The sequence below is a fragment of the Streptomyces sp. NPDC058872 genome (assembly GCF_042743065.1).
GTDB lineage: Bacteria > Actinomycetota > Actinomycetes > Streptomycetales > Streptomycetaceae > Streptomyces.
In genome coordinates this window covers 28240-84721 of the sequence record NZ_JBHYMK010000027.1, presented here as the reverse complement: position 1 = coordinate 84721, position 56482 = coordinate 28240, and the positions used below count along the sequence as shown (strand labels likewise).

Annotated in this window: 57 protein-coding genes (1 of these 57 cut by a window edge); 18 read left to right on the top strand and 39 right to left on the bottom strand. The window is 70.2% G+C overall.

The window, feature by feature from the left end:
* The 3 genes from ACFW22_RS19150 to ACFW22_RS19140 all read left to right on the top strand — a co-directional run.
* Positions 1–21, top strand: the end of a protein-coding gene (locus ACFW22_RS19150; protein WP_386405727.1) for a pyridoxal phosphate-dependent decarboxylase family protein. 1365 nt of this gene lie to the left of the window's left edge; 21 of the gene's 1386 nt are visible here — the last part of the coding sequence; the start codon falls outside the window, past its left edge; its stop codon occupies positions 19–21.
* 169 nt (positions 22–190) lie between these two features.
* Complete coding sequence (locus ACFW22_RS19145; protein WP_386405724.1) at positions 191–787, top strand: GNAT family N-acetyltransferase; 597 nt, start codon at positions 191–193, stop codon at positions 785–787.
* Positions 784–1416, top strand: coding sequence for a DUF6875 domain-containing protein (locus tag ACFW22_RS19140; protein ID WP_386405721.1), 633 nt, complete (start codon positions 784–786; stop codon positions 1414–1416). Before ACFW22_RS19145 ends, ACFW22_RS19140 begins: the two co-directional genes overlap by 4 nt.
* Positions 1417–1964: 548 nt before the next feature.
* Here ACFW22_RS19140 and ACFW22_RS19135 read toward each other — a convergent pair.
* From ACFW22_RS19135 to ACFW22_RS19080, 12 genes are all read right to left on the bottom strand, one after another.
* Positions 1965–2864 carry an alpha/beta hydrolase gene (locus ACFW22_RS19135; protein WP_386405718.1) on the bottom strand — a complete coding sequence of 300 codons (900 nt, stop codon included), beginning with the start codon at positions 2862–2864 and terminating at the stop codon, positions 1965–1967.
* Entirely contained in the window at positions 2861–3616 is a 756-nt protein-coding gene (locus ACFW22_RS19130; protein ID WP_386405715.1) for an indole-3-glycerol-phosphate synthase, read from the bottom strand. Before ACFW22_RS19130 ends, ACFW22_RS19135 begins: the two co-directional genes overlap by 4 nt.
* Positions 3617–3656: 40 nt before the next feature.
* Positions 3657–4499 (bottom strand): N-(5'-phosphoribosyl)anthranilate isomerase, encoded by an 843-nt coding sequence (locus tag ACFW22_RS19125; protein ID WP_386405712.1) that lies wholly within the window; start codon positions 4497–4499, stop codon positions 3657–3659.
* Positions 4496–5641, bottom strand: a complete 1146-nt coding sequence (locus ACFW22_RS19120; RefSeq protein ID WP_386405709.1) for an acyl-CoA dehydrogenase family protein — start codon at positions 5639–5641, stop codon at positions 4496–4498. Before ACFW22_RS19120 ends, ACFW22_RS19125 begins: the two co-directional genes overlap by 4 nt.
* A gap of 90 nt (positions 5642–5731) precedes the next feature.
* Entirely contained in the window at positions 5732–6106 is a 375-nt protein-coding gene (locus tag ACFW22_RS19115; RefSeq protein WP_384876826.1) for an ectoine synthase, read from the bottom strand.
* Between the two features lie 61 nt (positions 6107–6167).
* Positions 6168–7049 carry a tryptophan synthase subunit alpha gene (gene trpA, locus ACFW22_RS19110; RefSeq protein ID WP_386405705.1) on the bottom strand — a complete coding sequence of 294 codons (882 nt, stop codon included), beginning with the start codon at positions 7047–7049 and terminating at the stop codon, positions 6168–6170.
* The gene (locus tag ACFW22_RS19105) at positions 7042–8115 is read right to left on the bottom strand and encodes a hypothetical protein (RefSeq protein ID WP_386405702.1); all 1074 of its coding nucleotides are present in this window, start codon (positions 8113–8115) and stop codon (positions 7042–7044) included. Before ACFW22_RS19105 ends, trpA begins: the two co-directional genes overlap by 8 nt.
* A gap of 152 nt (positions 8116–8267) precedes the next feature.
* Complete coding sequence (locus tag ACFW22_RS19100; protein WP_384876832.1) at positions 8268–8531, bottom strand: acyl carrier protein; 264 nt, start codon at positions 8529–8531, stop codon at positions 8268–8270.
* Positions 8528–10108, bottom strand: a complete 1581-nt coding sequence (locus tag ACFW22_RS19095; protein ID WP_386405699.1) for an AMP-binding protein — start codon at positions 10106–10108, stop codon at positions 8528–8530. The genes ACFW22_RS19100 and ACFW22_RS19095 overlap by 4 nt, the downstream gene beginning before the upstream one ends.
* On the bottom strand, positions 10105–10968 hold the full coding sequence (locus ACFW22_RS19090; protein ID WP_386405696.1) for a MaoC/PaaZ C-terminal domain-containing protein: 864 nt from the start codon (positions 10966–10968) through the stop codon (positions 10105–10107). Before ACFW22_RS19090 ends, ACFW22_RS19095 begins: the two co-directional genes overlap by 4 nt.
* On the bottom strand, positions 10965–12221 hold the full coding sequence (locus tag ACFW22_RS19085; protein WP_386405693.1) for a beta-ketoacyl-[acyl-carrier-protein] synthase family protein: 1257 nt from the start codon (positions 12219–12221) through the stop codon (positions 10965–10967). The genes ACFW22_RS19090 and ACFW22_RS19085 overlap by 4 nt, the downstream gene beginning before the upstream one ends.
* A 37-nt stretch (positions 12222–12258) precedes the next feature.
* Positions 12259–13470 (bottom strand): aminotransferase class I/II-fold pyridoxal phosphate-dependent enzyme, encoded by a 1212-nt coding sequence (locus ACFW22_RS19080; RefSeq protein ID WP_386405690.1) that lies wholly within the window; start codon positions 13468–13470, stop codon positions 12259–12261.
* A 281-nt stretch (positions 13471–13751) separates the two neighbouring features.
* Between ACFW22_RS19080 and ACFW22_RS19075 the strand changes: the two genes are divergently transcribed.
* Complete coding sequence (locus ACFW22_RS19075) at positions 13752–14645, top strand: BTAD domain-containing putative transcriptional regulator (protein ID WP_386405687.1); 894 nt, start codon at positions 13752–13754, stop codon at positions 14643–14645.
* Positions 14646–14799: 154 nt separating this feature from the next.
* On the opposite strand, the gene ACFW22_RS19070 is transcribed toward ACFW22_RS19075, so the two are convergent.
* The 3 genes from ACFW22_RS19070 to ACFW22_RS19060 are packed head-to-tail and all read right to left on the bottom strand — an operon-like array spanning position 14800 to position 16799.
* A complete protein-coding gene (locus tag ACFW22_RS19070) occupies positions 14800–15552 on the bottom strand; it encodes an SDR family NAD(P)-dependent oxidoreductase (protein WP_386405684.1) in 753 nt (250 codons plus the stop codon).
* A complete protein-coding gene (locus tag ACFW22_RS19065) occupies positions 15549–16535 on the bottom strand; it encodes a 3-oxoacyl-ACP synthase III family protein (RefSeq protein WP_386405681.1) in 987 nt (328 codons plus the stop codon). The genes ACFW22_RS19070 and ACFW22_RS19065 overlap by 4 nt, the downstream gene beginning before the upstream one ends.
* 9 nt (positions 16536–16544) lie before the next feature.
* Positions 16545–16799: a hypothetical protein gene (locus tag ACFW22_RS19060; protein WP_384876848.1), complete on the bottom strand. Its 255-nt coding sequence runs from the start codon at positions 16797–16799 to the stop codon at positions 16545–16547.
* A gap of 391 nt (positions 16800–17190) precedes the next feature.
* On the opposite strand from ACFW22_RS19060, the gene ACFW22_RS19055 reads away from it, so the two are divergent.
* The 6 genes from ACFW22_RS19055 (at position 17191) to ACFW22_RS19030 (ending at position 23425) form a co-directional block, all read left to right on the top strand.
* On the top strand, positions 17191–18090 hold the full coding sequence (locus tag ACFW22_RS19055; protein ID WP_386405677.1) for a class I SAM-dependent methyltransferase: 900 nt from the start codon (positions 17191–17193) through the stop codon (positions 18088–18090).
* 11 nt (positions 18091–18101) lie between these two features.
* Positions 18102–19667, top strand: coding sequence for a flavin-containing monooxygenase (locus ACFW22_RS19050; protein WP_386405674.1), 1566 nt, complete (start codon positions 18102–18104; stop codon positions 19665–19667).
* Positions 19668–19762: 95 nt separating this feature from the next.
* Positions 19763–21280, top strand: coding sequence for an FAD-binding protein (locus ACFW22_RS19045; RefSeq protein ID WP_386405671.1), 1518 nt, complete (start codon positions 19763–19765; stop codon positions 21278–21280).
* Between the two features lie 92 nt (positions 21281–21372).
* The gene (locus ACFW22_RS19040; protein ID WP_386405668.1) at positions 21373–21852 is read left to right on the top strand and encodes an SRPBCC family protein; all 480 of its coding nucleotides are present in this window, start codon (positions 21373–21375) and stop codon (positions 21850–21852) included.
* Positions 21849–22691: an alpha/beta fold hydrolase gene (locus tag ACFW22_RS19035; protein ID WP_386405665.1), complete on the top strand. Its 843-nt coding sequence runs from the start codon at positions 21849–21851 to the stop codon at positions 22689–22691. Before ACFW22_RS19040 ends, ACFW22_RS19035 begins: the two co-directional genes overlap by 4 nt.
* Positions 22688–23425, top strand: coding sequence for a 4'-phosphopantetheinyl transferase (locus tag ACFW22_RS19030; protein WP_386405662.1), 738 nt, complete (start codon positions 22688–22690; stop codon positions 23423–23425). Before ACFW22_RS19035 ends, ACFW22_RS19030 begins: the two co-directional genes overlap by 4 nt.
* A gap of 40 nt (positions 23426–23465) precedes the next feature.
* On the opposite strand, the gene ACFW22_RS19025 is transcribed toward ACFW22_RS19030, so the two are convergent.
* The 6 genes from ACFW22_RS19025 to ACFW22_RS19000 form a co-directional block, all read right to left on the bottom strand.
* On the bottom strand, positions 23466–24461 hold the full coding sequence (locus tag ACFW22_RS19025; protein ID WP_386405659.1) for an AraC family transcriptional regulator: 996 nt from the start codon (positions 24459–24461) through the stop codon (positions 23466–23468).
* A 100-nt stretch (positions 24462–24561) separates the two neighbouring features.
* Positions 24562–25068: a DUF1772 domain-containing protein gene (locus tag ACFW22_RS19020; RefSeq protein WP_386405656.1), complete on the bottom strand. Its 507-nt coding sequence runs from the start codon at positions 25066–25068 to the stop codon at positions 24562–24564.
* Entirely contained in the window at positions 25065–25703 is a 639-nt protein-coding gene (locus ACFW22_RS19015; protein WP_386405653.1) for a hemerythrin domain-containing protein, read from the bottom strand. Before ACFW22_RS19015 ends, ACFW22_RS19020 begins: the two co-directional genes overlap by 4 nt.
* Before the next feature lie 238 nt (positions 25704–25941).
* Positions 25942–26778, bottom strand: a complete 837-nt coding sequence (locus ACFW22_RS19010) for an NAD(P)H-binding protein (RefSeq protein WP_386405650.1) — start codon at positions 26776–26778, stop codon at positions 25942–25944.
* A gap of 231 nt (positions 26779–27009) precedes the next feature.
* Positions 27010–27828 (bottom strand): SDR family NAD(P)-dependent oxidoreductase, encoded by an 819-nt coding sequence (locus tag ACFW22_RS19005; protein WP_386405647.1) that lies wholly within the window; start codon positions 27826–27828, stop codon positions 27010–27012.
* 439 nt (positions 27829–28267) lie between these two features.
* The gene (locus ACFW22_RS19000) at positions 28268–29515 is read right to left on the bottom strand and encodes a cytochrome P450 (protein WP_386405644.1); all 1248 of its coding nucleotides are present in this window, start codon (positions 29513–29515) and stop codon (positions 28268–28270) included.
* A 753-nt stretch (positions 29516–30268) separates the two neighbouring features.
* On the opposite strand from ACFW22_RS19000, the gene ACFW22_RS18995 reads away from it, so the two are divergent.
* Positions 30269–31039 (top strand): glucose 1-dehydrogenase, encoded by a 771-nt coding sequence (locus ACFW22_RS18995; RefSeq protein ID WP_386405641.1) that lies wholly within the window; start codon positions 30269–30271, stop codon positions 31037–31039.
* Positions 31040–31194: 155 nt separating this feature from the next.
* Here the strand turns inward: ACFW22_RS18995 and ACFW22_RS18990 are convergent, their stop codons facing one another.
* The 3 genes from ACFW22_RS18990 to ACFW22_RS18980 all read right to left on the bottom strand — a co-directional run bounded on the left by ACFW22_RS18990 (position 31195) and on the right by ACFW22_RS18980 (position 34594).
* The gene (locus ACFW22_RS18990; RefSeq protein WP_386405638.1) at positions 31195–31986 is read right to left on the bottom strand and encodes a hypothetical protein; all 792 of its coding nucleotides are present in this window, start codon (positions 31984–31986) and stop codon (positions 31195–31197) included.
* A 504-nt stretch (positions 31987–32490) separates the two neighbouring features.
* Positions 32491–33465, bottom strand: a complete 975-nt coding sequence (locus ACFW22_RS18985; protein WP_386405635.1) for an aldo/keto reductase — start codon at positions 33463–33465, stop codon at positions 32491–32493.
* Positions 33466–33889: 424 nt separating this feature from the next.
* Complete coding sequence (locus ACFW22_RS18980; protein WP_386405632.1) at positions 33890–34594, bottom strand: nitroreductase family protein; 705 nt, start codon at positions 34592–34594, stop codon at positions 33890–33892.
* Between the two features lie 197 nt (positions 34595–34791).
* Between ACFW22_RS18980 and ACFW22_RS18975 the strand changes: the two genes are divergently transcribed.
* Positions 34792–36120: an endonuclease domain-containing protein gene (locus ACFW22_RS18975; protein ID WP_386405629.1), complete on the top strand. Its 1329-nt coding sequence runs from the start codon at positions 34792–34794 to the stop codon at positions 36118–36120.
* 87 nt (positions 36121–36207) lie between these two features.
* Here ACFW22_RS18975 and ACFW22_RS18970 read toward each other — a convergent pair whose 3' ends face one another.
* The 3 genes from ACFW22_RS18970 to ACFW22_RS18960 all read right to left on the bottom strand — a co-directional run bounded on the left by ACFW22_RS18970 (position 36208) and on the right by ACFW22_RS18960 (position 38802).
* A complete protein-coding gene (locus tag ACFW22_RS18970; RefSeq protein WP_386405626.1) occupies positions 36208–36399 on the bottom strand; it encodes a hypothetical protein in 192 nt (63 codons plus the stop codon).
* A gap of 258 nt (positions 36400–36657) precedes the next feature.
* Positions 36658–37635 (bottom strand): zinc-binding alcohol dehydrogenase family protein, encoded by a 978-nt coding sequence (locus ACFW22_RS18965; protein ID WP_386405623.1) that lies wholly within the window; start codon positions 37633–37635, stop codon positions 36658–36660.
* A 240-nt stretch (positions 37636–37875) separates the two neighbouring features.
* Positions 37876–38802 (bottom strand): ScbA/BarX family gamma-butyrolactone biosynthesis protein, encoded by a 927-nt coding sequence (locus ACFW22_RS18960; protein WP_386405620.1) that lies wholly within the window; start codon positions 38800–38802, stop codon positions 37876–37878.
* A gap of 137 nt (positions 38803–38939) precedes the next feature.
* On the opposite strand from ACFW22_RS18960, the gene ACFW22_RS18955 reads away from it, so the two are divergent.
* Together ACFW22_RS18955 and ACFW22_RS18950 are read left to right on the top strand one after the other, a co-directional pair.
* Entirely contained in the window at positions 38940–39599 is a 660-nt protein-coding gene (locus tag ACFW22_RS18955; protein WP_386405617.1) for a ScbR family autoregulator-binding transcription factor, read from the top strand.
* Positions 39600–39719: 120 nt separating this feature from the next.
* Complete coding sequence (locus ACFW22_RS18950) at positions 39720–40454, top strand: SDR family NAD(P)-dependent oxidoreductase (protein WP_386405614.1); 735 nt, start codon at positions 39720–39722, stop codon at positions 40452–40454.
* Here the strand turns inward: ACFW22_RS18950 and ACFW22_RS18945 are convergent.
* A complete protein-coding gene (locus ACFW22_RS18945; protein WP_386405611.1) occupies positions 40394–41035 on the bottom strand; it encodes a TetR family transcriptional regulator in 642 nt (213 codons plus the stop codon). The two genes, ACFW22_RS18950 and ACFW22_RS18945, sit on opposite strands and share 61 nt — an antisense overlap.
* 171 nt (positions 41036–41206) lie before the next feature.
* On the opposite strand from ACFW22_RS18945, the gene ACFW22_RS18940 reads away from it, so the two are divergent.
* Positions 41207–41881 carry a response regulator transcription factor gene (locus ACFW22_RS18940; protein ID WP_386405608.1) on the top strand — a complete coding sequence of 225 codons (675 nt, stop codon included), beginning with the start codon at positions 41207–41209 and terminating at the stop codon, positions 41879–41881.
* A 114-nt stretch (positions 41882–41995) separates the two neighbouring features.
* On the opposite strand, the gene ACFW22_RS18935 is transcribed toward ACFW22_RS18940, so the two are convergent.
* Entirely contained in the window at positions 41996–43207 is a 1212-nt protein-coding gene (locus ACFW22_RS18935; protein WP_386405605.1) for an MFS transporter, read from the bottom strand.
* Between the two features lie 64 nt (positions 43208–43271).
* Here ACFW22_RS18935 and ACFW22_RS18930 point away from each other — a divergent pair, with 64 nt between their 5' ends.
* Positions 43272–43685, top strand: a complete 414-nt coding sequence (locus ACFW22_RS18930) for a MerR family transcriptional regulator (RefSeq protein WP_386405602.1) — start codon at positions 43272–43274, stop codon at positions 43683–43685.
* On the opposite strand, the gene ACFW22_RS18925 is transcribed toward ACFW22_RS18930, so the two are convergent.
* From ACFW22_RS18925 to ACFW22_RS18880, 10 genes are all read right to left on the bottom strand, one after another.
* Positions 43628–44563 (bottom strand): fumarylacetoacetate (FAA) hydrolase, encoded by a 936-nt coding sequence (locus ACFW22_RS18925; RefSeq protein WP_386405748.1) that lies wholly within the window; start codon positions 44561–44563, stop codon positions 43628–43630. The genes ACFW22_RS18930 and ACFW22_RS18925 overlap by 58 nt on opposite strands.
* A gap of 82 nt (positions 44564–44645) precedes the next feature.
* On the bottom strand, positions 44646–45935 hold the full coding sequence (locus ACFW22_RS18920) for a pyridoxal phosphate-dependent aminotransferase (protein ID WP_386405599.1): 1290 nt from the start codon (positions 45933–45935) through the stop codon (positions 44646–44648).
* Between the two features lie 139 nt (positions 45936–46074).
* Positions 46075–47736 carry an AMP-binding protein gene (locus tag ACFW22_RS18915; protein ID WP_386405596.1) on the bottom strand — a complete coding sequence of 554 codons (1662 nt, stop codon included), beginning with the start codon at positions 47734–47736 and terminating at the stop codon, positions 46075–46077.
* On the bottom strand, positions 47733–48851 hold the full coding sequence (locus ACFW22_RS18910; protein ID WP_386405594.1) for a Glu/Leu/Phe/Val dehydrogenase dimerization domain-containing protein: 1119 nt from the start codon (positions 48849–48851) through the stop codon (positions 47733–47735). Before ACFW22_RS18910 ends, ACFW22_RS18915 begins: the two co-directional genes overlap by 4 nt.
* Before the next feature lie 48 nt (positions 48852–48899).
* Positions 48900–49463, bottom strand: coding sequence for a type 1 glutamine amidotransferase (locus ACFW22_RS18905; protein WP_386405591.1), 564 nt, complete (start codon positions 49461–49463; stop codon positions 48900–48902).
* A 12-nt stretch (positions 49464–49475) separates the two neighbouring features.
* Complete coding sequence (locus tag ACFW22_RS18900; protein ID WP_386405589.1) at positions 49476–50306, bottom strand: acetylglutamate kinase; 831 nt, start codon at positions 50304–50306, stop codon at positions 49476–49478.
* Positions 50303–51343 (bottom strand): N-acetyl-gamma-glutamyl-phosphate reductase, encoded by a 1041-nt coding sequence (gene argC / locus ACFW22_RS18895; RefSeq protein ID WP_386405586.1) that lies wholly within the window; start codon positions 51341–51343, stop codon positions 50303–50305. The genes ACFW22_RS18900 and argC overlap by 4 nt, the downstream gene beginning before the upstream one ends.
* A gap of 11 nt (positions 51344–51354) precedes the next feature.
* Entirely contained in the window at positions 51355–52206 is an 852-nt protein-coding gene (locus ACFW22_RS18890; RefSeq protein ID WP_386405583.1) for a RimK family alpha-L-glutamate ligase, read from the bottom strand.
* Position 52207: 1 nt separating this feature from the next.
* The gene (locus ACFW22_RS18885; protein WP_386405580.1) at positions 52208–52393 is read right to left on the bottom strand and encodes a lysine biosynthesis protein LysW; all 186 of its coding nucleotides are present in this window, start codon (positions 52391–52393) and stop codon (positions 52208–52210) included.
* 88 nt (positions 52394–52481) lie between these two features.
* A complete protein-coding gene (locus ACFW22_RS18880) occupies positions 52482–53636 on the bottom strand; it encodes an isopropylmalate synthase (RefSeq protein WP_386405577.1) in 1155 nt (384 codons plus the stop codon).
* Between the two features lie 320 nt (positions 53637–53956).
* Here ACFW22_RS18880 and ACFW22_RS18875 point away from each other — a divergent pair, with 320 nt between their 5' ends.
* Complete coding sequence (locus tag ACFW22_RS18875) at positions 53957–55144, top strand: acyl-CoA dehydrogenase family protein (RefSeq protein ID WP_386405574.1); 1188 nt, start codon at positions 53957–53959, stop codon at positions 55142–55144.
* 19 nt (positions 55145–55163) lie between these two features.
* Entirely contained in the window at positions 55164–56354 is a 1191-nt protein-coding gene (locus ACFW22_RS18870) for an acyl-CoA dehydrogenase family protein (protein WP_386405571.1), read from the top strand.
* The last annotated feature ends 128 nt before the right edge of the window (positions 56355–56482 follow it).

Here is a 56482-nt window from a genome sequence, read left to right as displayed (position 1 = left end):
CTCGCCGCCACCCACCACTGACCGACCCACCCCACCCGCCCCTCCCTCTTTTGCCGCCAGGCACGAAGGCCCCTTCCTCACCGCCGGGCCCTGCACCCGCCCGACCCGCCGACCCCCACGACACTCCCCGGCCGGGCCGCGCCCCCCTGCACACACCGCCCGCACCACCACTTTCGAACGGAGGCCCCCCTTGCCAGCTGCCACCCCCCTCTCCCGCACCATGGACCGGTCCGAGGCCGCCCGCCTCGCCTCGCTCCTGGCGACCACCTTCCACCAAGACGCACTGACCCGGTGGATGATCACCGACGAACAGCGCCGCGCCGAACTACTACCCGACTTCTTCCGCGTCCTGGTCGAGCTCCACGCCCACCACGACGGCGTGCTGACCTCACCACAAGGCGACGCCGTGTTCCTCTACCTCCCCCCACACGCCCAACCGGACGACACCGCCGTCAGCCAGGCCCTCGCCGCAACCCTCGGGCCCCACGCCCCCGCCCTGAAAACCATCACCGCCCTCCAAGCCACACACCACCCCACCACGCCCCCGCACTACTACCTCGCCTTCGGCGCCGTCCGCGCCGGCCGCCAACAGACCGGACTGGGCAAGCAACTACTCACCCACATCCTCCACCGCGCCGACCACGAAGGCGTCGGCGCCTACGCGGAAGCCAGCTCACCGGGCGGACAAGCCCTCCTCCAGACGACCGGCTTCACCCCCCTCGGCGCAGACATCGTCCTGCCCGACAACGGACCGACGCTCCGACCGATGTGGAGGGACCCGCGATGAAGGGCGACGACCTGATCACCAGCTGGAGCGCGGCCGAGATAGCCGACGGCGAACCACCAGCACCGCACCGCGAACCCCTGCTACGCGTGTTGACCTGGGGCAAGGCCTTCCTGGTCGCCAGCCACCCAGAACTGGGCCGCACCGGACCGGTCTGCCCCTACACCCAAACCTCCCTGCGCAAAGACCTCTTCCACCTGGCCCTGCCCTCCCCGGGATGCACCGACCTGACCTCCGCGGTCGACTCCCTGCGCACCCGCTACGCCAAACTCGCCGCCCCGCTGTGCGACGAGGACCGCGAACTGCTCACCATCCTGCTGGTCCTCCCGGACTTCGACCCGGCCGACTCCAGCGAGCTGGACCAACTCCAACGCACCGCCAAAGACGAGTTCGTGGCAGAAGGCCTGATGATCGGCCAATTCCACCCCGTCTGCGACGAACCAGGCCTCTACAACGACTCCTTCCGCCCCCTACGCGCCCCCTTACCACTCCTGGCCGTACGCCAACTGCTCGTCTTCGACCTGCCGTTCTTGATGTCCGACGACACGCACTTCGACCACTACCTCCAGCGCTTCGCACCGGCGATCCCGCCCCGCATCCGCGACCAACTGGTCAGCCGCGTCGTGCAGTGAACCACCCTCCGTCCGGCACGCGCAGGTGATGCCGGCCCCCATGCCCCCGCAGCGCTCGCACCCCACCCGAGCGCTGCGGGCCACCCACCAGCCCCGACCCGCACCCCCGCCGCTTCGACCCGCCCCCCGCACACAACCAGCCCGCCACCGTCCAGCCGATCACGTCAGGACGAGGCTCCCACAGCACCCGTCCCTCGATCGCACAGCGCCGGGGAAGTGGGGCAAGCGGCAGAAAACAGCGGCGCCGGGCCGGTTCCTCCCGCAGCAAAGGGCAAGCGACGCCCCGGGACACACCGACGCCTCGGGGCGACACGGACCCTGCTGCCCTGGAGCACGAGGCGCGCCCTGACGGACAACCGTCCCCCCCTCCCCACGCTCCCCGACGTCCTGCGGTGCGCCGCCTCGACCTTCCGGCAGGACGCCGCCACTCCTGCGCGCCCCAGCGGACAGCCACACGATCAGCCGAACGCCCCCGCGCCCAGCGCACCTACGCCCCGGGGCCCCGCCGTCGCACCACGACGTCGGGGCCCCGGGGCGCTCGGTCCTGCCTAGTCAGACGCCACACCAGCGGCCGGGGCCGAGACCAAGCACTCCTCCACGAAGGCCAAGACCCGCAGGTGATAAACGGCAGCAGTACGCCCCAGGCTCACGTTGTGGCCCGCCGCCCGCAGATGCTCCACCGTCACCGAAGGCGCAGCACCCAACAACGAGGCCATCGCCCCCAACGTCTCTTCGTCCCGGCGCCACCAAGCCTCGTGCTCGGCAAAGGTGAACCGCACCGGAAGCCGCACCCGCGGCGCCAACTCCTCGTACTGCACGGGCCACCACGCGGTTTCCCCCGACTCGCGCACCGGAGTCTCACACAGCAGTGCCCGGCTGGCCTGGAAGGTGCCCGGCGGATACAGATGCAGCGGACCCCAGTTCAACCGGCTGGCACCACCCCCCAACGTCGAGGGGAAGTGCAGGGCGCCGGGATCGTAGTGGTAGCCGGTCCCGGAGGTGTCCAGACCCAGCAACGGCACATCACCACGATCGCCGGCCGCAGTGTGCAAGGCGGCCTTGCCGCCGTCGGAATGCCCCAGCAAGAACACCCCGGCACCGATGTCGTGCGTGCGCGCGTGTTCCTTCACGACCGCGTGGACGACCTCGGCCTGCTCGGCAAGCGGCAGCCCCTCGGGAAACGCCTGCGCAGAGGCGCCGTAACCGGGCCGGTCCACCGCCAGGACCGCATGGCCCTGAGCGGTGGCCAGATCGAGGAAGGAGTTCCAGTACGCAGCCCGCATCCCGCGCCCGTGGACCGCCAAGACCGTACAGCGCGGGGCGACCCGGCCGGCAGCAGGCGCCCAGATCGCCGAGAGCCCCACCCCGCCGGCATCGACGTCCACCACACGCGGGGCGTCGGCCCGCCGGGCACCACCGGCACGGGCCACGCCCACCGGCGACTTCATCGAGCGTCCCTCCCCGTACGCGCCGAGGCCATCTCGGCCACCCAGGTCGAAGGCGAACCCGAACGCAGCAAGGAAGCCCCCACCAGCAGCCCGCCGAATCCCGCATCCAACAGCCGCGCCGCGCTGGCCGGACCGTCGATGGCGCTCGCACTGACCGGACACCGCGTCCCGGTGGCCCGCACCGCCGCCAGCAGACCCAAGCTCCGCCCCAGATCACCCCGGTCGCGCTCACGCGCCTTGATGTCCTTGTTGTTGACGGCGATCACACATCGCTCGGGTTGCGAGATCCGCTCCAACTCGGCCTCCTCGGTCACCTCCACGAACGGGGTCAACCCCACCGACAACGCCTCCGTCACCAAGGTGTGCATCGACGAGGCCGGCAACAGGGCCGCCGTCAACAACACCGCCGAAGCACCCCACTCCTTGGCCGTGCGAATCTGGTCCTTGCGCGTGATGAAGTCCTTCTGCAGCAACGGCAGATCGGTCATCGACGCCACGTCCCGCAACAACGCCGGCGAACCGCCGAACCACCGGCCGGTCACCACCGAAATGCACGGCGCACCCGCCGACTCGTACGCCGCCACGATCGCGGCCGGGGTACGCCCGCCCAACAGGTCATAGCCGTGGGCATCACGACGCTTGACCTCCATCACCACCGGGGTCGGCGAAGCCAACAAGGCGTCCAAAAAAGAGGGTGGGGCACAGCAGCCCGCAGTGCCGTGACTGTCACGGACGGGCTCGGAGGTGGTCATGACGACGGCTCCCTCTCACACATCGGGTCAAAAGTGCATCTCAACAACCAGGACGCACCACGGACGGCGGGGAGCCCCCAAGGACCACGGCATCGTCCGATGCCGGCGTACGACCAGACACCCGGGTGCTCCCCAGCGCCGCGGTGCCCTCGAAAACCGTTGACGAGCCGCGACCGCCGCCCGTCTTCCACGCACCGACCAAAGCGGCGATCCGCGCGGCGTCGAAACCCCCGCCCTGCGCGGCGCGGGCAGCGGTGTCCACATCGATGCCCCGAAAACCCCGATGCCCCACCACCTCCTCGTACCTCGCCCGCGCCGTCGGCGTCAGCCCCCCTGCCAGCAGGAACGGCCGGGACAAGCGCGGCAGCAGAGCAACGACGTCCACCGGATCCAGCGACTGCCCGGTGCTGCCGATGCGACCGTCCTCGGTGGCGGCGTCCAACAAGAACAGATCGGCACCGGCCCGCTCATACGCCCCGATCAGCGGACGCTCCACGCACCTGCCGCCCGCACCCACGTGCAGCACCTTCACGATGCCCACCGACCGCGGCAAAACCCGACGCAACTCTCCCACCACCGAAGGAGGTTGATAGGCGTGCAACTGCACCCATCCGACGTCGGCCTGCTGCGCGGTGCGCACCAACACGGCCGGATCGGCCAGGAACGTCACCCAGGCCGGCAACAAACCGGCCCGCCGCGCCACCGCCGCAAGGTCCAAGAACGCCTGCCGGCCCAGCTCGCGAGGGCCACCGGGCACACCGTGCCAAAGCCCCACGCAGTCCGCCCCGGCCGCTGCCGCGACCTCGACGTCCCGCACACCGGTGGCCCCGCACACCTTCAACAAGGCCTGCGGCAAGGAAGGACCCGACGGCGCGCCGCTCACTTGCCCAGCCCCATGGCCGAGGCGATGCGGTTGTACTGGATCTCGTTCGTACCGGAGTAGATGGTGCCGCCCACCGCGTTGCGCACCTCCTGCTCCAAACCGTACTCGGCCATGTAGCCGTGCCCGCCGAAGATCTGAACGGCGGCGACACTGCTGGCCAAATTCCCCTGACTGGTCATCAACTTGGCGATGGCCAGATCAACGGTGACGTCCTCACCCGCCTGCAGCTTGGCTCCCGTGTCGTAGAGCCACTTGCGGGCGGTCTCCAACTGGATCTTCATGTCGACGATCTTGTTGGCGATCGCCTGGTACGACCCGATCGTCTTCCCGAAGGACTGCCGCGTGCGGGCGAAGTCGACACAGCGGTCCAGCCGGTGCTGCATCTCCCCGACGTTGACGACGAAGGAGAGCAAGATCTCCCGCTTCATCACGTAGTCCAAGACCAACAACCCGCCCCCGACCCGGCCCAGCACCGCCGAACGCGGCACCCGCACGTCATCGAGGAAGACCTCGCTCAGCGGCGCGGTCCGCAGCCCCATCTTCTTCAAAGGACGCCCACAGCTCAGCCCCGCGGTGGCACGATCCACCAAGAACGCCGTCGTGCCCAGCGGCCCGCCCTCAGGATGGGTACGGGCATAGACCACCACCACATCGGCCACCGGACCGTTGCTGACGAAGACCTTGCTGCCGTTGAGCACGAAGTCATCGCCGTCTCGCACCGCCCGGGTGGACATCGCCATCGCATCCGACCCGCCGTCGGCCTCGGTGATCGCATGCGCACCGATCACCTCACCGGAACAGATCCCCGGCAACCAGCGCTCCTTCTGCTGCGCGGTGCCAAAACGCTGCAGCGGTATGCCGGTGGAACACAGGGAGGTGGTGGCACAAAAACTCAACCCCGCGTCCCGGTTGTGCTCGCCCAACCCCTCCCACACGTACATCGTGGTCAGCAGCGACTGCCCCAGCCCCCCGTACTCCTCCTCGAACGGCAGCGCCAGCAGCCCGGTCTGCTGCACGAGCTTCCACTTGTCCTGCGGGAAGACGGACTGCTCGTCGAGGGCGATGTGGTCTGCGCTCAACGCCTCGGCCCACCGGGCCAGCCCTTCGCGCAGTTCGATCTGGTCGGCGTTCCAACGGATCACGATGGACCTCTTCGCATGGGTGATCGGGCCGGGCGCGCGGCGGGGACCCCCCGCCGCACGCAACCGGGTTACGGCACGGCCGGTGCCGGGTCAGTAGGCAGAAGAGCGCGCCGCGTCGAGGTCGTGCACCTCGTCCCCGCGCAGGGCCGGCGAGAACACACAGACCAGCCGCAGGTCCTCGTGCGGACTGGCCACGAGGAAATGCGCATCGTGCCGGTCCAGCGCGTACATCCGACCCGGCACGATCTCGTGCGAGGTGCCGTCCAGCTCGATGACCTGACCGGACCCGGCGATGCAGTAGCAGGCCTCCAGGTGGTTGACGTACTCCAAACGGGACTTGGTACCGGCGGAGACGACGGTGTCGGTGAGGGTGTAGCCCAGGCCGTCCTCGGCCAGCAGGAAGCGACGGCTGAGGCCATTGCCCCACTCGACGGTCTTCACGGACTCGATGTCGCGAACGATCATGGCAGTCTCCCGTGTGTGCGCGATGGTGTGTGGGGTTGGGGATGTGGCGGGTGGAGCAGTCTCACTGCGGCACGGACCCCACGACAGAACAGGGCCGTACGGAGCGGACGAACAGGCGGAAGGCATCGATCACATCGCCCCCGCGGTCCTGCGCGGCCTCCACGGCGGCGACGGCGGCCGAACCGATGATCGCGGCATCGGCACCGGCAGCCCCCACGGCAGCCACGTCCTTGGCGGTGCTGACCCCGAAGCCAACGGCGATCGGGGACGTCGTGTGCGGCCGAAGCCCGGCAACCGTCCGCGCCAAAGCGGCATGGCCGGCCCCCGGAGCGGTGCCGCTGCGCCCGTAGTGGGCGACGAGGTACAGATAGGCGGACGCCTGAGCGGCGGCCTGCTCCTGGGTGCTCGAAGCACTCTGGGCATAGCAGGTGGTGACCACCGGCAACCCGACCTGCGCGGCCGAGCCCAGGTGCTCCTCACGCAGCCGCGGCGGCAGCGCGTGCACGAGCAGCCCGTCCACTGCGGCAGCGGCGATGTCCCCGGTGACGGCAGCCAGATCACGCTCGGCCAGCGAGTAGCGCCAGTCGGCCAGCAGGGCGATCCGGGTGCGGGCCAACCGCGGCCGCACGTCGGCGACGAAGCCGAGGACCTCCTCCAGCCCCACCCCGCCCCGCTCCAAGGCCCGCCGGGCCGACCGCCGCACGACCGGCCCGTCGGTGACCGAGTCCGGGAACGGGACCGCCAACTCCAGGCAGTCCACCCCCTCCTCGTCCAACATGAACACCAGCTCGCGCAACACCGACAGCGGCGGATCACCCGCATTGAGGAACAGCGCCAGACCGGGCACCCCCCCGGCGCGCCGCGAAGCAAAGAACGGCGCCGGCGCCGCCACCGGCCCCGAGGCGGCCACACCACCCGCCGCCGACACCACGGGCCTAGCCACGGGCCGTCACCCCCGCCAGCGCGGAACGACGCTCCCGGCCGGCCGCAGCAAGCCGGTCGACCAGCTCCACAGCGGCCCCCGACCGCACCGCGCCCGTGGCCAGCGCGACCGCGGACAGCCAGTCACGACGGCCGTCACCGGCCACCACGAGCGCCGCGGCGCCCAGACACACCGTACGGGTGGCCACCTCACCGGCCGTACCGGCGAGCACCGAACGAAAGTGTTCGACCGCCTCTGCCGCCTTTCCGGCGGGCCGCAGGTCGGCCAGACAACCGTCACCGGGCAACAGCTCACCGGGACGAATGCTCCGCACCACCGCACCCCCCGCCCCGTGCACGCCGTGACCGTGGACGGTGTTCGTGGCGAACGGCAGCAGCTCATCGGCCCCGGTGTCGTTGGCGACCAACCAGATCCGCCGCCCGACGGTGGACGCGGCCAACTCCCGCAAGGTGTCCAGCGGAGCAGCCGTCGACACGCCGGTGACCTGCGCCGAGACCGGAAGGTCGGCAAGGAAAGGACCCAAGGCGTTGAGGAACCGGCCGAAGGGCTTCATGGCCAACGGGGCGACCACCCGAGCCAGCCGGGTCAGCTGCGTCGGATAGACGAAGGGCCCGGCAAAGGCGATCCCGTAGGCGCCAAGGGTGTCCTCGGTCTCGGCCGGCGAAGACGTCAACCGCACCCCGAGCCGCTCCAACAGATCCACCGAACCCAGCGAACCGGTGTAGGCGCGCGACCCTGTCTTGACCACCTTCACCCCCGCCGCCGCCGCGACGAACGCCGAGGCGGTGGAGATGTTGAAGGTCCGCGGACCGCCACCGGTACCCACGACATTGACGGTCCCCTGCCACACCGGACCACCGGGCGCCGGCGCACGCCGCTCGGCCAGCGAGTCCAACAGGGCACGCAAGGTGTCGTGCTCGGGCAGCCTGCTGGTCAGACAGGCCAGCAGGCCCACGACCTCGGCCCGGTCGAGCTTCCCCTCGCCGAGCTGGTCCCACCAGGACCGCCAGGCCTCGCGCCCGACCGGGGCCTGCTGCTGGAGCAGACCGGTGAGTGCGTCATGCACGGTCGTTCTCCCGTCCGTCTCGTCCTGTCCTGTCTCGTGAGGCGACTGCGCCACCGCTCCCGCTGCCCGCCGCCACCGCGCCGGGGCCGGGAAGGGAAGGCCGGGGCCGACAGTTCGGGGTGCCGGCCCCAGCTCCTCCCGCGCGGCGGGCGTCAGGCAGCCGCCGAGCGGGCCTCGGTGATGAACGCGTCGATCGCCTCGACGCTGCGGAAGTTGTTCGGGTCCAAATCGGCGTCGCCGACGGCGAGCTCGAAGCGGTCCTCCACCCAGGCGATCAGCTTCAGCACGCCGAGGCTGTCGATGACCCCGTCGTTGAGCAGGTCGTGATCGACCGGGAGCTCCGCGGGGGAGGTGCCGGGCAGGAACTCGGAGACGACGAAGTTCTTGATGGTGTCGATGTTGCCGGTGCTGGTCATGAAGCCGTTCCTTCGGTGGAAGTGGTGAACAGGGAAGGCAGACGGTCGAGCGCCTTGCGGTCGACCTTTCCGGTGGCGGTCTTCGGCAGTGCCGCATCGATCACGGTCAGCTGCGAGGGAATCGCCGCCCGCGGCAGCCGCCGGGCGCAATGCGTGCGCAATTGCAGCCCGGTCACGGTCGACCCGGCGGCCCGCTGGACCCCGGCGACCAGGCGGCGCCCGGCGATCGGGTCCGGCACGGCGGCCACACCCGCCTCCACGACGTCCGGATGGTCCTGGAGCACCCGCTCGATCTCGGCGGTGTTCACGGCGGTGCCCCGCACCTTGACCTGGAAATCGGTACGACCGGTCAGGTGCAACGTGCCCTCGGCGTCCCGCCGCACCAGATCACCGGTGCGAAACCAGCGGCGCTCGTCCAAGCCCAGCGGATGGGCGGTGAACTTCTCCGCATGACGGGTGCGATCGAGGTACCCCAGGCTCTGGAAGGGCGTGGAGACGTACAACTCGCCCTCGCCCGAACCCTCCACGAGCGCCCCGGTGTCCGGGTCGAGGACCACGGCCCGCACCCCGGGCAGCGGGAGACCGATCGGCACCGGTCCGACGGGACCGGCCGGGTCGACCTCGTGGACGAAGCTGTCATTGGTCTCGGTGCAGCCGTAGACGTTGTGCAGCCGGGCCTTGGGAAACAAGTCCGGCAGCGCGGCCAGCAGCCGCTCGGAGATCACGTCCCCGCTGAACATCACCTGCTCGACGCCCGGCAACACCATGCCCTTGTCCTCCGCCGCCTCCCGCAGCAGCCCCAGCGCCATCGGGACGGCCTGGACGACCTGGACCTCGTGCCGCACCACCAGGTCCAACAGGTGCCGGCCGTGCGCGGCGAACGCAGGGTCCACCACGACGACCCGACCACCGCGGGCCAAGGTGGTCCACACGTCCAACAGACACAGGTCGAAGTTGAGCGGTGCATAGTTCAACACCGTCCGGTCCGGCCCGATCCCGAAGGCCGACCCGGCCCACCGCACGAACCGGTCCACGGCCTCGCGACCCAACGGAACGATCTTGGGCAGGCTGGTGGAGCCCGAGGTGGTCAACATCAACGCCACCCCCAACGCCTCCTCGACCGGCAACGGCTGGGCCGCGGCCCCACTGGGCGCCACCCGACCCCGCTCCCCGCCCGGGGCCAACACATGACGGCACCCGGCCTGGGCGAACAGATCGGCCAACAGCCCCTCGGCAAGGGCAGGCGAAGGCAACAACACCGGCCGACGCGCCAACAAACACGCCAGGACCAGGGCGACCGCGCCGGGCGACTTGTCGGCCAGCACCCCCACCGGCTCACCGGGCGCCAGCCCCAACCCGTCCAACCGGGCGCACTCCTGGACCGCCCGCTCATACAACTCGCGGTAGCTCCACTGCTCACCGTTGAACACCAACGCGACCGCATGTGGACGCGCCTGCACCTGGGCCAAGAACCCGTCGGTCAGCCCCGGGCCGTCCTCCAGGCCCGCCGCACCGTCAAAAAAACCCGCCGCCCCGGCCGCACGAACTGCTTGCGCAGCGGTCGTGGTCACACTCATCGAGCCCCCTCGCCCACGCCCTGCGGCCCGTCCTGCGACGCCAACACGATCCAGCCCGACTTCACCGCGGCCCCCTTCGGCGTACGGCAGGTGAACCGCACCACCTCGCCCGCCTCGTCCGGCTGCAAGGCGATCTCCAGCGGCACACCCGGCGCCACCGGCGCCGAAAAACGACACCCCAAGCCCCGCACCCGGGCGCTGTCCCCACCCGCGAACCGATCCACGGCCTCCTCCACCGCGAGGGCCACCACGCTCATCCCATGGGCGATCACCCCGTCGAAGCCGGCCCCACGGGCCGCTTCCTCATCCAGATGAATCGCATTGAGGTCACCAGAGGCATGGGCGTACGCACGGATCCACTCGGCGGTCAGCTCGTGGTGCGCCGTCTGCGCAACGCCCACGCCCTGCGCGGCCGGCACCGCAGGACCCCCGGCCACGTCACCGAACGACTCCAAGCCCGTCGCACCGACCAGCAGCGCCGAGGTGACCAGCTCGGCGAACGGCTCGCGCTCCTGCCCGCCGGTCAACCGCACGCACAGCGCGATCCGGGCCCCGCGCGGCTCCCGCCGCACCCCACGCACCTCCAACGCCACCGTCACCTGCTCGCCCGCCCGCACGGGACGGACCAGCCGAATGTCCTGCCCCAGATGCACCACCGAAACCGGACCCGGCTCGGCCGCAGTCAGCTCACGCACCGTCTGCTCGGCAACCGTGTGGGCCAGCACGAAAGCGTGCACCGGAGAGCCCTGACCGGCCCGGGCCGGCGGCAGGCCACACCGGGCAGCAGCACGAAAACCCGTCACGTCCGACTCGGCCACGACAACGGTGCGCACCGGGGCGGGAGGGGTGAACGTCGTCATGCCGGCATCACCACCACGGAGGCGTTGTGACCGCCGAACCCGAAGGAGTTCGTCAGCGCGGGTCCCGAGCGCACGGGGCGCGGGGCGCCGTGCACGACGTCGATGTCCATTCCTGGCTCCAACTGTTCGTGGTTGGCTGTGGGCGGCACCTCGCAGTGCCGCATGGCCTGCACCGCTGCGATCAACTCGACGGCACCGGCCGCACCGATGAGGTGCCCGATGACCGACTTCGACGCGGTGACCGGCGGCTGCGCATCACCGAAGACCGTGCGCAAGGCGGACGCCTCGGAGCGGTCGTTGTGCGGAGTGGAGGTGCCGTGGGCGTTGACGTGCACGATGTCCTCGGCAACCAGCCCGGCATCGGCGATCGCACCGGCCATGGCGGCAGCAGCACCCGCACCGTCCGCACGCGGCATCGCCAGATGATGGGCATCGGCCGTCGCCGCGTACCCGGCGACCAGCCCATACGTCCTGGCCCCCCGCGCCCGGGCGTCATCGAGCCGTTCCAGCACGACGAACCCGGCGCCCTCACCCATCACGAACCCGTCGCGGTCCACGTCGAACGGCCGCGAGGCACGCTCCGGCTCCTCGTTGCGCATCGACACCGCGTTCAGGTTCCCAAAGCCCGCCAGGGTGACCGGGGTCAGGGTGTGCTCGCAGCCGCCGGCCAGCACCACATCGGCGCGCCCCGTCTGCAACAGCATCAGCGCCTGCCCGACGGCGTCCGCACCCGAGGCGCACGTGTTCGCCGCGGTCCAAGCGGGACCGGTCCAGCCCAGCCGCATCGAGATCTGCGCGGCGGCGGCGTTCGGCATCGTCATCAGCGGCATCAGCGGATTGACCCGGGCCGGACCACCGGTGGTGAAGTGGGCGGACTCCCGGTCGCTGGTGGCCCGACCGCCGACCGCATTGCCCACGACCACGGCGGCACGACCCGGCTCGACCGCCGGCGCCCCCGCATCCCGATGGGCGGCCAAAGCGGCAGCCGTCCCGTAGTGGGCGAAGGGATCCATCCGGCGGGCCTCCTTGGCGGGGACCAGACCGTCGACCGCCTCCAAGCCCCGCACCCGACACCCGATGCGCACCCGGTGCCTACGAAGGTCGATGTGGGTGAGTTCAGCCGCGGTGGAACGCCCGGCGCACAGCGCCTTCCACAACTCCTCCGGGGTGCACCCGCCGGGAGTGACCACGCCCATGCCGGTGATGGCGACCGGCGGCTGCGCGGCACTGCCCCTGGACGATGATCCAGGCATGTCTGCTCCTTGTCCCCGCCCGCAGGCAGGCCGACGGTCAGATGATCCGGCACTCGCGCGCGGAGGAGATGAACGCCTCGGCCGCGAAATCGATGTCGGCCTTGGTGTGGGCGGCGGTGATCGCGATCCGCAGCCGCGCCAGGTCGTTGGGCACCGCCGGGGTGACCACCGGCAGTCCGATGACGCCGTTCTTGCGGCACACCGTGGCGTAGTCGTACGCCGCCTCGTCCGAACCGGCGATGACCGGAACCACCGCGGTCTCGGAGTCGACCGTCGACATGCCGGCCTCGTGCAGCATGTCCCGGAAGCGGGCGGACTCGCGCTGGATGAACTCCACGCGCTCCGGCTCGCGCTGAAGGATGCGCAGCGACTCCAGCGCCGCGGCCGACTGGGCCGGCCCCAGCGCCGCGGAGAACAGGAAGGGACGGGCCGCGTACTTGAGGTGGTGGACGAGATCGGCCGAACCGGCGACCCAACCCCCCATCGACGGGATCGCCTTGGACAGGGTGCCGAGCTTGACGTCGACCTTCACCTCGTAGTCGAAGTGCTCCTCGATGCCGTGACCGGTGGCACCGATGACCCCCAGCGCATGCGCCTCGTCCACCATCAGCAGCGCATTGTGCTCGTCGCACACCCGCCGCAGCTCCGGCAGCGGCGCGATGTCACCGTCCATGGAGTAGACGCTGTCGACGATCACCAGCCGCACACCCGTGTCCGGAGCAGCAGCCAGACGCCGCTCCAGGTGCCCCACGTCGTTGTGACGGAAACGGGTGACCGTGGCCCCCGACAGCTTGCAGCCGTCGACGATGCTGGCGTGGTCGTACTTGTCGATGAAGACGGTGTCACCGGGACCGACCAGCGCACCCACCGTACCGACGTTGGCGGCATACCCCGAGCCGAAGACCAAGGCCCGCTCGCGCCCGGCGAACTTGGCGACCTCGGCCTCCAACTCCTCATGCAGCGGAGTCGACCCCGCCAGGGCACGCACCCCGTGGTTACCGGTACCGTAGCGGTCGACGGCCGCCTTGGCGGCACTCACCACCCGCTCGTCCCCGGCCAGACCCAGGTAGGAGTAGCCGGACATCATCAGCAGCCGCCGACCGTCCTGGTCGGCGTAGGCGGAGTCCCGTTCCACGGTGTACGCGATGAAGCTGTTCTTGCGGACCGGCTCGTATTCCAATGCCTGCACCCGGTCCCGGAAATAGGCAAGTTTCGGCTCGAGACGGGCCCAGGCAGTGGATGCATTCACGTGCTTCTCCTCGTCGCGATCGTCCGGCGGCTCCGGAACTCCATCGTCGTCCCACCGCTTCTCCCGGCGGGCCTCAGTGGAATTTCATTAAGACGCACCAGGCGCAATGACGGCGCAAGAGGATTCCTGGTGGAGCGCAAGGGCCGTCCTGGAATCCTGGTTGAGCATCCTTCGCGTCGGGGCCGGGTTGTTGACACCGGAAGAAGCCCCGCAGGTATCTTCGATTCCGCATCAACCATGGGGGACACGGCCGGGAGCCGACCGTTTTCGGAGAGTGCATAGTGCTGATCAGACTCGTAGGTCTCGTCACGATCGAACCGGACGGAGCTCCGCCGCAACACCTCTCCAGCGCACAGGCGCAGGTGGCGTTCGCGCGGCTGTTGTTGGAGCGCGCCTCCGGCACCGATCGCTGTCAACTGGCCGAAACCGTATGGCCCGAGGGCCTCCCGGACACCTGGGCCTCCGCCCTGCGCAGCGTGGTGAGCCGCGTCCGGACCTTCGTCACCACCCCCGGGGACCCCCCGGGCTCCACCCCCCTGGTCGCCCAGGGCGGCCGCTACGTCCTGCGGATACCCCAGGACGCGGCAGTGGACGTGGAATGTGCCGAGACGGCGGTCACGGAAGCCGCCGAGGCCTACGCCGAAGGCGGCTACGCGGTGGCGCAACAACTCGCCGCCGGCGCCGTCACAAATCTACGCGGGTCATTCCTCTCCTCACACGAGGGCGAGTGGGTCAACGCCATGCGCGAGCAACTCGAAGAGCTCCGCCTCAAGGCCCTGGAGACCGCCAGCCTCGCCTCGTCCGCACTGGGCGACGAACACCACGCGCTGCGCTACGCCGAAGAGGCGGTGCGCCGGGCACCGTTCCGGGAGAGCGCCTACCGCTGCCGGATGACCGCACACACCCGGGCGGGCAACCGCGCCGAGGCGCTGCGCAGCTACCAGCAACTGCGGGAAGTACTGGCGGAAGAACTGGGCATCGACCCGGCCCCCGAAACCGAGGCCGCCTACCTCGAACTGCTCAGGACCCCCCAACCGCACCCGGCGCCACGCCGGTACACCTACGTCGACCCGGTCCTGATGGGCATGTTCGAAGTCGCCCCCACCGCCACCCCCCAGCCCTGCTCGCTGGCCGACCGGGGCTGCGCCGTCCACGTGGCGCCCCGCGCGTCCTGACCCGGGCACACATCGGCCCCGACCGCCCGAGGAAACGGGCGGCCGGGGCCGAGGCGCGAAAAAGGGGAAGGCGGCGCCACCGCGGCCGGTCCACACGCGCGACGACCCCGAAACCCGTGCACCTCTCGGCACGAGCTCCGGGGTCGCCGGTGGATCAGGTGATGCTGACACCGCTGTCGATGCTGATGACCTGACCCGTCATGCAGTCCTGGTCCAAGAAGAGCCCCATGCTGCGGGCCACCTCCTCCACCGTCACGAACCGCGGGATCGGCGCCTTGCCCTCCATCCCCTCCACGACGCGGTCCGGCAGGTCCTTCGTCATGCCGGTGATCATGAAGCCGGGGGAGAGGGCGTTCACCGTCACCCCGCGACGGCCGCACTCCGCCGCCAGGGTACGGGTGAAACCGATCAGGCCCGCCTTGGACGACGAGTACGCCGTCTGCCCGGCCGTGGCGATGATGCCCGAGGGGGAGACGACGTTGACCACCCGCCCCCACCGCCTGCGCAACATGCCCGGCACCGCGGCGCGCGCCGTGTGGAAGGAACCGATCAGATTGGTCTGGATGACCTGGGCCCAATCGGCCGGGTTCTGCATGGCCATCAAACTGTCCTTGCGGACGGCCCCGTTGTTGACGAGCACGTCCACCGGACCCAGCTCGTCCTCGATCTGCCGGTACAGGCCCTGTACCGCCTCCCAGGACCCGACGTCACCGGTGACCAGGACCGAGGGGTGGGTGAGCTTGTCCTGCACCGCCGCGGCGGCGTCCCGGGAACTGTTGTAGTGCACCGCCACCCGGCAGCCCAGTGCATCCAACTCCAGCGCCAGGGCCTGGCCCAGGCCGCCCGAAGCACCGGTGACCAGCGCGACCGGGGACGTGGGCCGCTCACCCGCACCGTTCTTGCTCATGCCGCGACACCGCCCCACTCCATCAAGATCGAACCCCACGTCATACCGGCACCGAAACCGGCCAGCAGGACCTTGTCGCCCGCCTTGATGCGGCCCTCCTCCAGCGCCTCGGTGAGCGCGATCGGAACGGACGCCGAAGCCGTGTTGCCGTACTTGTGCAGATTGGTGATCAACGCCTCGGGGCGCAGACCGGTGTGCGAAAGGATCGAGTTGATGATCCGGATGTTCGCCTGGTGCGGGACGATGTGATCGACGTCCGCCGCCTCCACCTTGGCGCTCTCCAAGGTCTCGCGCACCGTCCGCACGGTGTAGCGCACCGCATTGAGGTAGATCTCGTTGCCGTTGATCTGCGCGTAGTGCAGGCCCGCCTTGACGGTCTCCTCGGTGGTCGGCATGCGACTGCCGCCCGCGAGCACCTTCAAGGACCCGGCGCAAGAGCCGTCGGCCCCCAGGTTCCACGCCTTGACCCGGTTGTCCGGACCCGGCTGGAGCACGATCGCGCCGGCGCCGTCCCCGACCAGGATGGACAGGTCCCGGTCGTCCGGGTTGGCCGTCAGGGTGTGGGTGTCGGAGCCCACGAGCAGGATCGGCCGCGGATCGATCGCGATCAGCGCCATCGCCGAAACCAGCCCGTAGACGAAGCCCGCGCACTCGGAGTTCACGTCGTGCGCGCTCCCCCCGATGCCCAACTCGTGGTGGACGAAGGCGGAGGTCGCCGGGGACGGCTGCTCGGGCGTGGCGGTGGCGACGATCAGGTGGGCGATGTCAGCGCCCTCCAGCCCCGCCTTCTCCAGCGCCCGCCGACCGGCCTCGACGGCCAGGGAGGCAGTGGTCTGCCCCGGGGAGACCGCTCGCCGCTCCCGGATCCCGCACCGGCTGACGATCCAGTGTTCGTCCACGCCGAAACGTTCCGCGAGCTCCGCGCTGGTGACAATGCGCTCGGGTACGGCCATGCCCCACCCGGTGATGTCGAAGCCGGTCATGGAACCTGCCTATGCCTGGGCCGGAACGAGGGCGGTGATCTTGGCGTACACGTCCCGCAGGGTGGTGGTGTCGTCGAGGTCGGCGAAGAGCGACTCATCGGCCGGAATGTGCGGGTACTGGTTCTGGAAGCCGTACAGCCACTCCATCAGGTCCAGCGAGTCGACGTCCGCGATGTGCTGGAGCGGGGCGTCGGGGCTGACCTCGGCGGCACCCGAAACGGCCTCGAGCTGGCTCGCCAGTTCTTCGATGGTCGGCAGCGACATGGGGTCGGTCCTCTCTCGGCGGTGCAACTCGGCAAAGCGTCGTTGTGTTGGAAGCGATGAAAACTTCGAACCCGCAAGGAAGGCGCAACACGCTGCACGGCCCGCTCCCGCCCCCGCTTTCCCGCCGTCTTGCGCCCGCCTTGCGGCACCTCCTGTTTCCTCAGTCGCGAATTCGTGCCCCACAGAAGCAGAACGCGCAGCAGCAGAAGAAGCCACGCCGAGCCACGCCACGGAAGAGGTCACGGCAACGCCGAAAAGGAACGGCCCGATACGGGGACCGCGCACATTCAAGGGTCCCGCGTGCACGGGGACCCACCCGAATCAAGGGAACCGACCGATACGGCGCACCGTATGGCATCGCCCGAGCCGGACAGGAAAAGAGGACCACAGGATGACAACGGTCGCCCCCAAGTCGGTGGACCCCGAGGTCGACGCGATCAGGCACCACTACGAGGTCAGCAACGACTTCTACCGGCTGCTGCTGGGCCCCACGATGATGTACTCAGGCGGCTACTGGCAGGAGGGCGAGGACCTCGTCGGCCACCTCGACCAGGCCCAGGAGCGCAAGCTGGACACCTTCGCCGCACTCGCCGGCGTGCAGGCCGGCAGCGACGCCAAGCGGGTGCTGGACATCGGCTGCGGCTGGGGCACCATGCTCAACCGCCTCACCACGATCCACGGCGCCGAGGCCGGAGTGGGCCTGACCCTGTCGCGCACCCAGAAGGACTTCATCACCGCCCTGGGCAACGACAAGATCACCACCCTGGTGCAGAGCTGGGCGGACTACCAGGTCGCCGACGAGTCCGAGAAGTACGACGCGGCCTTCTGCATCAACGCACTGGAGCACTTCGTCTCCTCCAACCTGCCGCCCAAGGAGCGCACCAAGCGCTACCGCTTCTTCTTCCAGCAGGTCGCCAACGCCCTCAAGCCCGGCGCCAAGTTCGTGCTGCACACCATGACCGCCGAGGCGCTGCCGATGAACCGCGCGCTGCTGGACGACCTGAAGTTCCTCCAGCGCTCCGAGTTCGAGGGCTGCCACATCCCCCACCTCAGCGAGCTCAGCGCCGCCGCCGAGGGCCTCTTCGCCGTCGACGAGATCGTCAACGAGCGCGAGTCCTTCGCCGTGGCCTGCCGCGCCTGGCTCAAGCTGCTGGCCGCCCGCCGCGACGAGGCCGTGGCCATGGAGGGCGAGGAAGTCGTCGCCCGCTTCGAGCGCTACCTGGACATCTTCGCCTACACGCTCGAAGACAAGTTCTTCAACAACTTCCGCGTCACCATCACGCGCCGCTGAGGAGAACCGACGTGACGAGCATTCTCGAACCGGCCAGGGACGGCGGCGCCCGTTCCACCGCCACCGACGACGCCTCCGCAGGCCGCGGCCCCACCCGGCACCTGCGGGTCGCGGTCATCGGCACCGGCTTCTCCGGCCTGGGCACCGCCATCCGACTGCTGCAGTCGGGCATCGACGACTTCCTCGTCTTCGAGCGGGCCGACGAGGTCGGCGGCACCTGGCGCGACAACAGCTATCCGGGATGTGCCTGCGATGTCATGTCCCACCTGTACTCCTTCTCCTTCGCCAGGAACCCCCACTGGAAGTCCACCTTCGGCAAGCGCGACGAGCTGTACGCGTACCTGCGCGACACCGCCGACCGCTTCGGGGTGCGCCCGCACATCCGCTTCCAGCACGAGCTGCTGGCCGCCCGGTGGGACGAGGACGAGCGGCGCTGGCAGATCGACACCTCCCAGGGCCGCTACACCGCCCAGGTACTGGTGACCGGCACCGGCTACCTCAGCGAAGCCGCGGTCCCTGACATCAAGGGCCTGTCCGACTTCCAGGGCAAGGTCTTCCACTCCTCCCAGTGGGACCACGACCACGACCTGACCGGCCGCCGCGTCGCCGTCATCGGCACCGGCGCCAGCGCCATCCAGTTCGTGCCCAAGATCCAGCCCGAGGTCGGGCACCTGGACCTCTACCAGCGCACCCCTCCCTGGGTCGGCCCGAAGAACGACAAGCCCACCAGCAAGCTCCAGGGCGCACTGCTGCGCTCGCTGCCCGGCTACCAGATCTTCCGCCGCAACTTCAACATGTGGGGCCGCGAGATCCTGGCCTTCGTCATGGCCCGCCCCAACGTCGCCGGCAAGATGCAGAAGATGGCCTCCGACCACCTCAAGAAGTCGGTGGCCGACGAGACGCTGCGCGCCAAGCTCACGCCCGACTACGTGATGGCCTGCAAGCGCCTGCTGTTCTCCAACACCTGGTACCCGGCGATCCAGCAGCCCAACGTGGACATCGTCACCGACGGCATCGCCGAGGTGCGCGCCACCTCGGTCGTCTCCCAGGACGGCACCGAGCGCGAGGTCGACACCATCATCCTGGGCACCGGCTTCCAGGCCACCGACCGCCCCGTCGCCCGCCGCATCTGGGGCCGCGACGGAGTGCAGCTGCGCGAGGCCTGGGACCGCGGCATGGCGGCGCACCGCGGCACCACCATCGCGGGCTTCCCCAACCTGTTCATGCTGCTGGGCCCGAACACCACCCTGGGCCACTCCTCCCAGACCGTGATGATCGAGGCGCAGATCCAGTACGTGCTGGACGCCCTGAAGAAGATGGACAAGCGCGGCCTGGCCAGCGTCGAGGTCCGCCAAGAAGCCCAGGACGCCTACAACGAGGCCCTGGACGCCAAGCTCGACGGCACCGTGTGGAACGCCGGCAACTGCAACAGCTGGTACCTGGACGCCAGCGGCCGCAACCCGTCGATCTGGCCCACCTACACCTGGCGCTTCCGCCGGGCCACCAAGCGCTTCGACCTGTCCGAGTACCAACTCGCATCCCAGGTCACCAGCGCCCGACGGGCGGCGCACACCTAGGCCGCCGCCCGAAGCCGCCCGCCACGGCCCCGGCTTCGGACCGCGAGCCAAGAACCCGAATGAACCACGCCATGCGAATGGGGAGACCTACGCCGATGAGCACCACCCCGAGACCGGGCACCGCCCCGGCTCCCACCCGCCGCAGAGTACTGACCGGTCTCGCTGCCACCACCGTCGCCGTGGTCGGCTGGAACACCGTGGACCAAAGCTGGGCGACGACCGCCCCGGCCACCGCCACCGATGACGTCGTCCCCGTGCCGGCGCTCGCCGGCACCCTGGAGACCTCGCCGGACACCGTCAACGCCTTCGCCCACGACTTCGGCCACCTCTTCGACGGTGCCAAGCCCTGGGCGGTGCTGCGACCGGGCAACGTCAACGACATCATCGCCGTCGTCAACTTCGCCCGCACCCACGGCATCAAGGTCGCCGTCAACGGCCAGGGCGGCACCGGAACCGACATCGAATCGCACTCGGTGTACGGCCAGGCCCGCGTCCCTGGCGGCATCTCCATCGACGCCAGGGCCATGTCCCAGATCATCTCCATCGGGCAGGACCACGCCGTGGTCGAAGCCGGAGCGACCTGGGGCCAGCTCACCGACGCCGCCATGGCCCGGGGCCTGACCCCGCCGGCCCTGCCGGACTACCTCTACATCTCCATCGGCGGCACCCTCAGCGTCGGCGGCATCGGCGGCACCGTGCACCGGCACGGACTGATGGTGGACACCGTCACCTCCCTCGACATCGTCACCGGCGACGGCCGCCTGGTCACCGCCACCCCCTGGCAGCGCGCCGACCTGTTCAACGCGGCCCTGGCCGGCGGCGGTCAGGTCGGCATCATCGTGCGGGCCACCGTCAAGCTGGTTCCCGCGCCCGAGCGGGCCGTCATCTTCAGCCTGCTCTACGCCGACCTGGACACCTACCTCGCCGACTTCGAACTCCTCCTGAAGAAGAACCGGTTCGACGTCCGCGCCGGAGAGATGCTCCAGCTGCCCGACGGCTCCGGCTGGGGCTACAAGATGGAGCTCGGCGCCACCTACGACACCACCCCGCCCAACCGCGAGGCGCTCCTCGACGGCCTGCACGACGTCCGCTCCCAGGCCGTCATCGAAGACGTCCCCTACCGCGACTACATGTTCCGGCTCGACGCCTACGAGGCCTACCTCAAGGAGTCCGGCCACTGGTACCAGCCCAAGCCCTGGCTCAGCCTCTTCCTGCCCGCCTCCAAGACCAAGGCGTTCATGAAGATCGTCGAGCAGGAGCTGAACGCCGACTCCCTCGGCGGCGGATTCCTCCTGTTCTACCCGTACTTCACCTCCCGCATCAGAAGGCCGCTGGCGGTCCAGCCCAACGAGTCCGTCGGCTACCTCTTCGACCTGCTCCGCTTCCCCAACCCCGGGGAAACCGGCATCCAGGCGATGCTGCAGCAAAACCGCCGCCTGTACGACATCGCCGTGTCCATGGGCGCCAAGCGCTACCTGGTGGGCTCCGTGCCGAACATGACGCAGGACGACTGGAAGGCGCACTACGGCTGCCACTGGTCGGACTTCCTGCGGGCCAAGCGCCGCTACGACCCCGCCAACATCCTCACTCCCGGCCAGGGCATCTTCGCCTGACCGCGGCGACCCGCACGGCCACGGAGCCCCGGCGGCGGGGGAGGGGCGCCCCACCCCACCCCCGCCGCACCATCCCCTGTGGAGGCCACACCATGACGACGACGTACGACCTGATCGACGAGGCGGTGATCGCCGCCCCGCCGGCCACCGTCTGGGACGCCCTGATCGCCGAGTTCCGCGGCGCGAAGAAGTGGTGGGTGCCCGCCAACACCTTCGCCACCCGCACCGGTTCGCCCGACGCCGTCGGAGGCGAGGTCGAGGTCACCGTGCACACCAAGGGCGTCGACAAGGGCGGCCTCAAGCTCCGCTTCACCGCCCGCACCACCGCCGTGGACCCCGGACGCCGCCTGGACATCGAATACGTGGACGGCAGCTTCCGCGGCCCCGCCAGCTTCATCCTGCAACCGCTGCCCGACGGACGCACCCGACTGGCGATGCACTTCGCCGCCCGTCCGCACGGCCCGCTCACCCTGCTCGCCAAGGTCGCCGACCTCGGTGCCGAGCACTCCCGCGCCGCCCTGGCCGCCTTCGCCGCCCTGGACCGGCAGCTCTCCACGGAGGTGCCGGCATGACCACCACCTTCGAACGCACCCGGGAAACAACGGTCCGCACCGACGACGGAGCCGAACTCGCGGTGACCGTCCTGACCCCGCTGCGGGACACCGCCCCGGCCGGCGACGCGGTCCTGGTCCACGGCTGGGCGCACTCCCGCCGCGCCTGGGGAACGGTCGCCGACCGCCTCATCCGCCACGGACACCGGGTCGTCCTGTACGACCAGCGCGGCCACGGCGCCTCCACCCTCGGCCGCACCCCCCTCGACGTCCCCCGCCTGGGCGCCGACCTGGCCGCCGTGCTCGACCACACCGGCGCCCACCAGGCCGTGGTGGCCGGCCACTCCGGCGGCGGCTTCGCCGCCCTGTCCTACGCCGCCCTCGACGACCGGGCCGCCCACCTGTCCGGACTGGCACTGCTGGGAACCGCGGCACACGGGCAAGACACCCCCGACGGCGAAGTCAAGATGATGGGCAGCTCCCTGTTCAGCCGCGCCCTCGCCCGCCCCCCACTGGGCCGCCGCCTGCTGTCCTCCACCATGTCCAAGAACCCCGACCCCCACGCCCTGGAAATCAACCGACAACTGTTCTGCGCCACCGCTCCACACGTGCGCGCCGACTTCTTCCGCTGCACCCGGGGCTGGGACCTGCGCGACCGACTCGCCTCCGTCCACACCCCCGCCATCGTCCTGCACGGCGACCGCGACAAGGTCATCGACATCGACCTGGCCAAGACGCTCGCCGCGCAACTTCCCCGGGCCCGCTTCGACACGCTCCCCGGCGCCGGCCACATGCTGCCCCTGGAACACCCCGAGCAGATCGTCGACGCCGTACGCGAACTCTCCTCCCGCCGGCCGTGACGACCACCGCCCCCACCACGGCCCGACGGCCCCCGACCCGGACGGCGACGCCCCCACCGGCCATCGCGGCGGCCCCACCCGGCACGCCCCTGATCGCCAGGCTCCTGCCCGCGGACGTCGCCTCCGCGGAAGCCTTCGACGACACGGCTCCCGCCCCGCTCTTCCCCGCCGAAGCCGCCCTCATGGAAGGACGCCGGGCCCGCCGCCGCCAACAGTTCGCCACCGCCCGGGCCTGCGCCCGCCGCTGCCTGGCCGAACTGGGCCACCCCCCACAGCCGCTGCTGCCCGGCCGAGGAGGCGCCCCCCGCTGGCCGTCCGGCGTGACCGGCAGCATCACCCACTGCGACGGCTACCGGGCCGCCGCCGCCGCACGCACCCCCACCACCCTCACCCTGGGGATCGATGCCGAGCCCGCCGAACCGCTGCCCATCGGCGTACTCGGACTGACCACCTCACCGGCCGAACGCGCCCACCTGGCCGAACTGGCCGACGCACATCCCGAAACCCCCTGGCCCACACTGCTGTTCTCGGCCAAGGAATCCATCTACAAGGCGTGGTACCCGATCACCGGCATGTGGCTCGGCTTCCGCGACGCCACCGTGCACCTCACCCCCGAAGGCACCTTCACCGCCGTGCTCCACCCGCCGTCACCGACGCCGACGGACCCACGCTTCCAGGGCCGCTGGCTCCGCGAAGGCCCCCTGCTGCTGACGGCGACCGTCCGACGGGGCTGACCGCCGCCACCCGGCGCACGACCCCGGCGCCCCCGCCCGCTCAGGCCGGGAGCACCACCGTGCCCCCGACCGTCCCGACCCCTTCCGGGACGGCCGGGACGGCGCCCCAACGAAACTCCTGGGGACTGACCCCCCGCACCCGCTTGAACGCCGCAGAGAACGCGAACGCCGAGCTGTACCCCACCCGCCGGGCCACCGTCGTCACCGTGGCATCGGGCTCCCGCAACAGATCGGCAGCCAGCGCCAACCGCCAACCGGTGAGGTAGGCGATCGGGGGCTCACCCACCACATCGGTGAACCGCCGCGCCAAGGAAGCCCGCGACACCCCCGTCTTGACCGCCAGCTCCGCAACCGTCCAACCGTGCGCCGGATTGTCGTGCAACAGCCGCAGCGCCGGGCCGACCACCGGATCGCTCTGCGCCCGGTACCAGGCGGGGGAACCACTGCCCGGAGAAGCGAGCCAGGTCCGCAGCACCCCGATCAACAACAGGTCCAAGAGCCGGTCCAGCACTATCTCCTGGCCCGGCTCGTCCTTCCCGATCTCCAGCGCCAGCAACCTGATCAGCGTGCTGTCCGACGACTCCGCCGGCCGCACCACCAGCGTCGGCAGGGCGGACAGCAACCGACGCCCGATCTCACTGCGCCCCTGGTAGGTGCCGCTGAGCATCACGGCCGCATCGGTGCTCTGGAAGCTGTCGCCCCAGGTCCGCACGCCCAACGCCATGGCATGGGTGACGTCCTCCCCCTCCACGGTGCTGCACCGCTGCTCCGGCCCCACCGTGATCTGCACCGGCGTGCCGGGCGCATCCGCCACCGTGTACGCATCCGGCCCCCGCACCACGGCCACGTCCCCGGGACGGATGTGCACCGGCTGGCTCTGATCGGGCAACACCCACGCCTCGCCGCGCACCATGGTGACCACCGAGATCGGGGCGCGGTCCTCGACCCGCAACGACCAGGGAGGATTGAAGACGGACTTCAGCAGGAAGGCGCCGCGGGCCTTGGGCCCTTCCAGCAGACCGGTCAGTGTGTCCATGGGGCGTTGCGTCCTCTCCGGCGGTGGTACGGCGAAGTGCCCGCTCTCCCACGGGGGGACGAAGAGAGAGCGGGCACCCGTTCACGAGGGGTCGTGGTCCTCAGACCCGACCCGCAACCGCAGACCCCCGGCCGTGCAGGGTCAGCGCCCGGCCCAGTGCGGCGAGCGCGGCCGTGCAGGCCACGGTACGCACCAGGTTGCCGGTGTTCCACCGACTGCCGAAGCCGGCCCGGGCAACCGCCAGGTCGGGTCCGGCCTTCGCCAGCCGGTTGTTCAGCGGAATGTTGACGGCGGCCGTCACGATCAGCGACAGCCCGTACAGCGCGAAGGCGAGCCATCCCCACCGGGCGGCGTCCGCACGCCCACCGCGCTGCTGCTGCACAGCGGCCAGCCCGGTGGCCACGAAGACCCCCAGGAACACCAGACCGAACAGGCCGTTGTCGATGGCCGTGTTGATGTTGCGCATGGCGGTGACGTAGGTGTGGTCGTCACCGCGGCCCAACCCCGGCATGACCGAAACGTCGAAGGCGAAGTACAGCCCGGCCATCAAGCCGGTGCCGACGGTCGCCGCGACCAGGGTCACGGACTGGGTCGTCGTACTCGTCACGTCAGGAGTCCTTTCAGCGTGCGCTCGTACCGGCTGCGCAACAGCGTCGCACCGATCAGCCGGACAGGAGGCGGAATCGTCGCGGAAACACGGGCGACCGAGGCGGCCGGCGCCCCGTCGAACATCCACGGCTGAAGGTACGTCATCACCCGCGCCGGCGCCGTGCGGATCAGCGCCCGTTCCTCGGCCAGATAGGCACGCTCCCCGAGCCGGTCGAAGACCGGAAAGACGATCTCCTCCTCGTCCCGCAGGTGCTCCCGGAGCACCTCCTCGAAGCGGGCGGCAGCCGCCACCAGTCCTTCGCCGCCCCGCTCGATCGCAACGGACACCGCATCCATCGCCGCGTCCAACGCGCGGTGATCCTCCTGGAGCTCACCCGCCTGCGCGTCGAAGTCGGCGTCACGACGGCGCAACGAGGGCCACAACACCTCGTCCTCGCTGGTGTGGTGCCAGACGATGACCTCCCGCAACCGCTGCCACCACGGCGCACCGGAAGCGCGCCAGGTCGGTGCAGCCACCCGCAACCGGGCCGCGTCGCGTCTCATGGCGACGTGCATCAAGGCGAAGCCGTGGAAGTGGGCGGGCAACGAAGCCAGTCCGTGTTCGCTGGAGAAGGGCTGCTGGGGGGTGGGCATCGGACCTCCTGCAAATCGGTGCACCGACGTGCGATCAACGCTGCTGAGCACGTACGGCGCGGTGGTGCCCCGTGCGGTTCCACTCCGACGGCACGCACGCACCCCGCGGGGCCCGCCCGTACCGCTTCGACTCCGTCCTACCGCACACCACTGGAGTGCGGGTGGTGTGCGCGCTGTGTACCGGGACGACCGGGGCGGCGCCGAAGCACCGCCCCGGGCCCCTGGGGCGATGCGGCCCTCACGCGTCCCAGACGCCGCTGGCAGCCGCCTCACGGGCGAAGTCGGCGAAGTCCTTGGGCTTGCGACCCAGGGCTTCTTCCACTCCGTGGACCAGATGGGCGTTGCGCCCGTCCAGGATCATCGCGAACAGGTCGGCGAAGTCCTCGGGAAGACCGTTCTCCCGAAGCACCGCCCGGTACTGCTCATGGGTGACCGAGACGTAGGAGATCTCACGGCCGGTGGCCTTGGACAGCTCGACGGCCACGTCGGAGAAGCTGAGCAGGCGAGGACCGGACAGCTCATAGGTCTTGCCGATGTGCCGGTCGTCGGTGAGCGCGGCGACCACCACGTCGGCGATGTCGTCGGTGTCGACGAAGGCCTCCACCGCGTCCCCGGTCGGCAGCGCGATCTCACCGGCCAGCACGGGCTCCAGGAAGAAGCTCTCGCTGAAGTTCTGGTTGAACCAGCTGGAGCGGACGATCGTCCACTCGGCACCGGCCTTCTTCACGCACTCCTCCCCGGCCTGAGCGGCCTCCTCGCCGCGACCGGAGAGCAGCACCAGCCGGCGCGCTCCGCGGGCCACAGCTAAACGCGAGAAGGCGTCGACCTGCTCCGTGGCCCCGGGGAAGGCCAGGTCGGGGTAGTAGGTGATGTACACCCGGTCCACCCCTTCCAGCGCCGCCTCCCAGGTCTCGGGGTCCTGCCAGTCGAAGCCGGGTTCGGCGCTGCGCGATCCGACGCGCACCGGACGACCCAGGGAGGTGAGCCGCTCGACGACTCTGCGGCCGGTCTTGCCGGTGCCTCCGATGACGAGGGTGATCTGGTCGTTCTGCGTGGTCTGCGTGTTCTGCGTCATGAGTACAGTCAATGCCATTTCGGCGAGACGAGCCATAGCTGCAAAGCTCACTTGCATACGCGTGCGTCCACTAAAGGTCGCTCATCCGCTCGAACGGCGCACCGCGGTACGCCACCGGACCCCGGGCGACACCGGCCCCTCCGCCCCGGCCGGCGCCCGTGGCCGCACCGCCTGCCCGGACCCCCGACACCCCGGGCACGGCACGGCCGGCAGGACCGCGGATCCGACCCGTCAGAAGTTCCCCAGGCCGCCGCACACGTTCAGTGCCTGCGCGGTGACCGACGAAGCGAGATCGGTGGTGAGGTAACCGACGAAGCCGGCGACCTCCTCCGCGGTGGAGTACCGGCCGAGCGGGATCTGCGCCTCGAACTGTCCCTGGACGTACTCCTCCGTGGTGCCCCACGCCGCCGCGTACCCACTGCGCACCCGTGCGGCCATCGGCGTCTCCACATAACCGGGACAGACCGCGTTGACCGTGACGCCCGTGGGAGCGAGTTCCTTGCCCAGGGCCTTGGTGAAGCCGACCACGGCGTGCTTCGAGGCCGAGTACGGCGCGCCCAGTAACACCCCCTGCTTGCCCGCGGTGGAAGCGATGTTCACGATCCGCCCCCACGAGGCCTCCGAAAGCCCCCCGGCGTTGAGCACCTCGCGCGTCAACATGAACACGCCGTTGAGATTGGTGTCGATGACCTCGTGCCATAGCTCATCGGTGATGCTCGCGGTCGCCCCGCCGCCGCTGCGCCCCGCATTGTTCACCAGGATGCTGACCGGCGCACCGTAGCTCGCCACGGCCGAGGCGACCAGCGCGGCGACGTCCGCACGCTTGCGCACGTCGGCGACCATGCCGTCGACCGTCAGCCCCTCGGCGCGCAGCTTCGCGACCGTCCGCGTCACCGCAGCCCCGGTGCGCGCACAGAGGAACACCCGATGGCCGCGCGCCCCCAGGTCGCGGGCGACGGCCAGACCGATGCCCCGCGTGGCGCCGGTGATCAAAGCCACCGGTCGCTCGGGAGCCCTGCGCGCTGCTGCCTTCGTCGGCTGTGCTGTCATCTCGAAAGGCCCTCCTGCCTGCCGCACGTCAACCCCTCGGAGCGTGTCCGACCCCGCTGGGAGCCCACTGGAAAACCGTTGGTGCACCCGTCCCGGAATTTCCCACTCCGTACGGTCGTCGCGCAGCGGACCGTCCGTAGCGCGATCGGCGGGCCGTTCGCCGTCGATCGGCCCGCCCGTCTTCGTGCACCGACGCCGCCCCGAGGGCGGCAGCCCGGCCGAGACCGTCGAAGCCCCCGCGCACCCCACGGGCCCGTTCCCGCACCGGCGCACCGCGCCCCGAAACGGTCGGGCGGCCGTGCCGACCGCCAGGGCACGCGTCCCCGACCCGTCGAAGGACCCCGGGTGCGTGCGGAGCGCTCCGCACGCACCCGGGGCCCGCGTCACCAGCCCTTCGCGCCGGCCACGGGGCCCCGGGACCGGTGAACGCGCCGGCCGCTCACAGCCCCAGCCGCACCGGGAGTTCCTGCAGCCCGTTGGAGATGAACGACTCCACCCGCCGCAGGCTCGCCGGCTCCGCGGCCAACTCCATCCCCGGGAACCTCTCGAAGAGCCGCTGCACCCCCACCACGGCCTCCAGCCGGGCCAGGGTCGCCCCCAGGCAGTAGTGCGTTCCGAAGCCGAAGGACAGGTGCTCGCCGCGGGTGGCCCGAGTGACGTCGAACCGGTCGGCGGCAGGCCCGTGGACCTTCGGGTCGCGTCCTGCCGAGGCGAACGACACCACGATCGGATCGCCCCGGGGAATCACCACCTCACCGACCTCGATGTCCTCCACCGCGAACCGCATCACCGCATAGGCGGCGGGCGGCTCCAGCCGCAGCGCCTCCTCGACCGCGTCCTCCCACGAAGCAAGCCCCTCCCGGATCAGACGCAACTGCTCCGGGTGGCGAAGCAGTTCCATCACACAGGTGCAGATCAGATTGACCGAGGTCTCGTACCCGGCGGTGAACAGTAGGATCAGATTGTCGATCAGTTCCTTCTCGCTCAGCCCCGCCCCGGCCCCGCCGCGCTCCGTCCCGGTCTCGTCCCGCGCCGCGATGAGCGCGGTGGTCAGGTCGTCACCGGGGGTTCGTCTTCGAAAGGCGAGCAGATCCGCCATGGTCGAGTAGAGGAGTTCGGCGTTGGCCCGGGCGTCCTGGGCGGTGATCGCCGTGTCGAAGAACCCCTTGATGACCTTGTGCAGGGGGGCCCAGGAATGCTCCGGTATCCCGAAGACGTCGAAGACGATGCGGGTGGGCAGTTCGTGCGCGAACCGTGCCCGCAGGTCGACCGGCGCCTCCCCGGCCGTCTTGGCGAGCTGCTCCAGCAGGGTCTCGGTCACCTGCTCGATCCTCGGCCGCATCCCGGCGACCCGACGTGAGCCGAACGCGGCGGCCACCGGCCTGCGCAACCGCGTGTGCTCCGCCCCGTAAGCGGTGATCATGTTCTGTACCGAGACCCATATGGCCAGCGGCCACTCGGCGCCCACCTCGCCATTGGCCCACGCCGGCCAGTGCCGGTACGCGTCCTTCGACACCCGGGGATCTACCAGCAGGCTGCGTATGGTCTCCGCTCCACTGACCACCCAGCCCGTCACTCCGCCGGGCAGTACCACCCGGGTCGCCGGACCCTTCTTGAGCAGATGTGCTGCTTCGGCATGAATGTTCGTGCCGGTGGGATCGATGGTGAACGGACACTGGCGTGTCATCGGGATCTCCATGGTCTGGGCGAGGTCTGCGACAAGGCACGTCGGGCAAGCAAGGAGGAGGGCTTGGGCAGCGGGCTCCCACGCACGGGTGGAAACCGCCCGTCCGATCTGGTCTCACCAGCGACGGCCCGGGCGCGGCACCAGCACCTGCCGTCCGTCAACGGCGTGTGGTCATCCCCCTTTTCACGGGAGGCGACCTTAGCCCCCGACGCCATCCGGGAGATGCTAATGCCCCGACAGATCGGCAAAAACGAAAGGAAGCGAAGGTCCCTTCGGGACGGTGCGCGTCCCGGCGCCCGGCGCCCCGACCGGAAGCCGACCCCACGGATCGCCCGTCGAGGCCCCGCACCTCTTGCCCTCCCACGAGCCGTAGGCGGCGATCCCCGATCCGCTGATGCGCCGAGCCCCAAACCCCGGTGGCACGGCCCCCGCGTCCGCCCGCCGGCGCACCACACCACCACGGCCTCCCCGCATCTCGCCCCGCACACCCGTAGGCTTCCCTGTCGGTGCCGGGCGGCACCAGACCTTCCTCCGGCGCGTCGGCCACCACCTCCCGCGCCGTGGCGCCGGACGGCCGGCACGTCGACTCCGTCGAACCCTGCCCACGGACGACCCGGTCAAGCCGGCCCCGGCCCCGTCCGTCACCCACCCCGTGACCTGGTTCCCCTCCTGCCGCCGGCAGACCGACTTATCGTCACAACTGCCCCCGGACAGTCACTTCGACCCCCTATCACCTTGTGTTACGGTCACGCCGTGACGACAGCGAGCAACCCCTTACTTGTCGGGAAATCAGCCCTCATAACCGGTGCCAGTGCCGGTATCGGTGCCGCGGCAGCCCGGGTCTTTTGCCGAGAGGGCGCCGCCATCACGCTCGTTGCCCGTCGCGAATCTCAACTCGCCGACATTACAAGCCAGTTGCGCGCAGAAGGACATCAGGCGCAGTACGTGGTGGCGGACGTCACCCGCAGCGAGGAGGTCGCGCGCGCCGTCTCGGCCGCAGTGGCCGCCTACGGCCGCCTCGACGTCGCCTTCAACAACGCAGGCGTCGGAGCCGAACCCAAACCGCTGCACCTGCTCGACGAAGAGGTCTACGACACCGTCATGGACACCAACGTCAGGGGCGTGTGGAACTGCATGCGCCACGAGATCCGCGCGATGCTTCCCCGAGGCGGCACCATCGTCAACAACAGCAGCACCGCCGGCCTCGTCGCCACACCGGTCACCGCCGCCTACATCGCCTCCAAGCACGCGGTCCTGGGCCTGACCAAGGCCGCCGCCACCGAATACGCCGCCCAGGGCATCCGGGTCAACGCCCTCGCCCCGGGATCCACCCGCAGCGAGATGGTCGACACCTGGCTCCGCGACAACCCCGACATGGAGCAGCACCTCCTGCAGTCCGCCCTCGTCCCACGCATCGCGGAACCCGACGAGATCGCCGAAGCCGCCGCATGGCTCTGCAGCGACCGTGCCTCCTTCGTCGTCGGCACCACCCTCTCCGTCGACGGCGGCTGGACCACGCGCTGAGCCACGCGGACGTCCCCACCCCGGCCAGGACGGCGTGAACGGCCCGCACCACACGCGCCCCGGGCCACCCGGCTCTTCCCGCACCACACCGGTCGGCACCTGAGCACGCAAGACCGCCGCCTCCACCCCGCACCCCACGGCCGCTCGCCCCCGGGTCAGCCGCCCGTCCGCGTCACCCGCAGCTGCCGCAGCAGGCCACCGTAGTCTTCGTCGTCGTCGCTGATGAAGAGCGGAAAGGAACCCGAGACCAACGCCACGCCTTCGACCTTGAGCCCCGAGCTCCGGGCGAGCATCTGCGGCGGCTCGACCGCAACCAGTTCCGCGCCCAGGGGCCCACCCCGCTCGACCGTGGCCGCGCGGTAGACGGCGCTGTCGAAGGGACCGAGGTCACCGGGGTCGTACGCGGACGAGACGTACACCTGTCCCTTCGCATCGATGTCGAGACCCGAAGCAGGACGCGCCCCCGGCGGCTCGGGAGCGGTGAACGGCACCGACGTCCACTTCCTGCCGAAGGCGAGCGCACCGCTCCTGCCCACCGTCAAACGCGTCATGTGGATGCGGGTGGTGTCGCTTCCCTGCGCCCGCTCGGCATACACGAAGTAGTCCCGTCCCCCGACCGTTGCGACGGCCGTCGCCTCGACGTTGGTGAGCGGCTCGGGCGTCTTCGGCCACGGAGCCGAGCCCACGACCTCCACGTCGAAGTCCTTGTCCCACCGCGCCAGATAGATCGTGGGATCGGGGTCGCTCCCATCGGCGCCGCTTTCGACCAGCAGGGCCGCGTTCCGGCCGGGAAGCCGGGCGATGCTTTCCAGGTCGTTCGGCACGTCGGGGAAGTCCACCCGAAGCTCCTCGACGGCGATCCCGTCGGTGTCGACGGGCGTCCGCACGATCGCAAGGCGCGGCAGCTCGCGTTCCGCGTCGTTGTCCCGTGCATCGTGACAGACCAAGAAGACCTCCCGTGACGTTGCCCGGCGCCCGGGACCGACGAACCCGCGCTCAGTGGCGAGCCAAGCGATGCCGCTGAACTCACGCGGTGCCCGGTACCGGCTTTCCCCGGGGGACGACACGACGGTGGCTCTCTCAACGCCGCACGCGGCCAGCACGAGGAGGTTCAGCCCGACGACGGCGGACAACAGGCCGCGCGTCAGCAACCGACGTCCCATCAGGTGTCCCTTCATCGCCCGGCACCCACCGTCCTGCGTCCCGGCCCGCTCGGGACGCTAGGGCAGAGGGCGCCCGGTTCCCACCAGGCGCCGCCGGAACGTCACCGGTCTGGCCGCGCAGGGCTGCCGCATCAGACTCCCCACGGACCCGACGACCGGTGGGGAGATCCAGGCCACCCACAACGGCGAACGCGGCGAGGAAGCACAACCGCCCGGGCCCGTGCTTCCTCGCCCCGAAGACCGTCCGCTACGGGGCGAGGGACGCGGAAGGGGGCTTCGAACAGCCCGTCACCCGAACGCCGGCGGCGCACCGTCGAGCTCGGCGAGGTCCCGGGCGGTCAGCTCCAGGTGCGCCGCTTGGACATTGGCCCGTAGGTACGACAGGCGGGTGGTGCCGGGAATGGGGATGACGTGCTCGCCCTGAGCGAGCGTCCAGGCGAGTGCCACCTGCGCCAAAGTGGCGTCGTGGCGCTCCGCCACCGCCCGCAGGGGAGCGAGGATCCGCTGGTTCGCGGCGCGCGCCGGAGAAGTGAAGCGGGGATGGCGGGCGCGCAGGTCGTCGGAGGAGAAGGAGGTGTCCGGGGTGATGGTGCCGGTGAGGAACCCGCGCCCCAAGGGAGAGAAGGGAACGAACAGGGCGTCGTTGCGGGCGCACCAGCCGACGACGTCCTCCTCGTGCGCCTGCGCGCCCAGCGACTGCCGCGACCACAAGGAGAGTTCGGACTGGACGGCGGCGACGGGATGGATCCGATGCGCCTGCTCGGCCTCTTGGACCCGGACCTCCGAAAGGCCGAGATGCCCGATCTTGCCCTCCGCCACCATCGCGGCGAGGGCACCCCAACTGTCCTCCAGGGGGACGGCCGGATCGACGCGGTGCAAGTAGCACAGATCCACGCTGTCGGTGCGCAGCCGGCGCAGGCTCGCCTCCACCGCGTTGCGCAGGTGCGCCGGTCTGCCGTCACGGTGCAGCGCCATGGTGGCGAGGTCGTCCACGACCAGACCGACCTTGGTGGCGAGGAACACCTCGTGACGACGAGGGGCGATGGCCTGCCCGAGCAGCGTCTCGTTGTGCCCCTCCCCGTACACGCCGGCGGTGTCCAGGAGCGTGATGCCGAGGTCGACGGCCTCGTGTAACAGCGAGGCCCACGCCTGGTCGTCGCCGTGCGGACGGGTATACATCCACGGACTCAACCCGGCACAGCCCAGGCCCACCGCTCCCAGCCGCCGTCCGGTCGGCCGGAAGAGCCTGGTCCGTGCGCTCATCAATTGCTCACCACTGTTTCGCACCACGCCGCAACACCCACTCATGATCGTTCCGATCGCATCGGAACCACCCTAGCCACGTGAAGACGGCCCCTCGGGGCGTCGTGTGGCCGCAGCGGTGCTCTGCGGGGGAGCAGCGGCAAAGCCGCCCGGTCCGGTCATCGGTGCCGCACCCCGATTGACCTGGCGGCGGGCGCGGACGCACCGTGGCGCACCGGCACCAGAACCGGCACCAGAACCGGCAAGCGGGCGACGAAAAGCCGTGACGGCCTCGAACAGACCGTCACCTTCCTCGCCCGTGCCCGGGGCAGCGGCCCTCACGGCACCCGGGAACCGATGTGCCCCACGGACGCCCCCCGCCCTCGATCCCCGACCGAGGACGAGGGGCCCGCGGGCCCGGACCGGCGGTCACCGCACGAGCCGGTCAGACCTCCACCATCACCTGGTCCAGCGCCTTCCGCTTCAAGTCCGGCACCTGACAGTCCTCCGCCGGATAGCCGACCGGGATCACCGCGAAGGCCTTCTCGTTCTCGGGCCGCCCCAACACCTGGGAGAGGAAACGCATCGGGCTCGGCGTGTGCACCAGCGCGGCCAAGCCCGACAGGTGCAGGGCGGACAACAGCATGCCGACCGCGATGCCCACGGACTCGTCCACGTAGTAGTGCTTCCGCTTGGCACCGTCCTCACCCAGCCAGTACCGCTGCTGGAAGACCACGATCAGCGCCGGGGCGTCCGTCAGATGCGTCTTCACCGCATCCGTACCCAGCGGACGCAGGGCGGCAAGCCATTCCTCGCCGAGCCTGCCGTCGTAGGAGAGCTGCTCCTCGCGCTCGGCCTCCTCACGGATGCGCCTGCGGATCTCCGGGTCCCGGACCATGACGAAGGTCCAGGGCTGCTGGTGGGCACCGGACGGCGCCGTGGCCGCGCAGGCGATGGCGTCCCGCACGACCTGCTCCGGCACCGGGTCGCAGGAGAACCGGCGCACCGTGCGCCGCTGCCCCATCTGGTCGCGCAACTCTGCCGAGCGACGGAGGGACTCCGCCGGCTCCATGCGCTCAGGACGGTAGGGGACCGGATGGTACGGGGCGCCGTGGGTGGGCTCCCAGCGCTCTTCGGTGGTGGCTGTCATGGGGGAGAGTCTGGTGTCCCCGGCCCCCGGTTCCAAGGGCGGGGACGCACCGGAAACGACACCCGCGGCCCCGTGGGCACCCGCGCCGTGGTCGTCGAGGCGCCGGCGGCGTTGGTTCCTATGAAGGGCTGCCCCGCACACCCGACGCCCCACGCCGGCCCACCGCAGACCACGACACACCCCTTAGCCTTGTCCCCATGTCAGAGCGTGCCATGCCCAGCAGCGCGGACGGCCTGATCACCCTGGACGCCGCAAACGTCCTGTGGGCCGACCTGACGGCCGACAGCACCGTGCCCGCGGCTCCTATGGCGCTCACCTCCCCTCCCGCCCGCCCCTGCAAGGGATACGTCCTGCTCGGCGCGGCTGTGGTGACGACGACCAGGACCAACGACGGCCAGTGGCACGTTCCCGAGGCCGAGGTGCGCCGAGCGGCTGCCCAACTGAACGCTGTCGCAATGAACCCACAGGACCTGGTTCGCATCGGCCCGTTTGGCAAGTCACCCCAGCAGCCCTTCACCGAGGAAACACCGCTGCGCTGGCGCCAACGCATCATGGCCGAACTACAACGGCACCGCGCCCCCGAGCAGCCGGCCGGCCGACCGCACCCCCTGGCGGGGATCGACTGGCGACGCACGCTCGTGGAGCAGACCCGCACCACAACACGACGGACGTGGTGGCTGCCGCGCGCCGTGGTCAAGCTCCTCGACGCGGCCGAGCACGCCGAAACGCAGTGGACGCGAGCCACACGGCCCCACCAGAGGAGCACCACCGCCCCCGAGCCGCCCCCGCACCCCCGACCGGCCCGCACCCCCGACCGCCGGCAGACCACGAACCCCCAGGACACCACCGCACCGCGCCCCTACGGTGCAGAGCTGGAAGGCCAGCTGTACTCGGTGCTCAGCAGGAAGCCCGGCACCTCCCGCAGGGTGGCCGGCTGGGCGTGCGCCGTCTGCCGCACCGCGCCCGCCACCGTCCTTGACCACTGCCACGAACACGGCTACGTCCGCGCCCCCCTGTGCCAGTCCTGCAACACCCAAGAACGCCCCGACCACCTGTACGCCAACGACATCCGCGTGGCGAACCGCTACACACGCCTCTTCCACACCCACACCGAGGCATGGCTCCGCCACTGGCACCGTTGCCCCGGCTGCCGTGCACGCACCACCCTGCCCCTGCCCCACCTCGCCGCATGGACCGCCCACATAGCCTGCCGATCGCTGCGCCCGACCCACCAAGCCCCCCGCGGGCGCAAGCCCTGCGGGCTCCTGCGCGTGTCCTGGACGGGCAGCCAGAACACGCCCCGTTCCTGCCTGCTCACCATCACCGTCGACTTCTGCCCCTCCGGCGAGCACCGTGTCCTGGCGCGAGTGCCCTACCGCGAAGCCACCGAACGGTTTCGCAACTGGCTGGCCGACACGGCCCCCGCCGTGGCCGCCGCGGCCGGCCCGGACCGCCTGGACGGCCTCCCCGCCCAGGCCCGACCGGTCATCGTCGACACCAGCGGCGAAGGCCTGTCCCTGTTTTGAGAAGGCATCGCTCGGGCCGGCCACCCCACCCTCCCCGGACATCGTCCCCGCCCGCGAGGGCGTGGAGGCGCTCGACGCGGAACTCCTCTACTTCCCTTCGAAGGAGACGATCCACGTCTCGTCCACGACACCGGGGAGGAAGGAAACGACCGAGCGGCCCGAAACGGACGACTCCTGATCGTCGAGGCCGGAGAGGGCGTCGGCACGGGCGGGTCCAGCCGGCGACAGGACGGCGCCCGAGAGCGCAAGGGCAGCGAAGGCACGCACGAGGGGCTTCATGCCCTGCACAACAGCCCGACGACGCCGTAGGTCACCACCTGCGTTCCCCCCAGTCCGCACGGCGGCCCGTGGCGCGGCGCCGGCGGACCGGGCCGCACGGCGGATCTGCCGGGACAACCACCAGCAGAACGGGGCCGGCAAGAAACGCGGCGGCCCCGCGCCCGCCGCCCCCGCTCTCAGGAGAGAAGGGCGAGGATCAGCCGCCCGGGAACCAAGTAGAGGGTGGCCCCCACCGTCGCGACGAACACCGGCACGACGTCAGCCGTTGCCGACGGGGCGGGCGAGGAGACGGCCCGCCCCGGGACCGGGATCGGTTGGCCCGTTCCGCTGGGGACGGAGCACGATCTTGCCGGTGGTACGGCGTTCGCGCAGGTCGGTGTGGGCCTGCTGGGCGTCCGTGAGCGCGTACTCGATCCCCGTGACGGGGCGCAACCGTCCTTGGAGCGTGAGGTCGAGGAGCTGTTTCAGCGGGCCGTGCAGGGCTCCGGGGCGTGCGAGCGCGGGGCGCAGCCAGAAGCCGACGACGGCGGCATTGAGGCGGCTGAGGCGGGCGGGGTCGAGCGGGGTGTGGGGGGTGCGGGAGGCGTTGCCGTAGGTGACGATCCGGCCGAAGTCGGCGAGGGATTCCAGGGCCTGGTCGAACAGAGCGCCACCTGCTGCGTCAAGGATGATGTCGGCCCCCGGGGACAGGGGGTGCTCGGCTATGCCGTCGGCGCCCAGCGCGAGGGCGAGCCGTTCCTTGTCGGGGCTTGACGCCTGCGCCAGGACGCGCCCCGCTCCGAACTCCTTGGCCAGCTGGACCGCGAGGCTTCCCACGCCGCCTGCGGCGGAGTGGACGACCACGCTCTCGCCGGGCTGGAGGCGGGCGGCCGACCGCAGCAGGTGCCAGGCGGTGAGGCCCTGTGTCAGCAGGGCCAGTGCCTGGGGGGCCGGGATGTCGTCAGGGATCGGGATGAGGGCGGATTCCGCGCAGAGGACCTGCTCGGCGTATCCGTGGGTGACCTTGGCGAGGACCCGGCGGCCGTCTTCGGTGCGGCCGACGACCTCGCCACCGGGGATGTGGGGCAGCTGGGAGGCGCTGAGGTAGGAGCCGTCGGTCTGGAAGGTGTCGGCGAGGTTGACGCCAGCGGCTTCGACCGTGATGAGGGTTTCACCGGGCCCCGCCACGGGGGCGGGAACATCGACGGGCGTGAGGACTTCGGGGCCGCCGAAGCGGTCGAACCGTATGGCGAGCATGAGCGGGCAGCCTGTCTGTCGGCCCTGTCTTCGGGGCGCGGTTGCTTCGGATCACGGCGATGAGCCGCCGGGCGGGACGGCACCGTGGCTCCGTGAACGTGTCCACGGGGTTCCGGCGCGTCGCGCAGGGGTGCTGGAGGGGGTTCCGGTTCCGGTCCCTGACGTCAGGTCACCTGTACGGGCGCGGGGATCCCACGGTCGTGGCATCCCCGCGCCCGGGTGGCGGGGCCGTCTGCAGGGTCAGGCGGGTCGGGGCAACGTGGTCACGGTGGTGGTGACCACCGTCTTGCCGTCCTGGGAGGCGTGCACCCGCACCGGTCGCCGTCCTGTTCGATCTGCGGTGCCGGGCTCGGCGGTCACCAGGCACGGGCGGTCCAACTCGACGTACCGGATGAACTCGGTGTCACAGGCGATCGCGTCGACGGGCTCGGACAGTGCGGCTTGCGCGCCCTGGGCCGCGGCCTCGAGCAGCACCATGCCCGGCACGTGGTCGTGCGGGTGGTCGAAGAGCACCTTGTGCTCGGTGTCCGCCCTCAACTGCCACGTCAGCGGAATGTCGGTGGGCGACAGCACCACGTCTCGCCCGTTGCTGCGGCCGACTCGGTGCGCGGCCACCGGGGGAGCGGGAGGGACGGCTCTCAAGAAGGCCTCGGCCGCGTTGGCGTAGGGGCCGCGCAACCGGTCGTACAGCAAGGGCGGGTGGGTGGTGTAGCGCACCTCGGCGCGGCCGATGCGGGTGCCGAGGCGAAAGGCCTCGATGTGCGAGGTCAGGTGGACCGAGCCCATCCGGCGGCGTCTGACGGAGGGATGGGTCACCAGAAGGGTCACCGCCTCGGACTCCGGGGCGTAGCCGGTGGCCAGGGCTGCCGGATCGACGTGGAAGCCTAACTGCTCCCAGCCGAGCCGGTGTCCCAGGGGTATCTCGTGCACCTCGTGGGTGAGCAGGGCGAGCGCCTGTCGAAGGCTCTCGATGAACAGGAGGGGTCTGTACCGGTCGCCTTCAACGTAGAAGGCGTGGTCTCCGGGCCAGCGCACGGCGATCTGCTGCGTGGTCTCGGAGAGCCTCGTCCAGGCGGTGACCAGGGCTTCGTCCGGGCTTGCCTTGCGAACGAGGGTTCCGACGTCGATCACGGTCGACAGGGGCGCGGTACCTGTGGTGCTTGGCATCATTGCGGCATCTCCCTTGTGAGCATGGTGAGTTGAGACCTGGCATGGCGAACTCTGCTCGAACTTCGCATAAGATAAAGAAGATTCTTCTTTTGGTGAAGAGTCGAGATCGAAGAGTGAGACAGGATTGTGGGTGCATGGTGGGACGGGCTACGAAGCAGGAGAGGGCGGAGCGGACGAGGGCGGCGGTGATCCGGGCCGCGGCGGAGGTCTTCGCGGAGAACGGATTCGCCGGTGCCAGCGTCACGAAGATCGCCGACCGTGCCGAGGTGACGCTGGGTGCGATCTACTTCCACTTCCGCAACAAGGAGGAGTTGGCCAGGGACATCGTCGCCATGCAGCCCGAACTCGTCGTTCCGCCGCACCCCTCGCAAGGACTGCAACATGCCGTCGACGTGACCTTGACCTGGGCCTACCAGCTGCTGGAGAGTCCGGTGCTGCGGGCCGGGGCTCGACTGGTCTGGGAACAGGAGCACTTCACTTCGCCGGAGGAGAACTCCCACCAGCAATGGACCGAGCTCATTCAGGAGGACCTGCGTACGGCGCAGACCAGGCGCGAGCTGAAGGCGGGGACCGATGTCGGAGCCCTGGCCGGTCTGATCGTGAACGCCTGCACCGGCGCCCAGATGCACTCGCACATCGAGACCAGCCATGCGGATCTGCCCCAGCGGGTCGAGAACGTCTGGCGCTGTCTCCTGTCCGCGGTCGCGGTGCCCAGCGCCGTCAAGCGGATCGAGCTGGGACGGGAGCGAGGATGCCCCGACGAGACCGCGCTCGCGGTCCGGCCCGGCTCCTGACGATTGGCCGGATCGGCACGGTCCGGTAGAGCTCGGCGCCTGAGAGGCGCGCGCCGGTCATGAGGATGAAGGGGGAACGAAGTGGTACAGGGTACGGGTCTGCTCGAGGGCAGAGTTGTCATGATCACGGGAGCATCCAGTGGCATCGGCGCCGCCGCGGCGCGGCACTTCGCGGCGGAGGGGGCGGCCGTGATGCTGATGGCCCGCCGCAAGGACCGGCTCGAGGAGCTCGCCGAGGAGATACGGGCCGCGGACGGTCGGGCCGAGACCGCACCGGGCGATGTGACGGACAGTCGAGCGGTGGAGGACGCCGTCGCCCGGACGGTGGCCGCTTTCGGGGCCCTGGACGGCGCGTTCAACAATGCCGGCTGGGGCGCCGTGGGGCCGCTCCTGCACGAGACCGACGACGCGGTCTTCGACCGCATCATGGACGTCAACGTGCGCGGTGTGTGGAACTGCCTCAAGCACCAACTGCCCGCGATGGTCGCCCAGGCCTCCGGAGGTGCGGTGGTCAACACCTCCAGTACCGCAGGCCGGTTCGCCACCGGCGCGATCGCTCCGTACGTGGCGGCCAAGCACGCGGTCGTGGGCCTGTCCAGGGTCGCGGCCGCGGAGTACGAGAGCCACGGCATCCGGGTCAACGCCCTCGTCGTCGGAGCCACCCGCACCGAGCTCATGGAGTCCGCCATCCGTGACATCCCCGAGCTGAAGCAGGCCGCGGTGGCCCGCGCCATCCAGCGCCGCTTCGCCGAACCGGTGGAGGTGGCGCGGGCCGCAGCGTGGCTGCTGAGCGATCAGGCCTCGTTCGTCACCGGGGGAGCGGTGCCGGTGGACGGTGGCGTGGGCGCCGTGTGACCGGTCTCGCCGGTCAGGCCACGTAGCATCAACTCCCAGATGTGCGCCACTCGCTGAGCGGGCCGCCCTGCCGGTGCGTCCAGGTAGGCGGCTCGCTGGCGGATCTCGTTCTCCGCCCCGGCCACCAGGAACGTGGCCAAGGACGTCAGCGCGGCACCCTCGGCCGGCGTCCGCGCCCCCGCCCGCGCACGCAACCAGTCCTGGACCACCGGCATCCAGGCCGACGTCCACTCCGGCTGACAACCGGGGATCTCACGGCTGAGGCGGGCTGCGGCCCGCACCGTCACCTCCTCCTCGAGCAGCGTGATCAGTGCCACGCTGAGCGAGGCGACCGACTGCAGGGGAGGCTCCTGCCGCACCGTCACCCGCCGCACCGTCGACTCGGTGGCCGCGTGCCCTTGCGTGCACACCGCGGCCGCCAGTTCCTTCTTGTTGGGGAAGTGGAAGGTGAGGGCTCCCACGGATATGCCGGCGGCTCTCGTGATGCGGGACAACGACGATCCCGCGTAGCCCCTGCTGTCGAACTCGCTGGCGGCGGCACGCATCACAAGCTGTCGTGTCCGGGCGGCTCGGTCCTGCATCACCATGATCCTTCACTGCCGTCACTTCCGTCACAGCCGATAACAGCTGTCTGGCCACATTAGACGGCGCACTCTCCACATCAAAAAAAAGAGAACTATTATTTGACCTGTTTCTAGGGGCGTGCACCAGGGCTGTACGTCCTTACTCCGAGGGGTACTTGAGGGGGAGCAGTGACGCAGACGGTGATTCGCGTGCTGGTTGTCGAGGACGATGCCACCGAAGCCGAAGCGAGGATGAATGACCTGCGCAGACAGGGCTACTCCGTGAGTAGCGTGGACACCGGGGCCAAGGCGCTGAGGGCACATCAGAACTCCGACCTTGTCCTGTTAGATCTCGACCTGCCGGACATCGACGGGATCGAGGTGTGTCGTACGATTCGGGAGTCCGGCGACAAACCGATCATCTCCGTGTCGCCCAGAGATGCCGAGATGGACCGGATCCTGGCGCTCAAGGCCGGCGCCGACGACTGCGTCGACCTCTCGTGCGGGTCCCGGGAGATGGCGGCGCGCATCGAAGCGGTGCTGCGCCGCAGTTCGCTGCGCCAGGCCCCGCCCCGCACGATCGTGCTGGATGCGCTGCACATCGACGTGCCGGCCCGAGAGGTGAGACTCAGAGGGGAGTTAATCGGCCTCACGGGCAAGGAGTTCGACCTGCTCCACGTGCTGGCCGCCAATGCCGACGGGACGGTCTCCCGCAAGGAGTTGATGGCCAGGGTCTGGGAGACCTGCTGGGCCGACTCCAGCCGCACCATCGACACCCATGTCCGCAGCCTGCGGGTCAAGCTCCGTGCGAGTTCCTGGATCGTCACCGTGCGCGGCGTGGGCTACCGCATGGGGCGGGGGTGAGGGGGTACGCGGCCTTCCGAAGGGCTCCAGGGGCAAGGCGACGGCCCCCGGGCGACGGGTGCGCGAGGCACCTGGTCGCCCGGAGGCCGCGTGTGTGCGTGTCCCGCGGGTGGTTCAGGCCGCACCCGGGCGCTTCGCGGGGAAGCCGTGCCGACGGGAGGCGACGACGACCAGGAGCACCGGCACCAGGAGGAGCAGCACGCTCCACGGGAAGGACGTGGGGCCCATGCCGTCGAGCAGGATGCCGCCTACCGCGCCTCCGCCGGCCATGAACGAGTTCCAGGTGGTCACCAGCAGGGCCTGGCCCCGGCTGCCACCCGCGTCCGTGACGGCGGTCTGCAGCAGGGTGGCCACCCCGCCCCAGCCCAGACCCCACAGGATCATCGCCGTGTACACCACGGTGTCGCTCTCGGCGGCCAGTGCCAGCATCACCGAGGCGACGATGAACAGTGCCGTGGAGCCCACCGTCAGCTGCCGCAGCTTGCGGTCGACCATCGCACCCGTGACGAAGATGCTCACCATGGACGCGATGCCGAACACCAGCAGCACGATGTCGCGCTGGCCGCCCATGTCGTACTCGTCGAGGAACGTGGCGATGTAGGTGTAGAGGATGTTGTGGGCCAGCACGTAGGCGGCCACCACGAACAGCACGGCCACGACGCCGGGCAGCTTGAGGGCCTTCAGGATCGGCTCCCGCTGCCCCGCCTTCTGCCCCGGGGCGTCGGGCACCGATACGCCGATCCACACGAGCAGCAGGACGGAGATCAGCGCCACCAGGCCGAAGGTCAGTCGCCAGCCGAACAGTCCACCGAGGAAGGTGCCGACCGGGATGCCCAGGGAAAGGGCCAGGGGGATGCCCGCCATGGTGATGGCGATGGCCCGCCCCTGCAGGTGAGGCGGCGCCAGCCGGCGCGCGTACCCGACCAGTTCGGCCCAGACGGCCGCAGCCGCCACGCCGGCCAGCAGTCGGAACGTCATGGTCAGGGGGTAGCTGGAGGACATCGCGGTGACGATGTTGGCGACGGCGAAGGTCACCACGGCGAGCAGCAGCAGCTGCTTGCGCCGCCATGCCGACGTGGCCACGGACAGGGGGATCGCCGCGACACCGGTCGCGATGGCGTAGATGGTCAGCGACTGGCCCGCCGCCGACTGGCTGACGGACAGGTCCCGGGCCATCTCGGGCAGGACGCCGGCGGGCAGGGCTTCGGTGAGGATGCCCATGAACGCGGCCGTACCCAGGGCCAGGAGGGGGGACCAGGGAAGCTTCTGGCCCGTGTCCTCGTTGGGGGATGTGGATGCGGGAGACTCGGTCTGGGATGTGGTCATGACTGTATGCTCAAACCCTTACATTGATGTGAAGGTCAAGGTGATGGGGAGTGGTGTGGGTCACATGCTGATCGGAGAGCTGGCGGAGCGCACCGGCACGTCTCGTCGCTTGCTGCGCTACTACGAGGAGCAGGGGCTGCTCAGCTCCAGCCGGTCTCCCAACGGTTACCGGGACTACGCCGAGTCCTGCGTCGACCGGGTGCTCCAGGTGCGCGGGCTGCTCGACGCGGGGCTGCCGACCCGGATCATCAAGCAGATCCTGCCGTGCATGGACACCCCGCGCGCCACCCGCATCTCAGGAGCCACCGACGAGACCATCGCGACCCTGGAGCGCGAACGCGACCGGATGACCGACCGCATTCGCTGCCTCGAGCGCAACCGTGACGCCATCGCCGACTACTTGGACGCGGTCCGGAAGGCTCAGGACGCGGCCCGGCCCCAGGCGGTGAAGCCCGTCGAGGCCGCCGTACTCGTCTGAGGGGCGTACACGACCTCGTTCGACAGCTCCACGCCGTGGCTCGCGATGTCGAAGGTGATCCGGTCGCCGTCCGCGATGCGGAACCCGGCGTGGAAACTGGCCTTGTCCGAACCCAGCAGCAGGTAGTTCACCAACTCCGGCCGGCGCATGCCGGGGTAGGAGAACAGGTGGTCCACCATGTCCGGCACCCGCTGGAAGATCGCGTCCGCACCGCAGGTGAAGTCGCCCTTCCACGCCGCGGTGCCCTCGCGCTCGATGACGATCTGCCCCGTCACGGACTGCGGCGGCTCGCCCAGGAACAGCCACGGCGTCATGGACGTGTCGCAGAGCTTGGCGTACGGGGTCCAGCCCCAGGGGTTCTTCAGATGCAGCCCGATGTCGTTGAGGTCGTTGGCGAAGGTGTACCCCGCGTAGTGCGGATCGCCCTGTTCGTCGTTGACGAAGACGAGACCGACCTCCGGCTCCTCCAGCAGCGCGACCGCGGACGCCGGCACCGTCAGCGGCTCGCCGTTCGTCTCCAGCCATGCACCGAACCCCTTGATCAGCCAGTTTGGGGCGTTGAACTCCTCGTCGGGTGCCGGCGGGTGGGGGAACTTCGAGCGGTGGGTCCCCATGAACCCGGTGATCAGGCTGTTCCCGGACGCCTGGGGCAGCAGCGGCGGAAGGTAGCGCACCTCCGGGTCGCCATAGGCGACCGTGACCGGAGCACCACCCGAGACCACCGAGTCCAGCAGCGCCTCGGTGCCACCACCGGCCAGGACGGCCCGGCGCACCTGCCCGTCGGACACCGGGTACAGGGTGAGCGGCTCGGTCGGCACCGGAAGCCCCAGGCCTGCGTAACGCTGTCCGCGGTACTCGCATTCGAAGAGAACCGACATCACGGAGCGACCTCCTCAAGGTCGTTGGAAGACAATCCGCCGCCCGGCCGGAGCACCGGCGCGGCGACGGTGGAAAACCCGCTCAGGGACGGCCCCCGAAGGCCGCGGTCAGATCCGCCAGGACCTCCGAGACCCGGTCGAGGGACGCCCTGATCCAGGGCAGTGACAAGGGGTCGGGCGCGGAAAGCGCCGCCCACCGCTCGGCATCGGTGTCGCCGTACAACCGGCTGGTCGCGACCCGGATCCGCCAGGACCCACCGGGCTCACCGAACGCGGTGCCCGACAGCACACCGACCCCGTACCGGTCGGTGAACAGCGCGGCCAGCCCGTCGCCCCCACCGATCCCGTGGACACGGCTGAGCCCCTCCCCCAAGGGCTCGAAGTCGGGATACAGGTAACAGGTGGCCCGCACCGGGGCGAGCCGCACGCCCGTGGCCGTGAACGAACCCGCCACCTCCCGCACCACCTTCTCGTGCAGACGCCGGGCGGCGGCCATGTGCGCGACCACCTCAGGCGGCTCCCTGAGGGCGCTGGCCGCGGCTGCCTGCACGGGCGCCGCCGTGCTCGACCAGACCTGGCTGGCGACGCCCACGAGACGCTCGCGCAAGCCGCCGCCCAGCAGGCCGGACGGCAGCCGGGCCACGCCGATCCGCCAGCCGCCCAGCGCCAGGTTCTTCGTCAGCCCGGTGGTCACCACGGTGCGCTCCGGGGCGAACACCGCGGGGGAGACCGCCGGACGCTCCGGATCGAACACCAGATCGCAGTAGATCTCGTCGGAGATCACGACCAGGTCCAGATCCCTCGCCACCGCCGCCAGCCGACGCACCGTCTCCGGCGACGCGACGGTGCCCGTCGGGTTGTCCGGCACGGTCACGACCACGCACCGCGGATCACGGCCGGCCGCGCGGGCCGACACGACGGCCTCGCGCAGCGCATCCGGATCGGGCACCCCGCCCTCACCCGGCCGGATGGGAACCGGCAGCGGCCGGGCTCCGGCCAGCCGGGCCTGAGCGCCGTAACTCACCCAGCTCGGCGCCGGAACCACCACGTCCGTACCGCCCACCGCGAGCAGCAGCGCGAACAGCAGCGGTTTGCTACCCGGTCCGCAGACCACGTCGTCCGGATCGGTGTCCAGACCGCGCCGACTCCAGTACCCGGCAGCCGCCGACCGCAACTCCGCCGACCCCGTCACCGGACCATAGGCATTGCGGTCCGCCGCCTCCGCCAGCCGTTCCCGCAGCATCCCGAGCACCGGGAGGCCGATCTCACCACTGGCGAGGAACAACACCCGTTCACCCGCCTGCCGGCGGCGCTCCAGCTCCTGGTCGGCGGCCAGGGTCGCCGACATGGTCACCGGCACGGACGAAGTCATGGCTCCAGGCCTCCTGCGGACACCACCCGCACGACACGGGCGGAAACGGAAAACGACGAGAACGGAAGAGGACGAAGAAGGGGGGAAACCGGGGGGTGGCAGGGGGAAGGACACCCCCCGGTGGCTGTCGACGAGGACGTCACCCGCCCGCGTACAACGTCCGCAACTCGACCTTGCGGACCTTGCCGGTCAGCGTCTTGGGCAGCGCGTCCACGACCTCCAGCCGCTCCGGGTAGAACCGGGCGTCCTGCCCCTCCCGGCGCAGATGCTCCCGAACCTCCCGCAAGGTGGGACGAGCCCCGCCCCGCGGCACGACGACCGCCAGGATCGGATCGTCCACCTGCCCGTTCGGACCCAGCAGCGTCGCCTCCGTCACCTTCGGGTGCCGAGAGATGATCGCCTCCAGCTCCGCCATCGGCACGACGATCCCGTCACGCAAGATCGTGTCCTTCGCGCGCCCCAGGATCCGGATGCCACCGCGCCCGTCCTCCCGTGCCACGTCCCCGGTGTCGAACCAACCGTCCGACGTCAGCTCCGAATCGAAGGCCTCCTGCTGCTTGAAGTAGCCCAGCGCCTGCGACGCACCACGCACCCGCAGCCGGCCCACGGCAGCCCGCTTCGACGGGTCGTGGCACAGATCGATCCGGATCTCCATGGAATCGATCGGCCGACCGTGACTGTGCGCCGCCCAGTCCTGGTTGTAGTCCAGCCGACTGATGGTGACCGGGCCGAACTCCGACATGCCCCACACCGAGTACGTGCGCGCCCCGAACGTCTCCCGCAACTCGTCCACCAGCGACTGGAGCACCGGCGCCGCACCCGTGACCGTATGCCGCAGGCTCGACACGTCGTGCGGATCGATCCGCTGCGCCTGCGCCACGCCGGACAACGTCGGCGGCGGCCCGTACAACAGCGTCGCACCGTAGCGTTCCACCAGATCCAGCAGGCCCGCGTGGTCCGGGCCGTCCTGGAACGCGATCGTCCCGCCCAGCATCACCCCGGCGAGCACGCCCTGACCGAAGCCCGAGTAGTGCACCAGCGGGGTGGTGACCGCGGCCACCAGGTCGTCACGCAGCAAGAAGGTGTCGACGTAGCCGCGCACACCCGAGTGGACCGTGTTCTGACTGTGCACGACCCCCTTGGAGAAACCGGTCGTGCCCGAGGTGAACAGCACCACGAACGGCTCGTCCGGCCGGAGCTGACGCCCCTCCAGATCAGCCGCCCGCTGACGCTCCCAGTGCACCTGGACGAAATGGTCGTGGAAGTCGACCGCGCCTTCGGTCGCATGCCCCCCGACCACCACCACGTGCTCCAGCGGAAGCTCCTGCCGCAGCGCGGAGGCGGCCTTCGCCAACGGGTAGCCCTCCCACTCGGGAACCGTCACGATCACCCGGGCCTCGGTGAGGGCCAGCCGGTGCCGCAACTCCTCCTCCTGGCACACCGGCGCGATGGGACAGATCACGGCACCCACCGCCATGCACGCGAACATCAGCGGCACCATCTCCCACCGGTTCGGCAGTTGCACGGCCACCACGTCACCGCGCCGGACGCCCAGCTCCAGCAACGCCCCGGCGAAGCGGTCGGTCAGCCGGGACAGCTCCGCATAGTCCAGGGTGTCCGTACGCGCCTCGTCCAGTCGGCGTCCGGCGACGGCCAGCTTGCGCGGCCGCTCCCGGGCCTGCCGGCGCAGGTCGTCGAGGAAGGTCTCGTCTCGCCACCAGCCCCGCCGCCGGTACTCCGCCATCCAGTCCGCGGCCTCGGCACTGTTGCGGGAGGAGGTGACCATGGTCGTGGCCGTCATCGGCGATCTGCGCGGCGCGCCGCGAGGAGTTCGGGCAGCGGGTCGCCCGCCCCGGCCTCGGCGATCTCCAAAAGCGCCCGGGTGTTGAGCCGAACCCGATCGCCCACCCAGTCGAACACCCACGTCTTGCGCGCCTCGGCCGCCAGCTCGAACGGCACCACCCGGGTGACGGCCAGTGCCGCCGACGCGGCGCCGCCGATATTGGCGATGACGCCCGGCACCAGCGTGCCGCCGGAGGCCCGCACCTTCTCCTTGGCCTCGTCGCTGGAGCTGAGGTTGCCTCCCTCGACGACCAGCGGCGCCCGCAGCCGGTGCGCGTTCTCCGCGTTGAGCGCGTGCTTCTGCGCGGCGAGGATCAGCAGGTCGGCGTCGACCTCCAACCAGGCGTCGGCGCCGTCCGACACACGGACCCCGGCCGGCAGCCTCGAGCGGTCCATCCGCCCGAACTCGTCGGTGATGGCGATCAGGTCGTCCACCGGAAGCCGATCCGCGCTGATCGTGCCGTCGATGTCGGCGACACCGACGATCACGTGCCCGCGCTCCTCCAGGAACTGGGCCACCGCGCGGCCCACCGCGCCGAAGCCCTGCACGACGACTCGCGCCGACTTCGACCGCCCGGAGGCCTCCAGGGCGGTCACCGCAGCCACCCCGACCCCGTGCCCGGTACAGTCGATCAGGGGCTCGTAGTACGTACGCCAATCGATCGGCATGTCCGGCGCGCCGAGCCGGAACCGCGGGTCGTAGCCGGCCTCGTCGAAGAAGACCGCCCGGTCGGCCGGAGTGACCCCCATGTCGATGCCCAGGTGGATGCCACCGTGCAACAGCGGCTTGACCGTCCGGCCGAAGGTCCGAAACGTCTCCTCGCGGTCCGCACCGTCCGCAACGATGCCGGCCTTCGCGCCGCCGATCGGCAGCCCGGCCAGGGTGAACTTGTGGGTCATGTCACGCGCCAGCCCCGCGACTTCCGCCTCGGTGACCCCCGGGGTCATCCGGGTACCGCCCATGGCCAGGCCGTCGTAGAGGGAGTCGACGACGACCCAGCCCTTGAGGGCGCCGCCGCTGCCGTTCAGATGGACCGTGAAGGCCGGGTCCTGCGTCTGGTCCAGATCACTCATTGCCAAGTCCTTCGCGTGGGGAAGAGATTGGAAAATCGGGTGCGCCGGTCACCGGTACAGCTCGGCGAAACCCCGCAGGATCTCCCGGCCGTCACTGCGGAACTCCACGTGCGCCTGGGCGCCGTGGATCCGGCCGTCGTCCGAGCGCAGGAACTCCACCGGAGCGTGCTCGGAGCGGCCGATGGAGCGGAAGCCCGCCGGAGCCTCCTGCAGATAGAGGGTGTGCCGGTGGAAGACCGTCACCGTCGGCTTCACATGGGTGAACAGCGGTTCCTCCGTGTCCACCTCCACGTCGTAACCGCCGACGCGCTGCGGGCCCTCGGCCAGCCGACCGCCCTGCGAGACCGCGATGATCTGCATGCCGCCGCAGATCCCGAACACCGGGACCTTCGACGTCATGACCAGATCGATCAGCGGCTTGTAGAACTCCGTGTCATACGCCCGTACCTTCGTGCCGCTCAGCACGACGGCCTGGTGACGGCCGTCCAGCCGGGCCGGCACCGAGGCGGCGTCGACCACGTCGGTGGCCGACCCCAACTCCTCGAACCGGCCGCGCAGCTGCTTCAGCGACAGCGTTCCGTTGTTGACCACTAGCACACGGGATTGAGCCACGTTCGGTGCTCCTCAGAATCGTGTGATGACGGTGCCGGTGCGGCCGGCCAGCAGATCGGTGACGGGCGCGCTGCCGATGACGACCCGCTCCACGCCCCGCTCCAGACCCTCGCCCGCGGCCCGTAGCTTCTTGCGCATGCCGCCGGTGGCGCCCTTGTCACGAAAGGCCGCGGCGGCCTCGGAACCGATCCGGGAGACCGGCTCGCCGTCGATCAGCAGATGCGCCACATCGGTGACCAGCACCAAGTCCCTCGCGCCGATCGAGCCGGCGACGGCCGCAGCCGCCCGGTCGGCATCGGTGTTGACCTCCTTGCCCGCCTCGTTGCGTGCCAACGGAGTGACCAGGTAGGCGTGCCCCGGCTGCAGGTTCTTCAGCGCGTGAGGATCGACCCCGGTGATCGGACCCACCAGGTTCTCCAACTCCACCAACTGCTTGCCCTGCCACCACCAGCGCTCGCCCTCACCGGCCTGCACGAGGCCGTCGCTGCCCAGCAGCCGCTCGGCGACGATCCCGCGCGACTCCAGCCGGCCCAGCACGTCCTCGGCCATCACGGCACTGACCGTCTTGATGTCCGCGATCACCTCGGGCGTGGTCCACCGGCTCTGGTTGCCGTACCGGTCGCGCAGGATCGCCGAAGGCTCGCTGTAGCGGGGGCTGAGCCGCTTCAGCGGCTTGGACCAGCCGTGCACCAGCACCAGCGGATGGCGTCGCCCCAGCTCCGCCAGGTCGTCCCACCACGGCTCGGCCAGATCGTCCAGACAACTGCCGCCCAACTTGACCACGACGGGGGCCGCGGCGATCTCCTCCGGCACACCCGGTGCCACGTTCTCGGCCCCGCTCACGCCGGCATCACCGGTTGCATCGTCAGCCCCTCCTCCTCGCGCAGCGCGAACCGCAGGTTCGCGGCCTGAACGGCCTGCCCCGCAGCCCCCTTGACCAGGTTGTCCAGGGCGGCGAGGGCAACGACGCGGCCACCCTCCTCGTCGTGCAACACCGTCACATCGCAGAAGTTGGAACCCAGCACCGCCTGCGGATCGGGCACCGGGATCAGCGTCTCGTCGTGCCGCCGCACCCGAACGAACTGCTTGCCCTTGTAGAAGCGGGTGTAGGCGCGCTGCAGCTCGCGCTGGTCGACCTGCTCGTCGGTGAACACGTAACTGCTCGTCATCAACCCGCGCACATGCGAAACGCCGTACGCCGACATCGACAGCGACCCGATCGAGCCCGGCTTGCCGCGCTCGAGGAAGTCGCTCACCTCACCGGCGTGCCGATGACCCGTCGGCGAGTACGGGGCGATCGCACCGTTGCGCAGCGGATGCAAGTCCGTGGTGCGCAGAGACAGACCACCACCGCTCGAACCGCTCTTGCCGTCCACCACCACGGTCTTCAACTCCAGCCCCAACCCCAACGTCAGCGGAGCCAAGGACAGCGTCATCGCCGTGGCGTAGCAGCCCGGCAGCGAGATCAGCGCGGCGTCCGAAAACTGCTCGCCGACCAACTCGGGCACCCCGTAGACGAACCGGTCCACGAGATCGGTCCGCCGCTTCACCTTCGGATACCAGCGGTCGTGAAGCTCGGGGGTACGGATCCGAAACGCGCCGCTGAGGTCGATGACCGCCGGTATCCGGTCGGCCAGCAGCGCGGCCAGCTCCGCGGAGACCGGCGCCGGCGTCGCCAGGAACAGCACGTCGACGAGGTCGGCGACCTCTTCGGTGACCGGCTGCACCGTCAGGCCCATGTCGAACCGCAGCCCCGGGTGCAGGTCGGCCGGTCGCCGCCCGATGTTCGAAGAGCCGCCCAGGAAGGTCAGCTCCATCCCGGGGTGCTGGGAGAGCAGTCTGATGAGGTCGCCGCCGGCCAGCCCGGAGGCGCCGACCACTCCTGCGCGGATCATGCGAGCAGCTCCTGAAGGTATCCGCCGATGACGGCGGGGACATCCGCCCCGGTCGTCTGGGCAACGGCCCGGAAACCGGGCGCGTGGTTGACCTCGTTGACGACGAAGCCCTCGGCCGTGCGGAACAGGTCGACCCCGTAGATCCCGGAGCCCAGGACGTCCAGCACACCGTTGACGATCTTCACCACGTCGGGGTCGCGGGCAAGGGCACGGCTGCTGTTGCCGAGCGCGGCATTGTTCCGCCAGTCGGTGCCTCCGCTGGCGAACTCCGCGACCCCGACCAGCTCGTCGCCCACCACCAGACAGCGCACCGAAGTGCCACCGGCCAGGAAGGGCTCGACCAGACAGGCCTGCTCGAAGGCGTGCCCGAGATCCTCGACGTAGTCGTACACCGACTGCGCGACATCGGCGTCGCGGATCAGGGTGACCCGCTTGCCCATGCCGCCGTACACCGGCTTCAGCACCAGCGGCAGCTCGAACTCCTCCAGCGCCATGGCGAAGTCGGACCGCGACAGCACCAGCCGGAACTCCGCCACCGGCACTCCTGCCGAACGCAGCATGGTCCGCAACACGGCCTTGTTCTCACAGGCGTTGATCGCCCGCGCGGAGTTGACCACCGGCAGCCCGGCCTCCTCGGCCAGGGTGGCGATCAGGCCGCCGCGGGAGTAACTGCGGCTGCGCAGCAGCAGCGCGTCATAGCCGTCCAGGCGTGAGGAGTCGGGACGGCCCAGACACAGCGACTCGTCGTTCACCCACTCGATCGCCAGGCCGAGCCCCGGCGCCGCCTGGATCAGTTGCCGTTCCTCCCAGGCGATGCGGTCCGCGACGATCGCGACAGACAGGGCCATCTCACTGACCCCAGTCGCGCAGCTGCACCTCGACCATCGACAGGCTCAGCTTGCCGTCTTCGATGCCCTCGACGCGGAGCGTGAGCATGCACTCCGGGCACGAGAACGTCTCGCCCTGGACGACCGGCGGCACGGTGAGGTCGGTCTCGCACTCGGGGCAGACGCCGATCATGGTGGCGGTGGACATCAGATGACTCTCCTCAATCACAGGTGACAGAACAGAAGGGAAGGGAAAGGGGGGTGGAAAGCCGTGCGGGTGGTGCGGGGCCGACCGATCAGACGGACTGGAAGTCCACCGCGGCCTTGCGGATCGCATCGCGGTCGAGCAACTGCCGGCCCGTCGCCTCCTGCCGGTCGACCAACCACGCCGTGAACGACTCCACGTCCACGGACACACCGCTGTCCATCAGCGCCCACCGCACCAGCGCGGACGTCAACCGGGTGCGCACCAGCAGCTCCCGGCTGTTGCCGACCAGCTCCGCCGGCAACGTCTCGTACGCCTCCGGATGGGTCAGCTGCCCCGGCAGTTCGTAGGCGAACGCGTGCGGTGACGTCGGGCCCGACTGGAACGCCTCACCCAGTCCGGCACCGCGCAGCGCAACCCGGGACAGCTCGGTCAGATGCGTCAGGTCGAACCGGGTGTCCCCGTGCACCACGCGCAGGGCCATCAACAACTCGGCCAGGGGCGCATTGCCGCCCCGCTCCCCGATGCCGCCGACCGTGGCCGAGATCCACTGCGCGCCCGCGCGCACCGCGGCCAGGGAATTGGCCACCGCCATTCCCAGCATGTTGTGCGAGTGGATCTCGATCTCGGAACCGTCGATCGAGGTCAGATCACCGATGACCTCCTCCATCTGCCAGGGCGACAGATAGGCAACGGTCTCCGCCAGCCGGAACCGGTCGGCCCCAGCTGCGAAACCCGAGGCCACATAGGGAACCAGACGCTCCTTGGGCGTACGGGCGCCGTCCTCACCACTGAAGGTGACGTGGAAGCCGCGTTCCTTGGCCTGGGCGATCGCCGAGCGGGCCAGCGCCTCCAGGAACTTGGCGCTGGGCGAGCCGAGCTTGAGCATGGCGTGCTGCTCAGAGGTGGGGATCGAGTACATGATGTGTCGCACGCCGAGCCGCTCCGCCTCGTCCAGGGCCGTGGCGACCTGCTGCCGGTCGCGGACCACCACGAGCGTCATGCTGCGCTCGGGGCCGATGGCCTCGTGCGTGGCGAGGATCAAGTCGGCGTCCTTGGAACCGGGGCCTGAGACCATGCCCACCTCGACCAGGTCGACACCGGTCTTCACCAACAGGTCGGCGATGACCGCCGCGTCCTGTGGGCCGAATTCCACGCCGGCCATGTGTGCGGAGTCTCGCAGGGTCGCGTCGGACAGCGACGGCAGACTTTGCGGAATGCCGACACCGAGGTCTTCGCTTTCCATTGCACTACCTCCGTATGAGGGTCCGGGATTGTGTTTCCGGGCCAGGGCTCTCCGCTGAACTCGAATCGAAAGCCGGGCGGTTTGGCGAGCCGGTGAACATCCTGTGAGAGACGGCATCACTGAGGCAACAGATCCCAAGTCAGAGTCTTGTCAAGGGATGTATCGCCATGTCATGACGCGTGATGCCCGCTGAAATCTCACGCCGTACTGTCAGGAAAACAAGAACCGTTCGGTTCACCGGATATGTTTTCGAAGTCCGTTTCGCACGCGGGGCGTCGCCACCGACGGCGACCCTCTTCGGAAAAGGGGAATAGGAATCCATGGTGTCTCCGCAAAACCCTGCCGACCTCGATGGCGTCTCGTCATCGGCTGATCGGGCCCGAGAACTGGCCGATCGGACCCGCGAACTCGTCGACCGCCTCGTCCGTCCCAGCACCGCCGACCGCGACCGCCGCCGCCACTGGGACAAGACCCTCTTCACGGCACTCTCCGCCCCCACCGGCCCCGCACTCGCCGGCCTCCTCGTCCCGGAGGCCCACGGCGGCACCGGACTGACCGCCACCCAGACCTGCGCCGTCCTCGACGCACTGGGCGAAGGCTCCCGCGACCCCGGACTCTCCCTCGCCGTCACGGTCCACGCCATCCTGGCGACGGTGCCCCTGCGCGCCTTCAGCACCCCCGCCCAGCGCGAGCGCTACCTGCCCCGCATGGCCACGGGAGAGTGGCTCGGCGCCCTGTCCCTGCGGCAGACACAGGGCACCGCATTCACCCCCACGATCACCGCCCGGCCCGCCACGGACGGGCCGGGCGGCTGGATCCTCGACGGCGAGGTCGACATGGTCGCCCTCGGCCCCCAAGCACACCACTTCCTCCTCATCGCCGAACACGAGGACGGATCGCGCACCGCCTTCGTCATCGACCGCGACACCCCTCGACTACGCGTCAACAGCACCGAATCCATCGCCATGCACACCTGCCCCTGGGGACACCTCGTCCTCGACGGCTGCTTCGTGCCCCCCGAAACCGTCCTCGGCACCGTCGGATCCGCGGCCACCGAGATCGAACCCCTCCTCGCCACCCTCGACTGGGTCTTCTCCGCCGCCTCCTGGCTCGGCATCATGCGCGCCCTCACCAGCGACGCCCTGGCCGCCGCCGTCACCCGCAAACTCTTCGGCGCCCCCCTCGCCCACGCCCAGTCAGCCCGCTTCGCGCTGGCCGACATCGCCACCCGCGGGGAACTGGCCGCCGGCCTGCTGCACCGCGCCGCCGCCCAGTTCGACGCGGGCGGCCGCCCCTCCCGACAGGACGCCGCCACCGCCCGCCTGTTCGTCGCCGCCTCGGCCCGCACCGTCACCGAGGGCGCAGCCCGCCTGGTCGGCCCCCTCGCGGCCACCGGCGACCAGTTCATCGAACGCGCCTACCGCGACGCCTTGTTCTTCGCCTCGACCGGCGGCGGCAACGACGTGCTGCGCCCCGTCATCGCGGCTTCCCTCCTCGGAATCGGCTGACATGAGGACCACCACAGACATGAACACGCACTCCGACGCCTTTCCCGGCATCGCCGCCCGCGCCGCCCAGACCGACGCCACCGGCTCCATCCCGCCCGAGAACTGGCAGGAACTCATCAACAGCGGCTACCTGCGGCTCTTCCACCCCGAGCACCTCGGAGGCACCGGCGCCGACGCCACCACCCAGGTCCTGGCCATGGAAGCCCTTGCCCGGGCCTGCTCCGGCACCTACTGGACCGCCACCGTCTCCGCCCTGCTGTGCGGCAAGCTCATCGCCACGTACGGCGACGAACGCCACCACCGACTGATCCGCCCGCTGCTCACCGGCGAGAGCCTCGCCGCCTTCGCGATCGTCGAGCCCGCCGCGGGAAGCGACGCAGGAACCTACCGCACCACCGTCCGCCCCGCCGGCGACGGCTACACCATCAACGGCGAGAAGTCCCGCATCACCAACGCCCCCAACGCCGACCTGGCCGTCACCCTCGCCCGCCGGGAGAAGCCCGCCGACGACGACGGCCCTGAGTGGTGCCTGGCCTTCGTCGACCTCAACCAGCCCGGCGTCCGCCGCTACGACATCCCCCACATGGGCCTGCGCGGCATGCCGTGGGGAGGCATCGTCTACACCGACGCCCACATCGACGAGGCCGACGTCATCCCCGTTCCCTTCACCGAACTCGCCGAAGGAATGACCTGGGGCTGGCTGCTGGTTTCCCTCTCCGCCGTCGCCACTGCCGAATCCGCCCTCACCGCCTCCATACGCCACGCTCAACAGCGCGTCTCCTTCGGCCGCCCGCTCGCTCACATGGAAGGCGTTCACGCTCAACTCGCCGACTCACGAGCCCAGATCGATGCCGCCCGCCTGCTCGCACACCGTGGCGCCGCCGAACGCATCGCCGGCAACTCCGCCCGCGACTTGATCGGCATGCTCAAGATCTACGCCACCGAAATGTCGGTCGAGGTCGCCGCCCGCGCGGTCCAGATACACGGTGCCACCGGCGTCACCCAGGGCCATGAGGTCGAACGTCACTACCGCGACGCCCAGATGAACGTCATCGGAGCGTTCGCCACCAACCGCCTGCGCGAACAGATCGCCGAAGGCCTCGGCCTCGGCCCCGCCGTCTACCGCCCCTTCGACTGGCTCACCTCCACGGGACTCACCCACGACCCGGTCAGCCTCGACGGCCTCGCGACCTGCGTCCCGACTGCTTGACCCCTCCCGGGGGGCGGGCCCCCGCCCCCCCCCCGCGCGCCCCCCCCCCCCCAAAAACCGCACCCCCCCCCCAGGGCAAAAAACGGGAAACCCACAACAAAACAACCCAACCCCCCAACCCCGGGCCC

Excerpts from the sequence above, each read along its gene's own strand:
- ACFW22_RS19140 (WP_386405721.1), top strand. The coding sequence starts at position 784 with ATGAAGGGCGACGACCTGATCACCAGCTGGAGCGCGGCCGAGATAGCC.
- ACFW22_RS19135 (WP_386405718.1), bottom strand. The coding sequence starts at position 2,864 with ATGAAGTCGCCGGTGGGCGTGGCCCGTGCCGGTGGTGCCCGGCGGGCC.
- ACFW22_RS19130 (WP_386405715.1), bottom strand. The coding sequence starts at position 3,616 with ATGACCACCTCCGAGCCCGTCCGTGACAGTCACGGCACTGCGGGCTGC.
- ACFW22_RS19115 (WP_384876826.1), bottom strand. The coding sequence starts at position 6,106 with ATGATCGTTCGCGACATCGAGTCCGTGAAGACCGTCGAGTGGGGCAAT.
- ACFW22_RS19100 (WP_384876832.1), bottom strand. The coding sequence starts at position 8,531 with ATGACCAGCACCGGCAACATCGACACCATCAAGAACTTCGTCGTCTCC.
- ACFW22_RS19095 (WP_386405699.1), bottom strand. The coding sequence starts at position 10,108 with ATGAGTGTGACCACGACCGCTGCGCAAGCAGTTCGTGCGGCCGGGGCG.
- ACFW22_RS19090 (WP_386405696.1), bottom strand. The coding sequence starts at position 10,968 with ATGACGACGTTCACCCCTCCCGCCCCGGTGCGCACCGTTGTCGTGGCC.
- ACFW22_RS19085 (WP_386405693.1), bottom strand. The coding sequence starts at position 12,221 with ATGCCTGGATCATCGTCCAGGGGCAGTGCCGCGCAGCCGCCGGTCGCC.
- ACFW22_RS19070 (WP_386405684.1), bottom strand. The coding sequence starts at position 15,552 with ATGAGCAAGAACGGTGCGGGTGAGCGGCCCACGTCCCCGGTCGCGCTG.
- ACFW22_RS19065 (WP_386405681.1), bottom strand. The coding sequence starts at position 16,535 with ATGACCGGCTTCGACATCACCGGGTGGGGCATGGCCGTACCCGAGCGC.
- ACFW22_RS19060 (WP_384876848.1), bottom strand. The coding sequence starts at position 16,799 with ATGTCGCTGCCGACCATCGAAGAACTGGCGAGCCAGCTCGAGGCCGTT.
- ACFW22_RS19055 (WP_386405677.1), top strand. The coding sequence starts at position 17,191 with ATGACAACGGTCGCCCCCAAGTCGGTGGACCCCGAGGTCGACGCGATC.
- ACFW22_RS19045 (WP_386405671.1), top strand. The coding sequence starts at position 19,763 with ATGAGCACCACCCCGAGACCGGGCACCGCCCCGGCTCCCACCCGCCGC.
- ACFW22_RS19040 (WP_386405668.1), top strand. The coding sequence starts at position 21,373 with ATGACGACGACGTACGACCTGATCGACGAGGCGGTGATCGCCGCCCCG.
- ACFW22_RS19035 (WP_386405665.1), top strand. The coding sequence starts at position 21,849 with ATGACCACCACCTTCGAACGCACCCGGGAAACAACGGTCCGCACCGAC.
- ACFW22_RS19025 (WP_386405659.1), bottom strand. The coding sequence starts at position 24,461 with ATGGACACACTGACCGGTCTGCTGGAAGGGCCCAAGGCCCGCGGCGCC.
- ACFW22_RS19015 (WP_386405653.1), bottom strand. The coding sequence starts at position 25,703 with ATGCCCACCCCCCAGCAGCCCTTCTCCAGCGAACACGGACTGGCTTCG.
- ACFW22_RS19010 (WP_386405650.1), bottom strand. The coding sequence starts at position 26,778 with ATGACGCAGAACACGCAGACCACGCAGAACGACCAGATCACCCTCGTC.
- ACFW22_RS19005 (WP_386405647.1), bottom strand. The coding sequence starts at position 27,828 with ATGACAGCACAGCCGACGAAGGCAGCAGCGCGCAGGGCTCCCGAGCGA.
- ACFW22_RS19000 (WP_386405644.1), bottom strand. The coding sequence starts at position 29,515 with ATGACACGCCAGTGTCCGTTCACCATCGATCCCACCGGCACGAACATT.
- ACFW22_RS18985 (WP_386405635.1), bottom strand. The coding sequence starts at position 33,465 with ATGAGCGCACGGACCAGGCTCTTCCGGCCGACCGGACGGCGGCTGGGA.
- ACFW22_RS18980 (WP_386405632.1), bottom strand. The coding sequence starts at position 34,594 with ATGACAGCCACCACCGAAGAGCGCTGGGAGCCCACCCACGGCGCCCCG.
- ACFW22_RS18975 (WP_386405629.1), top strand. The coding sequence starts at position 34,792 with ATGTCAGAGCGTGCCATGCCCAGCAGCGCGGACGGCCTGATCACCCTG.
- ACFW22_RS18970 (WP_386405626.1), bottom strand. The coding sequence starts at position 36,399 with ATGAAGCCCCTCGTGCGTGCCTTCGCTGCCCTTGCGCTCTCGGGCGCC.
- ACFW22_RS18965 (WP_386405623.1), bottom strand. The coding sequence starts at position 37,635 with ATGCTCGCCATACGGTTCGACCGCTTCGGCGGCCCCGAAGTCCTCACG.
- ACFW22_RS18960 (WP_386405620.1), bottom strand. The coding sequence starts at position 38,802 with ATGCCAAGCACCACAGGTACCGCGCCCCTGTCGACCGTGATCGACGTC.
- ACFW22_RS18955 (WP_386405617.1), top strand. The coding sequence starts at position 38,940 with ATGGTGGGACGGGCTACGAAGCAGGAGAGGGCGGAGCGGACGAGGGCG.
- ACFW22_RS18950 (WP_386405614.1), top strand. The coding sequence starts at position 39,720 with ATGATCACGGGAGCATCCAGTGGCATCGGCGCCGCCGCGGCGCGGCAC.
- ACFW22_RS18945 (WP_386405611.1), bottom strand. The coding sequence starts at position 41,035 with ATGCAGGACCGAGCCGCCCGGACACGACAGCTTGTGATGCGTGCCGCC.
- ACFW22_RS18935 (WP_386405605.1), bottom strand. The coding sequence starts at position 43,207 with ATGACCACATCCCAGACCGAGTCTCCCGCATCCACATCCCCCAACGAG.
- ACFW22_RS18930 (WP_386405602.1), top strand. The coding sequence starts at position 43,272 with ATGCTGATCGGAGAGCTGGCGGAGCGCACCGGCACGTCTCGTCGCTTG.
- ACFW22_RS18925 (WP_386405748.1), bottom strand. The coding sequence starts at position 44,563 with ATGTCGGTTCTCTTCGAATGCGAGTACCGCGGACAGCGTTACGCAGGC.
- ACFW22_RS18920 (WP_386405599.1), bottom strand. The coding sequence starts at position 45,935 with ATGACTTCGTCCGTGCCGGTGACCATGTCGGCGACCCTGGCCGCCGAC.
- ACFW22_RS18915 (WP_386405596.1), bottom strand. The coding sequence starts at position 47,736 with ATGACGGCCACGACCATGGTCACCTCCTCCCGCAACAGTGCCGAGGCC.
- ACFW22_RS18910 (WP_386405594.1), bottom strand. The coding sequence starts at position 48,851 with ATGAGTGATCTGGACCAGACGCAGGACCCGGCCTTCACGGTCCATCTG.
- ACFW22_RS18890 (WP_386405583.1), bottom strand. The coding sequence starts at position 52,206 with ATGGCCCTGTCTGTCGCGATCGTCGCGGACCGCATCGCCTGGGAGGAA.
- ACFW22_RS18885 (WP_386405580.1), bottom strand. The coding sequence starts at position 52,393 with ATGTCCACCGCCACCATGATCGGCGTCTGCCCCGAGTGCGAGACCGAC.
- ACFW22_RS18880 (WP_386405577.1), bottom strand. The coding sequence starts at position 53,636 with ATGGAAAGCGAAGACCTCGGTGTCGGCATTCCGCAAAGTCTGCCGTCG.
- ACFW22_RS18875 (WP_386405574.1), top strand. The coding sequence starts at position 53,957 with ATGGTGTCTCCGCAAAACCCTGCCGACCTCGATGGCGTCTCGTCATCG.
- ACFW22_RS18870 (WP_386405571.1), top strand. The coding sequence starts at position 55,164 with ATGAACACGCACTCCGACGCCTTTCCCGGCATCGCCGCCCGCGCCGCC.